We start from the raw sequence: 56,173 nt of genomic DNA on the forward strand, positions 1-56,173 counted from the left end.
CGATCCTCACCTGGGACGCCCTGCGCCAGGCCCGGCGCTCGCGGACCCGGCTGCCGGCCCTGCGGGAGGCGGCGGCGGCCGGAAGCGCGCCCGCGGGGCAGGTGCCTGCACCCGTCGGCCCCGCCGGTACCGCCGGCCCTGCCGCCTCCGCCGTGCAGGGGGCGCAGTCCGTACAGGGAGCCACGCAGTCCGCGCAGGGGGCGCAGCACCGCCCGTAGAGACCCCCTCCAGCATTCCTCAAGCGTTCCTCCACCACCCCCCAACCGCCCCAATACACCCCACAGTCGCCCGTAGCCACACCTGCGCGGGCGACTGTCCGTTTTGCGAACGACCTTGTCCGGATAAGGCTCTTGACGGGGTATCACCCTCTCGCTGAACATCGGGCTCGCACAGACGCTCTATCCCCGCACGTTCCGTTCCCATCCCCGTACGGAATCCCGGAGCCCCCACATGAGCTTCTCCGCCCCCCGGCGCCTCGCCGCCGCCACCGCCCTCGCGGTGGCGGGCCTGATCGCCTCGACCGCGCCCGGCGCCCTCGCCGCCCCCACCGCCGCCACCGCGGCCCCCACCCCGCCCGACATCCCGCTGGCCAACGTCAAGGCCCACCTGACGCAGCTGTCGACGATCGCCGCGAACAACGGCGGCAACCGCGCGCACGGCCGGGCCGGGTACAAGGCCTCCATCGACTACGTGAAGGCCAAGCTGGATGCGGCCGGGTTCACCACCACGCTCCAGACCTTCACGTACAGCGGCGCCACCGGCTACAACCTGATCGCCGACTGGCCGGGCGGCGACCCGAACTCCGTGCTGATGGCGGGTGCGCACCTGGACTCGGTGACCTCGGGCGCCGGCATGAACGACAACGGCTCCGGCTCCGCGGCCGTCCTGGAGACCGCCCTCGCCGTCTCCCGCGCGCAGCTCCAGCCGACCAAGCACCTGCGCTTCGGCTGGTGGGGCGCGGAGGAGCTGGGTCTGATCGGCTCCAAGCACTACGTGAACAACCTCCCGACCGCGGAGCGCTCGAAGTTCGCCGGGTACCTGAACTTCGACATGATCGGCTCGCCCAACCCGGGCTACTTCGTCTACGACGACGACCCGGCCATCGAGCAGACCTTCAAGAACTACTTCTCGGGCATAGGCGTCCCGACCGAGATAGAGACCGAGGGCGACGGCCGCTCGGACCACGCGTCCTTCAAGAACGTGGGCATCCCGGTCGGCGGCCTGTTCACCGGCGCGAGCCGGACCAAGACCGCGGCCCAGGCCCAGAAGTGGGGCGGTACGAGCGGCCAGGCCTTCGACCGCTGCTACCACTCGTCCTGCGACACCACGGCGAACATCAGCGACACCGCCCTGGACCGCAACACCGACGCCGCCGCCTACGCGATCTGGAACCTCGGCGCCGGCACCACCGTCCCGCCCGGCCCGTCCTTCGAGAACACCGCCGACGTGAACATCCCGGACTCCCCCGGTGCCGCGGTGAACTCCCCGATCACGGTCACCGGAGTCCCGGGCAACGCCCCGGCCACGACCAAGGTGGACGTCAACATCGTCCACACCTACCGCGGTGACCTGGTGGTCGACCTGGTCGCCCCGGACGGCACGGTCTACAACCTGCACAACCGCACCGGCGGCAGCGCCGACAACCTGGTCGGCTCGTACACCGTGAACGCCTCCAGCGAGGTGGCCAACGGCACCTGGAAGCTCCAGGCCCGCGACACGGCCGCCCAGGACGTCGGCTACATCAACAGCTGGAAGATCACCTTCTGATCCCCTCCGGCACCGTACGACCGAGCGACCGGACCCGTCGCCGCACTCACCCCGCACCCCGGTGCGGAAGCGGCGGCGGGTCCGCCGCGTCCGGGTCCGGGCGGGGTTCGATGCGGGCGCGGAGCTGTTCGGCCACGGCGGCCAGGTCGGCGCGGCCCAGTTTGGCGGCCTCGACCAGGTCGCCGAGGACCTCCGGGGACGGGAGGCGGACGGCGCCGGCCACGCGGAGGTAGGAGCGGGTGGCGGCCGCGGCGTAGAACTCGTTCATCGGGGACTCGAGGGCCGGGCAGACTGCGAGGGTGTGGAGCAGGGCCGCCGCGCGCCAGGCCGTGTCGGGGGCGGGCTGCTCGGGGACCAGGACCAGGTCGCTCTGGTGCCGCGCGACCGCGGCCTCGACCCCCGAGGGGTCCCAGACCGCCGGGTCGGACGGGAGGTGGTGGGCCAGGGCGGTCCAGGCCCACTCCATGGTGATCTTCAATTGCCGAACCGCTCCTGGAAGTAGCCCCAGTGGTCGGCGAACTCCTCTATCCCGCTGAGGAACGCCCGCCGGTCCTCGTCCAGTTCGCGTTCGGTGACCTCGGTGATCAGCGCGGTGACGGTCGTACCCAGCGCCGCCGCCCGCGCCTTGAGGCGGTCGTGGAACTCCTCGTCCAGGCGGATGGTGACGTGTCTCGACATGCCCTTCACCGTACAGCGGGCCCGCTGTACGGAACACCGGTACGGGGTACGCGCGCACCGGTGCGGCGTACGGGCGGGGGGCGGGCCGGGACCCCGTCCCGGCCCGCCCCCCGCACGCGTCCCGCCGCCGCGGCTACTTCGCGGAGTCGGCGGCCTTCACCAGGGCGTCCTTGGTGACGGCGCCGACGTAGACCTTGCCGTCATCGGTGATCAGGGCGTTGACCAGGCGGGTCGAGAAGACGCGGCCCTCGCCGAACTTCCCGGAGACCTTGTCGCCGATCGCGTCGATGAACTGCTGCGCCTCCTTGGGCACGTCCCCGCCCTCCTCGACGGCGCCCAGCCCCTTGCCGCCCGGGGTCTCGATCCGGGCGATGGTCGCCCAGCCCTCGCCGAGGACCGTGAACTCCCCGCCGTCCTTCTCCCCGTGCGCCCCCGGGGCGCCGCCGATCAGGCCCTCCAGACCGGGCAGGGACTCCAGGGCCCTGCGGCCCGCGTCGGCGCCGTCGCGGCCGCCGTCCTCCCCGCCGGGGAGGCCCTCGGTGACCTTCGCGCCCTTCGGGGCGGTGAAGGCGAAGGTGTCCGCGGCCGGCTTCGAGTAGTCGATCTTCGTGAAACCGGCGTCCACGATCGGCTTGCCGCCCTCGCTGGACAGCAGCTGGAAGCGCAGCGGCACGCCCTTCTCGGCGTCCACGGCGATCTTCACGGAGCCGACCGTCGAACCGCTCTGCCTGGGCTTGAGGACCAGCTGGTAGGCGTTGCGGCCGGCCACCTGCGCCGTGTCGCCCACCGAGACCTCGGTGGTCGGGCCCGCGGCCTCGAGGACCTGCTCGGCCAGCTGCTTGGGGGTGGCCGCCAGGCGGTCGGCGGTCTTGTGCTCCTTGGCACGGTCGCCCTTGCGGTGCTCGGGCTCGCCGTCCTGGCCCTGCTCGTGGAAGACCTCGTTCGACTTGCTGTCGTACGCCCAGACGTCCTTGCCGCTGTGGATGAGGCTGTACTCGTCCCGGCCGTCGAGGAAGGTCAGCTTCTGGCGGTCCGGGCCGTCGGCCGCGACCTTGACGGTGTGCGTACCGCCGGCCAGCTGCGCGAGCTTCTCCTGCGGGTCGGCCGACCCGCCCGTCATCCCCGAACCGCCGCCGAGCAGTCCGCTCGCGAGGGTCGGCAGGCCCAGGTCGGTGCTGATCTTGGCGGTGCCGGAGAGCTGCTGCGCGTCCGAGGCGGCGATCTTCTCGATCAGCTGCTGCGCGGTGAGCTTCGGCAGGTCGGGGCTGCCCGCGTTCGCCATGGCCGGGACCATGGCGACGGCCGTCACGGCCACGGCCGCCACGCCGATGGGTACGGCGTACCGCGCCGCCTTGCGGCGGCCCGCCCTGAGGTCGGAGGCCTCGTCGGGGCCGTCGACCGGAGTGTGTGCGTTCGGTGCCATGTCTGCCCTACCTCTGTGTACGGCGGCGGCCTACCCGTCTGTACGTGTCCACGTCCACCCCGCGCCGCCTGCGTCACCCGATGTGGTGGGGATGGTGTACCCATCTGACCAAATCGGGCGGCGCCGGGCGTCAGCCCCCGGAATCAACTCCGCGTACTACGCAGGGATGACACGGCCGGGCGTGTCCCTCCCCCGTCCCGTAGGGGTCGGGGGAGCCGGTACGGGCTCAGCCGGCCCGGTGCACCACGGCGTCGCACAGCTCCACGAGCGCCGACTTGGCGAAGCAGTCGGGCAGCGGGGCGAGGGTGGCGCGGGCCTCCTCGGCGTACCGCACGGTGTCGCGGCGGGCCTGCTCCAGGGCCGGGTGGACCCGCAGCCGGGCCAGGGCCTCGGCGTGCCGGGCGTCGTCCGTGAGGTCCCCGTCCAGCAGCTTGACCAGGTCCAGGTCCTCGGGCCGGCCGTCCCGGGCGGCCGCCTCGCGCAGCCGCAGCACCGGCAGGGTGGGGATGCCCTCGCGCAGGTCGGTGCCGGGGGTCTTGCCGGACTCGTGGGAGTCGGAGGCGATGTCGAGCACGTCGTCGGCCAGCTGGAAGGCGGTGCCGAGGCGCTCGCCGTACTGGGTGAGGATGTCGACCACGGACTCGTCCGCCCCGGACATCAGCGCGCCGAAGCGCCCGGAGACGGCGACGAGCGAGCCGGTCTTGCCGGCGAGCACGTCGAGGTAGTGCTCCACGGGGTCCTGGCCCTCGCGGGGGCCCGCGGTCTCCAGGATCTGCCCGGTGACCAGCCGCTCGAAGGCCTCCGCCTGGATGCGGACGGCCTCGGGGCCGAGGTCGGCCAGGATGTGCGAGGCGCGGGCGAAGAGGAAGTCGCCGGTCAGGACGGCGACGGAGTTCCCCCAGCGGGTGTTGGCGCTGGCCACCCCGCGGCGGACGTCGGCCTCGTCCATGACGTCGTCGTGGTACAGCGTCGCGAGGTGCGTGAGCTCGACCACGACGGCGGCGGGCACGATCCCCGGCGCGTACGGGTCCCCGAACCGGGAGGCCAGCATCACCAGGAGCGGCCGGAAGCGCTTGCCGCCCGCGCGCACCAGGTGCTGGGCGGCCTCCGTGATGAAGGGCACCCCGCTCTTGGTGGCGTCGAGCAGCCCCTCCTCGACGGCGGCCAGCCCCGCCTGGACATCGGTTTCGAGAGCCTGGTCCCGCACGCTCAGTCCGAACGGCCCGACGACGGTCACGAGGGTTTCTCCTGTCTGCTGACGATCACACGGTTTGTCGATGTGTCGCTGCCATCACTCGAGTCAGCGTATCCGGTCCATTTTCGATCACGGAGAGCACCCGGGCGCCATGTCCCACCACTCCGCCCGAAGAGCACCGGTATGTTCATAAGGAATCCTTACGACCCGGAGTGAGCGTTTTGTCCAAAACAGTCACCGAGCCCGGCCCCGACGAACCCGGGGCGGCCGAGGAGCGGCCGCCCGCCGCCGACGACCGCGCCTTCCTCGGGCACCCGCGGGGCCTGGCCACGCTGTCCGGACTGGAGGTCTGGGAGCGCTTCTCGTTCCTGGGCATGCAGGCCATCCTCGTCCTCTACTTCGCCGACACCGTCGCGCACGGCGGCCTGGGCATGGACCCCGGCACCGCCGCCTCCGTCTCGGCGGCCTACGGAACGATGGTCTACCTCGTGTCCGTCGCCGGCGGATGGCTCGCCGACCGCATCCTCGGTTCGTACCGGGCCGTCCTGTGGGGCGGCATCCTGATCGCCTGCGGGCACTACGCGATGGCCGTGCCGACCGCCCCGATGACCTGGGCGGGCCTCGGCCTGATCAGTGCCGGCACCGGACTGCTCAAGCCGAACGTCGCGAGCATGGTCGGCAAGCTGTACCGGACCGACGACGACCGGCGCGACGCCGGCTTCGCCCTCTACTACATGGGCATCAACACCGGCGCCTTCGCCGGCCCCCTGATCACCGGCTGGCTCGGCGAGAACAAGGGCTGGCACTGGGGCTTCTCCGCCGCGGCCGTCGGCATGACGGCGGGCCTGGTGCAGTACGTCCTGGGCCGCCGCCACCTGGCCGGGCGCAGGCACGCCGCCGAGTTCGCGCTCGCCCCGGACGCCATGCGGCGCGCCGTGCGGCTGATCGCGGCCGGACTGCTGGGGCTGGCCCTGCTGTGCGGGCTGCTGGCCGCGGCGGGCTGGCTCACGATGGACCGCTTCGTCGACGTCCTCACCCTGATCTCGGTGGCCGCACCCGCCGTCTACTTCACGGTGATGTTCCGCAGCCCGCGGGTCACGGCCGAGGAGCGGGGCCGCCTGCGGCCGTACGTGGTGCTCTTCCTCGCCTCGGTGGCCTTCAACTTCATCCTCTTCCAGGCGTACTCGACGATGATGCTGCTGGCCTCGACGAACGCCCGCACCACCCTCCTCGGCTTCGACTTCCCCTCCAGCTGGTACGCCTCCGCGCTCGGCGCCTTCGAGGTGGCCCTGGCCCCGGTCGTGGCGGCCGTGTGGGCCCGGATGGGCCGGCGCCAGCCGCACGCCTCGAACAAGATCGCCATCGGTGTGGTCCTGGGCGGCCTGTCCTTCCTGCTGATGGTCGTCCCGACCTCGGGGCACGCCGACGAGACGTACAAGATGGCCGCCTGGTGGATCGTCGGCTCGTACCTGCTGCTCGGGCTCGGCGACGTGCTGCTGGAGACCTCCGGCATGTCCGCGACGAGCAAGCTCGCCCCGAAGGCCTACGGCAGCCAGACCATGGCCCTGTGGTTCCTCTCGCTGGCGCTGGCCAACGGCATCCAGGCCCAGGTGGTCAAGCTCTACGACGAGGTCTCCCACCCCGTGTACTTCGGCGTCAACGGCGCCGTCGCGGTCGCGGCCGGACTCGCCGTGATCGCCCTCGCGCCCTGGCTGCGGCGCACGATGCACCCCGTCCACTGAGGAAAGCGCGCACGGAGGACCCAGATGACCATCCGCACCTCCTTCCCCCACGAGATCCTCCGCGAGGACGTCCGCATCCCCCTGCCCGACGGGGTGGAGCTGTACGCGCGGATCTGGCGCCCGGCCGGCGGGCCGCCCGTACCGGCCCTGCTGGAGTACCTGCCGTACCGGCTCACCGACTGGACCGCGCCGCGCGACGCGCAGCGCCACCCCTGGTACGCGGGCCACGGCTACGCCTCCGTGCGCGTGGACGTGCGCGGGCACGGCAACAGCGGGGGGCGGCCCGGGGACGAGTACGACGCCCGGGAGCTGGCCGACGGGGTGGCGGTGGTGGAGTGGCTGGCCGGGCAGCCGTGGTGCAGCGGCCGGGTCGGCATGTTCGGCATCTCCTGGGGAGGGTTCAACTCGCTCCAGATCGCGGCCCTGGCGCCCGAGCCGCTGAAGGCGGTCGTCACCGTCTGCTCCACGGACGACCGCTATGACAACGACGTGCACTACACCGGCGGTTCGGTCCTTGCGGTGGACATGCACGCCTGGGCGGCCACGATGCTGGCCTTCGCCGCCCGCCCGCCGGACCCGCGGTACGCCGGCGCGGGCTGGCGGGAGCAGTGGCTCGACCGGCTGGAGGGCGTGGAACCCCTGGTGCAAACCTGGCTGGCGCACCAGACCCGGGACGGCTACTGGCGCCACGGCAGCGTCTGCGAGGACTACTCCGCGATCGGCGCGGCCGTCCTCGCCGTCGGCGGCTGGCACGACCCCTACCGCGACACCGTCCTGCGATTGGCCGAGCACATGCCGTCCGACCGGGTGAGGGGGATCATCGGGCCCTGGTCGCACCAGTACCCCGACCGGGGGCTGCCGCCCGGCCCCGCCATCGGCTTCCTCCAGGAGACCCTGCGCTGGTGGGACCACTGGCTCAAGGACGAGGACACCGGGATCATGGCCGAGCCGCTGCTGCGCAGCTGGATCAGCTCCTCCCACCCGCCCGCCACGACGTACGAGGCCATGCCGGGCCGCTGGGCCGCCGACCCCTCCTGGCCCTCGCCGCGGATCACCCCGGTGGCGTACGCGCTCCAGGGCGCGCCCGTGCCGGTGGCCTCGCCCCAGCACACGGGGCTGGACGCGGGCCGCTTCTTCCCCTTCGGCAACGACGCCGACCTGCCGCCCGACCAGCGGGAGGAGGACGCCAAGTCGGCCTGCTTCGAGTTCCCGGTGCCCGCGGACGGCGGTCCGCTGGAGATCCTGGGGCGGCCGCGGGTCTCGGCCCGGCTGCGGATGGACGTACCACACGGGCAGATCACGGCCCGGCTGTGCGACGTGGCCCCCGACGGCTCCTCCACCCTGGTCACCCGCGGCACCCTCAACCTCTCCGCCCGGCAGGGCCGGGACCGGTCGGTGTCCTGGCCGCCGGGGGCCGTCGAGGAGGTGTCCTTCGAGCTGAACGGCATCGGGCACGCCTTCGCCCCCGGCCACCGCATCCGGCTCGCACTGTCCTCGGCGTACTGGCCCTGGGTCTGGCCGCGGGCCGGCTCCGAGGCGGGCTGGACCCTGGACCCGGCGGGCAGCGCCCTGGAGCTGCCCGTGCGCACCCCGGCGCCCGCGGAGGACGCGGCCGTCGCCTTCGAGGCCCCCGAGCAGGCCGAGCCCCTGGGCGTGGTGCACCCGGCCACCCTGGACGAGCCCCGGCCCGAGCGGGTCGTGGTCCGGGACGTGGCCCTCGGTGAATGGCGGCTGGAGGTGGACCCGCGCTACGGCGGCACGCGGGTCTTCCCGGACGGCCTGGAGTACACGGAGGAGGCCCTGGAGAGCTACACGATCCGCGACGGCGACCCCCTGTCGGCCCGGACCCGCTCCGACTGGCGGATCCGCCTGCACCGCCCGGAGGAGGGCTGGGACGTCTCGGTGACCACCCGCTCCGAGATCTCCTGCACGGCGGAGGCCTTCACGGCCGCCAGCGAACTGGTCTGCCGGGAGGGCGGCGACGCGGGCGGGGTCCTCTTCCACCGCACCTGGGAGGAGCGCATCCCGCGCACGGCGGGCTGAGCGAGGCGGGCCCGGGAGCCGCCGTGCAGCCGCGCGGCGGTCGGGGCGGAGGCGGTCGGGGGCAGGGGCGGTCAGGGGTAGAGGCGTTCGAGGACGGCGGCCACGCCGTCGTCCTCGTTGGCGAGGGTGATCTCGTCGGCCACGGCCTTCAGCTCCGCGTGGGCCCCGGCCATGGCGACCCCGTGCGCCGCCCAGGCGAACATGGGGATGTCGTTGGGCATGTCCCCGAAGGCGATGGCAGAGGCGGCCGGCAGGCCGAGCTCCGCGGCCGCCAGGGCCAGGCCGCCCGCCTTGTCGATGCCCGGCGGCTGGAGCTCCACCGTGTGCTCCCCGGCCATGGTCACGTTGACCAGGTCGCCGACCACCGCGCGGGCCGCCCGGGTCAGCTCGTCGTCGTCCAGGTGCGGGTGCTGGAGCAGGACCTTGTTGATCGGCGCCGACCACAGGTCCGCGCGGCGCGGCACGCGGACCGTCGGCAGGTGCGGGTGCCACATCCGGTAGCCCGGCCCTATCAGCATCTCGGCGTCCGCGCCCTCCCGGTTGACGGCCGCGTACACCTCGCCGATCTCCGCCTCGATCTTGCCGAGGGCCAGCTCCGCGAGCTCGCGGTCCATGGGTACGGAGTGCAGCATCCGGCCCGCCCCCGCGTCGTAGACCTGCGCGCCCTGGCCGCAGACGGCGAGCCCGGCGTACCCCAGTCCGTCGAGGACGTGCCGGACCTGCGGTACGGGCCTCCCGGTGACCACGATGTGCTGGGCGCCGGCCGCGCGCGCCCGCGCGAGGGCCCGGTACGAGCGGGGGGAGACGGTGTCCCCGGGGCACAGCAGGGTGCCGTCCAGGTCAGTGGCGATCAAGGCGTATGACACCCGGCAAGGATACGGACTCGCCCGGACAAGTCTTATAAATAGCACCCTAATCCGGCCTCCCGCAGGCCCCACGGGACACGTAACGTGTCACCGCGCGCCGCGTCCTCCCGGGCCACCCCCGGACCGGGCGCCGGCGCGGGTCCGCGGCAGCCGGTACGACACCGGCTCCGCACCCCGTACGACACCCATGGAAGCGAGGCAGCACCCCATGCCCCAGCAGAGCCCCCTCGACCTCCCCGAGGGCGACCCGTTCGGGCCGCACAACCTCCCCTACGGCGTCTTCACGACCGCGGACGAGCCGCAGCGGCGCCGCATCGGAGTGCGGATCGGCGGGCACGTGCTCGACGCCGGCGCGGCCGCCGCCGCCCTGGGGTCCGGCCACGCAGACCTGCTCGGCGCGCCCTCGCTGAACCCGCTGCTGGCCGCCGGCCGCCCGGTCTGGAGCGCGGTCCGCGCCGAACTGACCGCCTGGGTCACGGAGCCCGCGCACCGCGCCGCCGTGGAGCCGCTGCTGCTCCCCCTCGACGCGGTGGCCCTGCACCTGCCGTACGAGGTCGCGGACTACGTGGACTTCTACGCGAGCGAGAACCACGCGACCAACGTCGGACGGATCTTCCGCCCCGACGGCGACGCCCTCACCCCCAACTGGAAGCACCTGCCGATCGGCTACCACGGCCGCTCCGGCACCATCGTGGTCTCGGGCACCGAGGTGGTCCGCCCCTCCGGGCAGCGCAAGGCCCCCGCGGACCCCGCGCCCGTCTTCGGCCCCAGCATCAAGCTCGACATCGAGGCCGAGGTCGGCTTCGTCGTCGGCGCCCCCTCCGAGCTGGGCCGCCCGGTCGGGCTCGGCTCCTTCGAGGACCACGTCTTCGGCCTCTTCCTCCTGAACGACTGGTCGGCCCGCGACATCCAGGCCTGGGAGTACGTGCCGCTGGGCCCCTTCCTCGGCAAGTCCTTCGCGACCTCCGTGTCCGCGTGGGTCACCCCGCTGGAGGCCCTGGACGCGGCCCGCGTGAGCCCGCCCGCCCGGGACTTCCCGCTGCTTCCGTACCTGGACGACTCCGGGGCCCGCCCCGGCGGCTTCGACCTGCGGATCACCGTGGAGATCAACGGGCAGGAGGTGGCGGCCCCGCCGTTCGCCTCCATGTACTGGACGGCCGCGCAGCAGCTCGCGCACATGACCGTGAACGGCGCCTCGCTGCGCACCGGAGACGTGTTCGGCTCCGGCACGGTCAGCGGCCCCGAGGCCGCCCAGCGCGGCTCGCTGCTGGAGCTCACCTGGAACGGCCGCGACGCCATCGAGCTCGCGGACGGCAAGCGCACCTTCCTGGAGGACGGCGACACCGTCACCCTGAAGGCCTGGGCCCCCGGCCCGGACGGCACCCGCACCGGCCTCGGCGAGGTCACCGGCACGATCGTGCCCGCCCCGGCCGCCTGACGACCGCACGGGGTGCGCCCGCGGTCCGGCGGGGCGAAGGTGGAAGGGAGGTACGGGCCCCGGGGGCCCGTACACCCCCTCCCCCCCTGGAGGCGCCATGTCCCCGCGACATCTCAGGGCACCCCTCGTCGGTGCGGCAGCGGCTTGTCTGGCCCTGACGGCCGCCCCCGCCCACGCGTCGCCCGGCGCGGACCCGCAGCCCGCAGTCGACCTGGCCAAGGCGTACCTCGCATCCGCCAAGTACGTGGACGAGAACGCCGCGATCAGGGACGGGTACGTGCCCGACAAGTACTGCGTCACCGACCCCGAGGGCAGCGGCGGCATGGGCTACCACTACATCAAGGAGTCCCAGATGGGCTCCGTGGACCCGGCGAAGCCCGCCGCCCTCCTCTACGGCGCCGAGCGCGGCCCGGACGGCAAGCGGCAGCTCCTCGGCCTGGAGTGGCTGGTCCCCGACGAGGACCAGGACCTGAAGACCGACGGGGACAAGCCCTCCCTGTTCGGGGTGGACTTCGACGGCCCGATGCCGGGCCACGCCCCGGACATGCCGGTCCACTACGACCTGCACGCCTGGATGTACGAGGCGAACCCGGACGGCCTCTTCAAGATGTGGAACCCGTCGGTCACCTGCCCTCCGGGATCCACCGCCCCGCCCTCCCCCCAGTGACCGGGGTCCCGTCAACACCCGGGTGACGTTCACACGTGCGGGCGGCCGACGGCCGTTCCCCGGCGATACGCTGGACGGACTCGCGAGACTCCGTCGCATGGGAGCACTACCTATGGGCGTCGATCCCGAGATCCCCGAGCGCAAGCGCGCGTACCGCCGGCCGATTCCGCCCGCGGACGGCTGGACCGGCGACGACCTGGACACGCTTCCGGACCTGCCTCCGCACACGGAGCTGATCGACGGGAGCCTCGTTTTCGCGGGTCCGCAAACCCGCTTCCACATGCGTGCCGTCAGCTTCTTCGAATGGCAGCTGCACACGCTGGCCCCCGAGCAGTACGACGTCCTGCGCGAGTTCACCATCGACCTGGACCGGCGCAACCGGCCCGAGCCGGACGTCATCGTGGTCGCGGCGGACGAGGTGAGCGACGACCCGGACGTGACCCGGCTGCCCGGTGCCTCGGTGCTGCTGGCCATCGAGGTGGTCTCGCCGGAATCGGTCAGCCGCGACAGGGAGACCAAGCACATCAAGTACGCGCGTGCGGGGATCCCCCACTACTGGCGGGTGGAGAACGAGAGCGGCCGCGCCGTCGTGTACGTCTTCGAGCGCGAGCCCGCCACCGAGGAGTACGTACCCACCGGCATCTTCCGCGACCGGCTCAAGCTCGCCGTCCCCTTCCCCCTCGACCTCGACCTCGACCTCACCGAGATCACCTCCAAGCGCCGCCGGTAGCACCCCGCCCGCACACACCCCGAAGGGCCCGGCCCCCGCTCGCGCGCGGGGGCCGGGCCCTTCGGCCGGTGCAGTGGACGGGTCAGCGGGCGAAGGTGCTCGCCGAGCCCGCCAGGTCCAGGAAGTACTGCGGGGCCACGCCCAGCACCACCGTGACCGCCACGCCGACCGCGATGGCCGTCATGGTCAGCGGGGAGGGGACGGCGACCGTCGGGCCGTCGGCCTTCGGCTCGCTGAAGAACATCAGGACGATCACCCGGATGTAGAAGAAGGCCGCGATGGCCGAGGCGATCACGCCGACCACGACCAGCGCGCCCGCGCCGCCCTCCGCCGCCGCCTTGAACACCGCGAACTTCCCGGCGAAGCCGGAGGTCAGCGGGATGCCCGCGAAGGCCAGCAGGAAGACCGCGAAGACCGCCGCGGTCAGCGGCGAACGCCGGCCGAGTCCGGCCCACTTGGACAGGTGGGTGGCCTCGCCGCCCGCGTCCCGGACCAGGGTGACCACCGCGAAGGCGCCGATGGTGACGAAGGAGTACGCGCCCAGGTAGAAGAGGACGGAGGAGACCCCCTCCTCCGAGGTGGCGATGACACCGGCCAGGATGAAACCGGCGTGCGCGATGGAGGAGTACGCCAGCAGCCGCTTGACGTCGGTCTGGGTGACCGCGACCACCGCGCCGGCCAGCATGGTGACGATCGCGATCCCCCACATCACCGGCCGCCAGTCCCAGCGCAGGCCCGGCAGGACCACGTACAGCAGCCGCAGCAGGGCGCCGAAGGCCGCGACCTTGGTGGCGGCCGCCATGAAGCCGGTCACCGGGGTCGGGGCACCCTGGTACACGTCCGGGGTCCACATGTGGAACGGCACCGCGCCGACCTTGAACAGCAGGCCCGTCAGGATCAGGGCGCCGCCGATCAGCAGCAGGGCGTCGTTGCCCATCGTGGCCGCGAGGGCCGGGTCCACGCTCTGGACCGTGCCGTCGACCACGTCGGCGATCTGCGCGTACGAGAGCGAGCCCGCGTACCCGTACAGCAGGGCGATGCCGAAGAGGAGGAACGCGGAGGAGAAGGCGCCGAGGAGGAAGTACTTCACCGCGGCCTCCTGCGACATCAGCCGCTGGCGGCGGGCGAGGGCGCAGAGCAGGTACAGCGGGAGGGAGAAGACCTCCAGGGCCACGAACAGGGTCAGCAGGTCGTTGGCCGCCGGGAAGATCAGCATGCCCGCGACGGCGAACATGGTCAGCGGGAAGACCTCGCTGGTGGTGAACCCGGCCTTGACTGCGGCCTTCTCGCTGTCGCCGCCCGGGACGGAGGCCGCCTGGGCCGCGAAGGAGTCGACCTTCTTCCCGTGCGCCTTCGGGTCGAGGCGCCGCTCGGCGAAGGTGAACACCGACACCAGGGCGGCCAGCAGGATCGTGCCCTGGAGGAACAGGGCGGGCCCGTCCACCGCGATCGCGCCCATGGCCGCGATCTGCGCCTTCGTGGACCCGTACCCCGCGGCGGCCAGCCCCACCACGGCCGCGAAGGCCGAGGCGAGGGCGGCGACCGCGAGGAAGACCTGCGCGTAGTGCCGGTACCTGCGCGGTACGAAGGCCTCGAAGAGGACCCCGATGATGGCGGCGCCGATCACGATCAGGACGGGTGCGAGTTGTGCGTACTCGATCTGCGGGGCCGGGATCCGCTCGACGGGATCGGCCGCCGCGGCCCACAGGCCGACAGCTGTCGTGCTCACTTGGCCGCCTCCACCTCAGGCTCGGGGTCCTTCAGGTTCACGTCCGACATCGTGTGCTCCACCGCCGGGTTGACGATCTCCGTGAGCGGCTTGGGGTAGACGCCGAGGCCGATCAGCAGCGCGATCAGCGGGGCCACCACGAGCAGCTCGCGCACCCTGAGGTCCGGCATGGACCGGACCTCCTCCTTCACCGGTCCGGTCATCGTGCGCTGGTACAGCACCAGGGTGTAGAGCGCTGCGAGCACGATGCCGAGCGTGGCCACGATGCCCGCGACCGGGTACCGGGCGAAGGTGCCGACCAGGACCAGGAACTCGCTGACGAACGGGGCGAGTCCGGGCAGCGACAGGGTCGCGAGCCCGCCGATCAGGAAGGTGCCGGCGAGCACCGGGGCCACCTTCTGCACCCCGCCGTAGTCTGCGATGAGCCGCGAGCCGCGCCGCGAGATCAGGAATCCGGCGACCAGCATCAGGGCGGCCGTCGACAGGCCGTGGTTGACCATGTAGAGGGTGGCGCCGGACTGGCCCTGGGAGGTCATCGCGAAGATGCCCAGGATGATGAAGCCGAAGTGCGAGATGGAGGCGTACGCCACCAGTCGCTTGATATCGCGCTGGCCGACGGCCAGCAGGGCGCCGTAGACGATGCTGATGAGGGCCAGGACCAGGACCACGGGGGTGGCCCACTTGCTGGCCTCCGGGAACAGGCCGAGGCAGAAGCGGAGCATCGCAAAGGTGCCGACCTTGTCGACCACCGCCGTGATCAGCACCGCGACCGGGGCCGTGGCCTCGCCCATGGCGTTGGGCAGCCAGGTGTGCAGCGGCCACAGCGGGGCCTTCACCGCGAAGGCGAAGAAGAACCCGAGGAAGAGCAGCCGCTCGGTGTTGGTCGCGATCTCGAGGGTGCCCGCTTCGCGGGCGGCGGCGATCTCCTGGAGGGAGAAGCTGCCGGCGACCACGTACAGCCCGATGACGGCGGCCAGCATGATCAGGCCGCCGACCAGGTTGTAGAGGAGGAACTTGACCGCCGCGTACGAGCGCTGGGTGGCCGCGTTCTCGTCGGAGCCGCTGTGGGCCTGGTCCCCGAAGCCGCCGATGAGGAAGTACATCGGGATGAGCATGGCTTCGAAGAAGATGTAGAAGACGAACACGTCGGTGGCGGCGAAGGAGATGACCACCATCGCCTCGACCATGAGGATCAGGGCGAAGAAGCCCTGGGTCGGGCGCCACCGGCTGGACTTGGTCTCCAGCGGGTCGGCGTCGTTCCACCCCGCCGCGATGACGAAGGGGATCAGCAGGGCGGTCAGCCCGATCAGGGCCACGCCGATGCCGTCGACGCCCAGCTCGTACCGCACCCCGAAGTCCTTGATCCAGGAGTGGGACTCGGTGAGCTGGTAGCGGTCGCCGCCGGGGTCGAAGCGGACGGCGACCAGGGCCGCGAGGGCCAGGGTGCCCACGGAGAACAGCAGCGCGAGCCACTTGGCCGCGGTCCGGCGGGAGGCCGGGACGGCCGCCGTGAGGACCGCGCCGAGCGCGGGCAGCGCGGCCGTCGCCGTCAGAAGCGGGAAACTCATCTCACACCGCCCTCATCAGCAGGGTCGCGGCGATCAGGATCGCCGTGCCCCCGAACATCGAGACCGCGTAGCTGCGGGCGTAGCCGTTCTGCAGCTTGCGCAGCCGGCCGGACAGCCCGCCGACCGAGGCGGCCGTGCCGTTGACCACCCCGTCGACCAGCTTGTGGTCCACGTACACGAGCGAGCGGGTCAGGTGCTCGCCGCCGCGCACCAGCACGACGTGGTTGAAATCGTCCTGGAGCAGGTCCCGGCGGGCCGCCCGGGTGAGGAGCGAGCCGCGCGGGGCGACGACCGGTACGGGCTTCCTGCCGTACTGGGCCCAGGCGGTGCCGACGCCGAGGATCATGACGACGACCGTGGACGCCGTGATGGCCGCGGCGCTCAGCGGGGGGTGCCCGTGCTCGAACTGCGTCACCGGCTTGAGCCAGTTGACGAAGGCGTCGCCCCAGCTGAACAGGCCGCCGGCGAAGACCGATCCGAAGGCCAGCACGATCATCGGGAGGGTCATGGACTTGGGCGACTCGTGCGGGTGGGGCTCGTTGCCCTCCGCATCGGGCTGCCAGCGCTTCTCGCCGAAGAAGGTGAGGAGCATGACGCGGGTCATGTAGTACGCGGTGACGGCCGCGCCCAGCAGGGTGACCGCGCCCAGGATCCAGCCCTCGGTGCCGCCCTTCGCGAAGGCCGCCTCGATGATCTTGTCCTTGGACCAGAAGCCGGACAGGCCGGGGAAGCCGATGATGGCCAGGTACCCGAGCCCGAAGGTGACGAAGGTGACGGGCATGTACTTGCGGAGGCCGCCGTAGCGGCGCATGTCCACCTCGTCGTTCATCCCGTGCATCACCGAGCCGGCGCCGAGGAAGAGGCCGGCCTTGAAGAAGCCGTGGGTGACCAGGTGCATGATGGCGAAGGCGTAGCCGATCGGGCCGAGTCCGGCGGCCAGGATCATGTACCCGATCTGGGACATGGTCGAGCCGGCCAGGGCCTTCTTGATGTCGTCCTTCGCGCAACCGACGACCGCACCGAAGAGGAGCGTGACGGCGCCGACCACGACGACCACGAGCTGCGCGTCCGGGGAGGCGTTGAAGACGGCCCCGGAGCGGACGATCAGGTAGACGCCCGCGGTGACCATCGTGGCCGCGTGGATGAGGGCCGAGACCGGGGTCGGGCCCTCCATCGCGTCCCCGAGCCAGGACTGCAGCGGCACCTGGGCGGACTTGCCGCAGGCCGCGAGGAGCAGCATCAGCGCGATGGCGGTCAGCGTGCCCTCGGAGGTCTCGCCCACGCTGCCCAGCACCGGCCCGAAGGCGAAGGTGCCGAAGGTGGTGAACATCAGCATGATCGCGATGGACAGGCCGATATCGCCGACCCGGTTGACCAGGAAGGCCTTCTTGGCGGCCGTGGCCGCGCTGGGCTTGTGCTGCCAGAAGCCGATGAGCAGGTACGAGGCCAGGCCCACGCCCTCCCAGCCGACGTACAGCAGGAGGTAGTTGTCGGCGAGGACCAGCAGGAGCATCGCCGCGAGGAAGAGGTTCAGGTACCCGAAGAAGCGGCGGCGGCGCTCGTCGTGCTCCATGTACCCGATCGAGTACACGTGGATGAGCGTGCCCACCCCGGAGATCAGCAGGACGAAGGTCATCGACAGCTGGTCGAGCTGGAAGGCGATGTCCGCCTGGAAGCCCTCGACGGGGATCCAGCTGAACAGGTGCTGGTGCAGGGAGCGGTCGTCGCCCTCCCGGCCCAGCATGTCGGCGAAGAGCGCCGCGGCGATGCCGAAGGAGGCCGCCGCGAGCAGGGTGCCGAGCCAGTGGCCGGTGCGGTCGAGGCGCCGGCCGCCGCAGAGCAGCACCGCCGCCCCGAGCAGGGGCGCCGCCACCAGCAGCGCAATCAGATTCTCCACTGTGAACGCCCCTTACAGCTTCATCAGGCTGGCGTCGTCGACCGAGGCCGAGTGGCGGGTACGGAACAGCGACACGATGATCGCCAGGCCCACCACGACCTCCGCGGCGGCGACGACCATGGTGAAGAACGCGAGGATCTGGCCGTCCAGGTTGCCGTGCATCCGCGAGAAGGCCACCAGGGCCAGGTTGCAGGCGTTGAGCATCAGCTCCACGCACATGAACAGCACGATCGCGTTGCGCCGGATCAGCACGCCGGACGCGCCGATGGTGAACAGCAGGGCGGCCAGGTAGAGGTAGTTGACCGGATTCACTTCGCCGCCTCCTCGCGGCCGGTCCCGGCCTCGCGGCCGAGCCGCTCCGCCGAGCGCTGCTCCAGGGCCCTGAGCTCGCCGAGGGCCTGGGCCGATACGTCGCGGACCTGCCCGCGGGCCCGCAGGGTCTGGCTGACGGTGAGCTCCGAGGGGGTGCCGTCGGGCAGCAGGCCGGGGACGTCCACGGCGTTGTGCCGGGCGTAGACGCCGGGGGCCGGCAGCGGGGGCAGCTGGACCCCCTCGCGCACGCGCCGCTCGGCCAGCTCCCGCTGGGTCGCGGCCCGCTCGGTGCGCTCCTTGTGCGTCAGGACCATCGCACCGACGGCGGCCGTGATCAGCAGGGCGCCGGTGATCTCGAAGGCGAACACGTACTTGGTGAAGATCAGCTGGGCCAGGGCCTCCACGTGCCCGCCGGAGTTGACCCGGCCGAGCCCGTTGAAGGTCTTCAGGCCGGCGTTGCCGATGCCCGCGATGAGGAGGATGCCGAAGCCCAGACCGCACAGGACGGCCATCCAGCGCTGGCCCTTGAGGGTCTCCTTCAGGGAGTCCGCCGCCGTGACGCCCACCAGCATGACCACGAAGAGGAACAGCATCATGATCGCGCCGGTGTACACCACGACCTGGACCACGCCGAGGAAGTACGCCCCGTTGGCCAGGTAGAAGACCGCGAGGATGACCATCGTCCCGGCCAGGCACAGGGCGCTGTGCACGGCCTTCTTCATCAGGACGGTGCACAGCGCGCCGATCACGGCGGTGATGCCGAGCACCCAGAACTGGACCGCCTCGCCCGTGGACGTCAGCGAGGCCGCCAGCGAGGAGGCCTCGGCGCCGGCGAGGGAGGAAGCGGCGATGGCGCTCACGCCCCCACCCCCTCGGCCTGCTGCCCGTCCTGCGGCACCTCGCCCTTGGAGACGGCCGTCTGCCGGACCGTGCCCGGCGCGGCGCCGGTGACGAGCCCGCGGTAGTAGTCCTGCTCGTCCGTCCCCGGGAAGACCGAGTGGGGGGCCTCGACCATGCCCTCGGTCAGCCCGGCGAGGAGCTGCTCCTTGGTGTAGATGAGCGATTCGCGGCTGGAGTCGGCCAGTTCGAACTCGTTGGTCATCGTCAGGGCGCGGGTCGGGCAGGCCTCCACGCACAGGCCGCACAGGATGCAGCGGGCGTAGTTGATCTGGTAGACCCGCCCGTACCGCTCACCCGGGGAGTAGCGCTCCTCCTCCGAGTTGTCCGCGCCCTCCACGTAGATCGCGTCGGCGGGACAGGCCCAGGCGCACAGCTCGCAGCCGATGCACTTCTCCAGACCGTCCGGGTGGCGGTTGAGCTGGTGCCGGCCGTGGAAGCGCGGAGCGGTGGTCTTCTGCTGCTCCGGGTACTGCTCGGTCAGCCGCTTCTTGAACATGGCCTTGAAGGTCACGCCGAAGCCGGCCACCGGGTTCTGCCACTTCTCGTCAGACATTCTCAGCACCCTCCTCTCGGTCACTGTCGGTATGCGTGCCGCCGCTGACCATCAGCTCCCGCTCGTGGCGGGGGCGTCGGCGCGGTACGGGCGGAAGGGTCTGGCCGGGCAGCGGCGGCACCGGGTAGCCGCCCGCCATCGGGTCGAAGGCGGGGGCCGCGGCCGCGGCGTCCGGGGCCTTCTTCGCCCGGCGGTCGCGGAAGGCGTCCGCGGCGAAGGAGATCAGCAGGATCCCGAGGACGGCGCTGCCGACGTACAGCACGATCGACTGGAAGTCGTAGTTCTCGTTGCGCAGGGCGCGGACGCTCGCGACGAGCATCAGCCACAGCACCGAGACCGGGATGAGGACCTTCCACCCGAGCTTCATCAGCTGGTCGTAGCGGACGCGGGGCAGGGTGCCGCGCAGCCAGATGAAGAAGAAGAGGAGCAGCTGCACCTTGATGACGAACCAGAGCAGCGGCCACCAGCCGTGGTTGGCGCCCTCCCAGAAGGTGCTGACCGGGTAGGGGGCCCGCCAGCCGCCGAGGAAGAGGGTGACCGAGACCGCCGAGACGGTGACCATGTTGACGTACTCGGCCAGCATGAACATCGCGAACTTGATCGACGAGTACTCGGTGTTGAAGCCGCCGACGAGGTCGCCCTCGGACTCGGGCATGTCGAAGGGCGCGCGGTTCGTCTCGCCGACCATCGTGATCACGTAGATGATGAAGGACACCGGCAGCAGCACGATGAACCAGCGGTCGGCCTGCGCCTCCACGATCGCCGAGGTCGACATCGACCCGGAGTAGAGGAACACCGAGGCGAAGGCCGCGCCCATCGCGATCTCGTACGAGATCATCTGCGCGCAGGACCGGAGTCCGCCGAGCAGCGGGTACGTGGACCCGGAGGACCAGCCGGCCAGCACGATGCCGTAGATGCCGACGGAGGCCACCGCGAGGATGTAGAGCATCGCGATGGGCAGGTCGGTCAGCTGCATCGTGGTGCGCTGGCCGAAGATCGACACCTCGTTGCCGGCCGGGCCGAAGGGGATCACCGCGATCGCCATGAAGGCGGGGATCGCGGCGACGATCGGCGCCAGCACGTACACGGCCTTGTCGGCCCGCTTGACGATGATGTCTTCCTTCAGCATCAGCTTGATGCCGTCGGCGAGTGACTGGAGCATGCCCCAGGGGCCGTGCCGGTTGGGGCCGATGCGCAGCTGCATCCAGGCGACGACCTTGCGCTCCCACACGATGGAGAACAGGACGGTCACCATCAGGAAGGCGAAGCAGAACACCGCCTTGATGACGACCAGCCACCAGACGTCGCGGCCGAAGAGGGAGAGGTCCTCGGCCGCGAGGACGTGCGGCTGGTGCGCCGCGAACTGGGCGAGGCGGGTCACGCGCGCACCTCCCGTGCGGGGGCCGGGCGCCGGCCCGGCCGAAGGACATGGCCGCCGCGGATCGCGGCGAGGGGCTCGGTCACGGCCGCACCTCCGGCTCCGCGGCGGGCTGGGGCAGTTCGGCCGGGCCGATCCGGACGAGGGTGCCGGGGCGGGCGCCGGTGTCGGAGAGGACCCCGGAGCCGGTCGAGTTCAGCGGGAGCCAGACCACGCGGTCGGGCATCTCGGTGACCTGGAGGGGGAGCACGGTCCGCCCGGCCGGGCCGGTGACCGCCAGCGGGTCGCCGTCCTTGACCCCGGTCTCGGCGGCCGTGGCGGCGGAGAGGCGGACGGTCGCCGGGTGGCGGGTGCCGGCCAGGGCCTCGTCGCCCTCCTGGAGCCGGCCGAGGTCGAGCAGCAGGCGGTGGCCCGCGAGCACGGCCTCGCCGGCGGCGGGCCGGGGCGCGGGGCGCCCGTCCGCGGTGGAGTGCGCGGCCCGCTCCCCCGCCCAGGTGCCGAGCCGGTCCAGTTCGGCGCGGACGGCGTGCACGTCGGGCAGGTACAGCGGCCGGTCGGCGGCGTCCGCGAGCATGTGCAGCACCCGCGTGTCGGACGGGGCCAGCGGACGGGTCATCTGGTCGGGCTTGAGGGCCGCCTCGAAGGGCCGCATCCGGCCCTCCCAGTTGAGGAAGGCGCCGGCCTTCTCGGCCACCGCCGCCACCGGCAGCACCACGTCGGCCCGCTCGGTCACGGCGCCGGGCCGCAGCTCCAGCGAGACCACGAAGGCCTCGCGCAGGGCCACCCGGGCCCGCTCCGGGTCGGGCAGGTCGTCCACGTCGACCCCGCCGACGACCAGCGCGCCGAGTTCGCCGGAGGCGGCTGCCTCCACGATCTGGCCGGTGTCGCGGCCGTAGCGGTGCGGGAGTTCGTCCAGCCCCCACAGACCGGCGACCTCCTCGCGGGCGCGCGGGTCGGTGGCCGGCCGGGCGCCGGGCAGCAGCGAGGGCAGGGCCCCCGCCTCCACCGCGCCGCGCTCGCCGGCCCGGCGCGGGATCCACACCAGGTCGGCGCCGGTGGCGGCGGCCGTCCGGACCGCCGCGGTGAGCGCGCCGGGGACGGCGGCGAGCCGCTCGCCGACGACGATCACGGCGCCGGGCAGGCGCAGGGCCTCGGCGGCGGCGTGCCCGCCCTCCTCCAGGCCGGTGCGGGAGGCCAGGGCGTCGAGCCATGCGGTCTCGGTGCCGGGTGCGGCCGGCAGCAGGGTGCCGCCCGCCTTCTCCAGGCCCCGGGTCGCGAAGGGGGCGAGGGCGAAGGTCCGCTGCTTGTGCTTGCGGTGGGCCTTGCGCAGCCGCAGGAAGACCCCGGGGGCCTCCTCCTCGGCTTCGATCCCGGCGAGCAGCACGGCGGGGGCGGCTTCGAGGGAGGTGTACGTGACCCCGGTCCCGCCGAGGTCGTGGCCGCGGCCCGCGACCGCGGCGGCCAGGAAGTCGGCCTCCTCGGCGCTGTGGACCCGGGCCCGGAAGTCGATGTCGTTGGTGTCGAGCACGACCCGGGCGAACTTGGCGTAGGCGTAGGCGTCCTCGACGGTGACCCGGCCGCCGGTGAGCACGGCCGCCCCGGCGCCCGCGGTGCGGGCGGCGGCCAGTCCGCGGGCGGCGGCCTCCAGGGCCTCGGGCCAGCTCGCCGGCTCCAGGACCCCTTCGGCGCTGCGGACGAGCGGGGTGGTGAGCCGGTCCGGGCGCTGGGCGTACCGGAAGGCGAACCGGCCCTTGTCGCAGACCCACTCCTCGTTGACCTGCGGGTCCTCGGCGGCCAGCCGGCGCAGGACCTTGCCGCGCCGGTGGTCGGTACGGGTGGCGCAGCCGCCGGAGCAGTGCTCGCACACGCTCGGGGAGGAGACCAGGTCGAAGGGGCGGGAGCGGAACCGGTAGGCGGCGGAGGTGAGGGCGCCGACCGGGCAGATCTGGATGGTGTTCCCGGAGAAGTACGACTCGAAGGGGTCGCCCTCGCCGGTGCCGACCTGCTGGAGGGCGCCGCGCTCGACGAGCTCGATCATCGGGTCGCCCGCGACCTGGTTGGAGAAGCGGGTGCAGCGGGCGCAGAGCACGCACCGCTCGCGGTCGAGGAGGACCTGCGTGGAGACCGGTACGGGCTTCTCGTAGGTCCGCTTCCTGCCCTCGAAGCGGGAGTCGGCGTTGCCGTGCGACATGGCCTGGTTCTGCAGGGGGCACTCGCCGCCCTTGTCGCAGACCGGGCAGTCCAGCGGGTGGTTGATGAGCAGCAGCTCCATCACTCCGCGCTGGGCCTTGTCGGCCACGGGCGAGGTCAGCTGGGTCTTGACGACCATGCCGTCGGTGCAGGTGATGGTGCAGGAGGCCATGGGCTTGCGCTGGCCCTCGACCTCGACGATGCACTGGCGGCAGGCGCCGGCGGGGTCGAGGAGGGGGTGGTCGCAGAACCGGGGGATCTCGACGCCGAGCTGCTCGGCGGCCCGGATGACCAGCGTGCCCTTGGGCACGGAGATCTGGACGCCGTCGATGGTCAGCGTGACCAGGTCCTCGGCGGGGGCGGTCATGCGGTCACCTCCGTGTCGGCCCAGAGGGTCGACTTGCTGGGGTCGAAGGGGCAGCCCTGGCCCCTGATGTGCTGCTCGTACTCGGCGCGGAAGTACTGGAGCGAGGAGAAGATGGGGCTCGCGGCCCCGTCGCCGAGGGCGCAGAAGGACTTGCCGTTGATGTTGTCGGCGATGTCGTTCAGCTTGTCGAGGTCGGACATCACGCCCTTGCCCGCCTCGATGTCGCGGAGCAACTGCACGAGCCAGTAGGTGCCTTCGCGGCAGGGCGTGCACTTGCCGCAGGACTCGTGGGCGTAGAACTCGGTCCATCGGGTGACCGCGCGGACCACGCAGGTGGTCTCGTCGAAGCACTGCAGGGCCTTGGTGCCGAGCATCGAGCCGGCGGCGCCGACCCCCTCGTAGTCGAGGGGCACGTCGAGGTGCTCGTCGGTGAACATCGGGGTGGAGGAGCCGCCGGGGGTCCAGAACTTCAGCCGGTGGCCGGGGCGCATCCCGCCGCTCATGTCGAGGAGCTGGCGCAGGGTGATGCCGAGGGGGGCCTCGAACTGCCCGGGGTTGGCCACGTGCCCGCTGAGCGAGTAGAGCGTGAAGCCGGGGGACTTCTCGGTGCCCATCGACTTGAACCAGTCCTTGCCGCGGTTGAGGATCGCGGGAACCGAGGCGATGGACTCGACGTTGTTCACCACGGTGGGGCAGGCGTAGAGGCCCTCCACGGCGGGGAAGGGGGGCCGCAGCCGGGGCTGGCCGCGCCGGCCCTCGAGGGAGTCGAGGAGGGCGGTCTCCTCGCCGCAGATGTACGCGCCCGCGCCCGCGTGGACGGTGATGTCGAGGTCGAGGCCGCTGCCCAGGATGTCCTTGCCGAGGAGCCCGGCCTCGTAGGCCTCGCGTACGGCCTCGTGCAGGCGCCGCAGGACGGGGACCACCTCGCCGCGCAGGTAGATGAACGCGTGCTGCGAGCGGATCGCGTAGCAGGCGATGATCATTCCCTCGATGAGGGAGTGCGGGTTGGCGAAGAGGAGGGGGATGTCCTTGCAGGTGCCCGGCTCGGACTCGTCGGCGTTCACGACGAGGTAGTGCGGCTTGTTGTCGCCCTGCGGGATGAACTGCCACTTCATCCCGGTGGGGAAGCCGGCGCCGCCGCGGCCGCGCAGGCCGGAGTCCTTGACGTACGCGATCAGGTCGTCGGGGCTCATGGCGAGGGCCTTGCGCAGTCCCTCGTAGCCCTCGTGGCGCCGGTAGGTCTCCAGGGTCCAGGACCGCGGGTCGTCCCAGAAGGCCGACAGCACGGGGGCGAGGAGCTTGTCCGGGCTGGTGCCGCCCCCGGGCTGGGGCCGGGAGGGGCCCCCGTCGTTGAGTTCGGAGGTCACCGTCATCACTCCCCTCCTTGGGTTCCGGACTCGCCCCGCGGGTGGACGATCGTGGTCTGCACGGACTCGCCGCGGGCGATCCGCAGGCCCACCAGGGAGGCGGGGCCGGCGCCGCCGCTCGCCTCGACGGCGCCCTCGCGCGCGTCGGGGAAGCCCGCGAGGATCCGGGCGGTCTCCTTGTACGAGCACAGGGGCGCGCCCCGGGTCGGCTCCACGGGGCGGCCGGCGCGCAGGTCGTCGACGAGGGCCTTCGCGGACTCGGGGGTCTGGTTGTCGAAGAACTCCCAGTTGACCATCACCACGGGGGCGAAGTCGCAGGCCGCGTTGCACTCGATGTGCTCGAGGGTGACCTTGCCGTCCTCGGTGGTCTCGTTGTTGCCGACCCCGAGGTGCTGCTTGAGCTCGTCGAAGATGGCGTCGCCGCCCATGACCGCGCACAGGGTGTTCGTACAGACACCGACCTGGTAGTCGCCCGAGGGCTTGCGGCGGTACATCGTGTAGAAGGTCGCCACCGCGGTGACCTCGGCGGTGGTCAGGCCCAGGGTCTCGGCGCAGAAGCGGATGCCGGTGCGCGAGACGTGGCCCTCCTCGGACTGCACGAGGTGCAGCAGGGGCAGCAGCGCGGAGCGGCTGTCGGGGTAGCGGGCGATGATCTCGCGGGCGTCCGCCGCCAGGCGTTCCCGTGCCTCCTGCGGGAACTCGGGGGCGGGGAGCTGCGGCATCCCGAGGCTGATCTGCTGGTCGGTCATCGGTCGACGCCTCCCATCACGGGGTCGATGGAGGCGACGGCGACGATGACGTCGGCGACCTGGCCGCCCTCGCACATCGCGGCCATGGCCTGCAGGTTGGTGAAGGACGGGTCGCGGAAGTGGACCCGGAAGGGGCGGGTGCCGCCGTCGGAGACCACGTGGGCGCCCAGCTCCCCCTTGGGGGACTCGACGGCCGCGTAGGCCTGTCCGGCGGGGACCCTGAAACCCTCGGTCACCAGCTTGAAGTGGTGGATGAGGGCTTCCATGGAGGTGCCCATGATGTTCTTGATGTGGTCGAGGGAGTTGCCGAGCCCGTCGGGTCCCATGGCCAGCTGGGCGGGCCAGGCGATCTTCTTGTCGGCGACCATGACCGGTCCGGGCTCCAGCCGGTCCAGGCACTGCTCGACGATCCGCAGGGACTGGCGCATCTCCTCCAGGCGGATCAGGAACCGCCCGTACGAGTCGCAGGTGTCGGTGGTCGGCACGTCGAACTCGTAGGTCTCGTACCCGCAGTAGGGGTCGGTCTTGCGCAGGTCGTGCGGGAGGCCGGCGGAGCGGAGGATCGGGCCGGTGGCGCCGAGGGCCATGCAGCCCGTGAGGTCGAGGTGGCCGACGTCCTGCATGCGGGCCTTGAAGATGGGGTTGCCGGTGGCGAGCTTGTCGTACTCCGGCAGGTTCTTCTTCATCGTCTTGACGAACTCGCGGAGCTGGTCGACGGCGCCCGGGGGGAGGTCCTGGGCGAGGCCGCCGGGGCGGATGAACGCGTGGTTCATGCGCAGGCCGGTGATCAGCTCGTAGACGTCGAGGATGAGTTCGCGGTCCCGGAACCCGTAGATCATGATCGTGGTCGCGCCCAGCTCCATGCCGCCGGTGGCGATGCACACCAGGTGGGAGGAGAGCCGGTTGAGCTCCATGAGGAGCACGCGGATGACGCTGGCGCGGTCGGGCACCTGGTCGGTGATGCCGAGCAGCTTCTCCACGCCGAGGCAGTACGCGGCCTCGTTGAAGAAGGGGGTCAGGTAGTCCATGCGCGTGACGAAGGTGGTGCCCTGCGTCCAGGTCCGGTACTCGAGGTTCTTCTCGATGCCGGTGTGCAGGTAGCCGATGCCGCAGCGGGCCTCGGTGACCGTCTCGCCGTCGATCTCCAGGATCAGGCGGAGCACGCCGTGGGTGGAGGGGTGCTGCGGGCCCATGTTGACGACGATGCGCTCGTCGTCGGCCTTGACCGCGGAGCGGACGACCTCGTCCCAGTCCCCGCCGGTGACGGTGTAGACGGTGCCCTCGGTGGTTTCGCGGGCGGACGCGTGGGCGTCCGTGCCGGAGTCCGGGCGGCTGTCGTGGTGGGTGGACATCAGCTGTACGACCTCCGCTGGTCGGGAGCCGGGATCTGGGCGCCCTTGTACTCGACGGGGATGCCGCCGAGCGGGTAGTCCTTGCGCTGCGGGAAGCCCTGCCAGTCGTCCGGCATCATGATCCGGGTGAGGGCCGGGTGCCCGTCGAAGACCAGGCCGAAGAAGTCGTAGGCCTCGCGCTCGTGCCAGTCGTTGGTCGGGTAGACCGAGACGACGGACGGGATGTGCGGGTCGCTGTCGGGGGCCGAGACCTCCAGCCGGATCAGCCGGCCGTGGGTGAGCGAGCGCAGGTGGTAGACGGCGTGCAGCTCGCGGCCCTTGTCCCCGGGGTAGTGGACCCCCGAGACGCCGGTGCACAGTTCGAAGCGCAGGGCGGGGTCGTCGCGCAGGGTGCGGGCCACCCGCAGCAGGTGCTCGCGGGCGATGTGGAAGGTGAGCTCCCCGCGGTCGACCACCGTCTTCTCGATGGCGTTGCCGGGGACCAGGTCCTGCTCCTCCAGGGCGCCTTCGAGCTCGTCCGCCACCTCGTCGAACCAGCCGCCGTACGGGCGGTTGGCGGGTCCGGGCAGCGCCACGGTGCGGACCAGGCCGCCGTAGCCGGAGGTGTCGGCGCCGGACTGGGCGCCGAACATCCCGGTGCGGACCCCGATGACCTCGCCGCCGGCCTGGCTGCGGGGGGCGGGGACGCCGGTCCCCGACTCGTCCGCGGTGGGGGTGTGGGAGTCGCTCACCGGAGCAGCCCCTTCATCTCGATGGTGGGAAGTGCCTTGAGGGCCGCCTCCTCCGCCTCGCGGGCGGCTTCTTCCCGGTTCACGCCGAGCTTGGAGCTCTGGATCTTCTGGTGGAGCTTGAGGATCGCGTCCATCAGCATCTCGGGCCTCGGCGGGCAGCCGGGGAGGTAGATGTCGACCGGCACGATGTGGTCGACGCCCTGGACGATCGCGTAGTTGTTGAACATGCCGCCGGAGGAGGCGCACACGCCCATGGAGATGACCCACTTGGGGGCGGGCATCTGGTCGTAGACCTGCCGCAGCACCGGCGCCATCTTCTGGCTGACGCGGCCGGCGACGATCATCAGGTCGGCCTGGCGCGGGGAGCCGCGGAAGACCTCCATGCCGAAGCGGGCCAGGTCGTAGCGGCCGGCGCCGGTGGTCATCATCTCGATGGCGCAGCAGGCGAGGCCGAAGGTGGCGGGGAAGACCGACGACTTGCGCACCCAGCCCGCGGCCTGTTCGACCGTGGTCAGCAGAAAGCCGCTCGGCAGCTTCTCTTCGAGTCCCATGTCAGTGAAGCCCCTAGTCCCATTCCAGGCCGCCGCGCCGCCACACGTACGCGTAGGCAACGAAGACGGTGAGCACGAAGAGCAGCATCTCGACGAGCCCGAAGATCCCCAGGGCGTCGAACGTGACGGCCCAGGGGTAGAGGAAGACGATCTCGATGTCGAAGACGATGAAGAGCATCGCCGTCAGGTAGTACTTGATGGGGAAGCGACCACCGCCGGCCGGCGTGGGAGTGGGTTCGATACCGCACTCGTACGCCTCAAGCTTGGCCCGGTTGTACCGTTTTGGGCCGATTAGCGTGGCCATGACCACGGAAAAGATCGCAAACCCTGCCCCGAGGGCGCCGAGCACGAGGATGGGCGCGTAGGCATTCACGCTCCTCGCTCCTTCCAGTCGTCCTTGACCGTTGGACCGCAACTCGCTCGGCACATGTCCCGCCTCGCGAAGATCGTGCACATGTGAGGCAGTTCACAAGCCGGACTGCTGCGCATCCTATGCCCGTCCCTCTGTGATCTGCGACACGGGTGACGCCAAGGACTTTGTGATCTCCACCACCTGACGAACGATCATGAAGTCCGATGAGCGGTGATCTTCACACCCGAAGCACACACATGATCACCAAAGGTGACATCCGGGGGTGTCTGTGCAGGTGGAAAGCGGTGTCGCACTATCAAACGTTGTTCACTGCATGCAAATTGGCCACACGGCTTGAATGGTGGTACGGGAATGCGCTTCGCCCGCCCGGGGGACCCCGCGGGGACCGAAGTGGACGCCGTCGGGCGGGCGGCACCGGACGGCGAGTGCGTGCGCGCGTTCACGAGCCGGGGGGAGGCGGAGGCGCCCGGCTCGGAGCTGTCCGGATTCCGCGATGTCGTTGTGACCTGCGCCACACGGGAGGCAGGGCCGCAAAAGAGGGCTTGGCCATCCGTCCCGGTCGATGGTAGGCACCTGCCCAATTCGGACTTATTGCGGAAACCCCTTGATCACAGGCTTATGAGGGGCTGTCCGTTTCGTCCGTTACGGCGTCAATAAGGCATCCGGAGCGCCCGGTTCAGGCCAATCCGCGGCAACTGTGGCGCAGGCCACGTTTCTTGATGGAAACCACAACCCCCTGATAGCGGTTGTTCCTATGTCCCATACCGCTCACATACCCAGCCACCGGAAGCCCCGCCGCAGCGCCTCGAAGCTCGCGGTCCGCGCCGGAGTTGCCGGTGGCGTCCTCAGCACCCTGGCGATGGCCGGGCCGGCGAGCGCCGCGCCGTCGTCGGACGCCCGGACCGAGACCATCGAGATGCCGGTCCTGGACCTGGACCTGGCCGCGCAGGTCTCCTCCGCCGTCACGCAGTCCGCGGACGACGCCAAGGCCCGCGCCCTCGACACCGAACTCTCCGCGCTGGAGCGTTCGGCCGAGAAGAGCGCCGCCACCACCGCGAAGAAGGCCAAGGCCGCCGCCGAGGTCAAGGCCGAGGCCGAGAAGCAGGCCCAGGCCACCGCTCAGGCCGAGGCCCAGCGTGCCGAGACCGCCGCGCGCGCCTCCCGGAGCAAGGTCCGCTCCACCCTCGGCGACGGCGGGGGCTCCTCCCCCTCCGCGGACGAGGGCACCGCCGGCGACAGCGGCTCCAACAGCAGCTCCCGCGCCGGCAGCTCCGCCGCCGCCAAGGTCGTGAACTTCGCGCTCGCGCAGGTCGGCAAGGCCTACGTCCGCGGCGCCACCGGCCCCTCGGCCTTCGACTGCTCGGGCCTCGTACAGAGCGCCTTCCGCCAGGCCGGCGTGAAGCTCCCCCGCATCTCGTACGACCAGTCCAGCCGCGGCACCGCCGTCTCCCTGAGCAACCTCAAGCCGGGCGACCTCCTGTACTGGGGCGGCCGCAGCAGCTCGTACCACGTGGCCATCTACGTGGGCAACGGCCAGTACGTGGGTGCCCAGAACCCGTCCGCGGGCGTGGCCAAGCACTCCATGAACTGGGACCGTCCGGACGGCGCCGTGCGCATCCTCTGACGGACCCCGGTCGCGGAGCGGCTGCCCGGCCCGGCTCCGGACCGCGGCGAAAGGGCCGGTACTCCCCCGCTCGGGGGCGGAGTACCGGCCCTTCGTCCGTTTCCGGCGGAATGCCGGGTACGGGGGGCCGTACGGTGCGTCAGGAGAGCCCGGCCGCCGTGCGGAAGCGGCTCTCGCGCTGCCGCTCGTACGCCGCCAGCGTCTCCGCGTGCTTCTCGACGAGCCGCCGCTGGTACGCGCCCTCCACGGCCGCCCACACGCCGACGAGGTTCACCTCCCGCTTGCAGGCCACGTCCCGGGTCGCCGCCGCCACCGCCGCCGGGCCGCCGGGGTCGGCGTCCAGGCCGAGCCGCTCGGGCGCCTCGTACGGGTCGGCCAGGCCCTGGTACCCGTACCGGCCCATGCACGCCGACCACTTCGCCAGCACCGCCTCGACGCGCGCGTCCCGGCGGGCCCGGGTGTGGGCCTCCGCGGCCAGCCCGAAGGCGAAGAGCAGGTCCACGCTGTCCTCGCGCGGCGCGTACAGCTTGCGGTAGCTCTCGCGCAGGCAGCCGCCCGGCGGCACCCTGCGGCCCCCCACGCTGATCCCGCTGTCGACGCGGGCCGCCTCCTCCTCCGTCCGCGGGTCCGGCCCGGTGCCGCCCCGGGCGCCGGGGCGCTCTCCGTGCAGGACCGTGCGGGCGCTGTCGCTCAGCGGGGGTTCGGGGCGGCGGGCCGGGGGCGCGGCGCCGGCCTCGCGGTCGTAACCGTGCGCGGCGGCGTGGGCGGGGTCGGCGAGGCCGTAGAGGTAGCGGTGGCGGTCGGCGCGGCCGCCGGCCGCGGTCGGCGCGGCTGCGGTGCGGCGGGAGGGCGGGGGCTCGTACGCGAAGCCGAAGCGGCTCATGCAGCGGGTGACCAGGCGCTGCTGGGCCGCCGCCATCCGGGCGGCCTCCTCCTCCGTGTCCTCGTACGCGTCGAGGGGGAGCGCGAGCGAGGCGGTCGGCGGGTTCACGGCCACCGGGCCGAGCGGGGGCGGGCCGCCGTCCTCCGCGCCTGCGCCGCCGCCCCCGCCGGTGCAGCCGGTCGCGGCGGCGGCGAGCAGCGCGAGCAGCAGGGCGGCGACCGCCGGGGCCCGGCGGGCGGCGCGGGGCCGGGGGTGGCTCCGGGTCCGGGTCCCGGTCCGGACCCGGGGCCGGCTGCGGGGGCGGCGTACGTCCACTGCGCTCTTCCTCACCGTCTGCGTCTGCGTGTGCGTCTGCGTCTGCGTCGTTCTGCCGGGGCGGGCTCTCCGCGGGGCCGTCGGAGTCAACGGCCCGGCGCGGTGCGGCGCAAGTAGACAACCGGCCTGGCTGGTACGGCACTTGTTCGATTCGGGAGGCGGTTCCTAGGATGCGCCTTCATGCCGAAGGATGCGCTCGTGCGCGGGCGGCGCGTCGTCTACGGGATCGCCGCGGGAGCCGCGCTCATGACCACCGGCGGGCTGCTGGCCACCGCCCTGGTCGCCTCCCCCGCCCAACTCGCCGCCCGGGCCCGCCCGCCCGTACAGGAACCGCTGACCGCCGCGGTGGAGCGGCGGGTGCTGGCCGAGACCGTGGTGATGCGGGGGGCCGTGGTCGCCGACCAGAGCGTGGAGGTGGCGCCGCCGCCCGCGGCTGCGGGGGCGGGCGGGGCCGCCGTGGTGACCCGGCTCCCGCTGCGGCCGGGGGACCCCGTGCGGCCCGGCGCTCTGCTCGCGGAGGTCTCCGGCCGGCCGGTCTTCGCGCTGCCGGGCGCACTGCCGGGGTACCGGGACCTGCGGCCGGGGGCGGAGGGCGCGGACGTGGCCCAGCTCCAGCGGGCCCTGCGCGCCCTGGGCCACCGCACGGCCCCCGACCGCCCCGGCCGCTTCGGCCCCGGCACGGAATCGGCCCTCGCGTCCCTCTACCGGGCCGCGGGCTACCCCCCGGTCCCGGCCGTCCCGGACGGCGGCGAGGCCGTCCGCACCGCCCAGGATGCGGTACGGGAGGCCCGCTGGACCCTGGAAGACGCCACCGCCGCCGCCCGCACGGCCCGCACCCCCCGCCCCCCGGCCGGGGACGGGGATGCGCCTGCGGACGATGACGCCGACAGCGACGACCGGGACGAGGACGGAGACACATCCCCCGCCCCGAACCCGGACGACAAGACCGCCCCGGCCTACACGACCGCCAACTCCCCCCACAGCGAGGCCCCGCCCCCGACACCCACAGCAACTCCAGCCCGCGCGGCGATGGGGCGCGGGGCCGGGGGCCGGGTGGCGGTGTACGGGAGGGGGGACGTGGCGGCGGCGGACCGGGCGGTGGCGCGGGCGCGCCAGGGCCTGGCGGCCGCCCGCGCCCGGCTCGCCGCGGCGGAGGCGGCGGCCGGCCCCATGCTGCCCGCAGCCGAGGCGGTGTTCCTGCGCACGTTCCCGGCCCGGGTCGGCTCGGTCGGCGCCCGGCTCGGCGGCCCCGTGGCGGGCCCGCTGCTCACGCTCTCCGCTGGCGAACTCCTCGTGGAGGCCTGGCTCAAGGAGGACCGCAGGCGGCTGCTGCGCCCCGGGATGCGGGTGCTGGTCTCCTCCGAGGTGCTCGGCCGCGAGGTCCGCGGCCGGGTGGTGCTCGTCGCCGGGGAGCGGTCCGCGGGTCAGCGGGACCCGGCGGGCGCCGCCGCCGGGTCAGCCGGTACGGGGCGGGAGGCGGCGCCCGGCGCCGCGGCGGCCGCCCCCGTGGACCTCGGCTACCGGATGCTCGTACGCCCCGACGCCCCGCTGCCGGCGGGCTTCGCCGGGCAGGACGTACGGCTGACCGTGGAGGCCGCGGCGACGGACGGGGAGGCGCTGGTGGTGCCGGTGACCGCCGTGTCGGCGGGCGCGGACGGGCGTACGGCGGTCACCGTGCTCCCGGCGGCCGGGGCGGACGGCAGCCCCGGCCCGCCGGGGGCCGGCGGGACCGGGCGCCGGGTGGAGGTGCGTACGGGCACCAGCGGGAACGGGTACGTGGAGGTCGTACCGGTGGTGGCCGGTTCGCTGGCCGAGGGGGCCCGGGTCGTCACCGGGACCGCGGGCCCGGCCGCCGGGGGCGGGGGCGGGTGAACGTCATCGAGTTCCGCGGGGTGGGGCTGACGTACCCCGGCCCGCCCCCGGTCGAGGCGCTCGCGGACTGCGATCTGGGCGTGGGCCGGGGGGAGTTCGTGACCGTGGTCGGGCCCTCGGGCTCGGGGAAGTCCACCTTCCTGAACGTGGCCGGGCTGCTCGACGCGCCCACCCGCGGGCGGTACCTGCTCGACGGGATCGACACGGGGACACTGCCGGAGCGCGAGCGGGCGGCGCTGCGCGGACGCCGGATCGGGTTCGTCTTCCAGTCCTTCCACCTGCTGCCGCAGCGCAGCGCGCTGGAGAACGTCGCCCTCGCCCTGCTCTACACCGGGGTACGGCGTGCCGAACGGGCCGCGCGCGCACGGGAGTCGCTGGAGCGGGTCGGTCTCGGCCACCGCGCGCACGCCGTGCCGGGGCACCTGTCCGGTGGGGAGCGGCAGCGGGTCGCGGTGGCCCGCGCCCTGGTGGGCCGGCCGTCGCTGCTGCTGTGCGACGAGCCGACCGGCAACCTGGACTCGGCGAGCGCGGCCTCCGTCCTCGGCCTGCTCCGGGACCTGAACGCGGCCGGGATGACGGTCCTGGTGATCACCCACGACCCCGCGGTCGCCGCCCTGGGCACCCGTACCCTCCACCTCCGCGACGGCCGCCTGACGGAACCGCAGCCCGCCCCCGCCCGGCCCCCGCGGTGACCCGGCGGACGGACGCGGGCGCGACGACGGACCGGGCGGGCGCAGCCGGGGCCACCGAGCCGCACCCCGCTGTCTGTCCCCCGGCCCCCGTCCCGCGGACGCGGTTCCGGGTGGGGGACGTGTGGGGGGAGGCGCTGGCCGGGATGGTGCGCAGGCCCGGGCGGGCCGGGCTGACGGCGCTCGGGACCGTGCTCGGGGTCGGCAGTTTCGTGGCGGTCCTCGGGCTGACCGCAACCGTGTCCTCGCAGATCGACTCCCGCTTCGACGCGCTGGCCGCCACCTCCGTGACGGTCGAGGACGTGGCCGGGCGGCAGGACGAGTTCGCCGGACCCGGTTTCCCCGCCGACGCCGAGCGGCGGATCCGGGTGCTGGCGGGGGTGGAGCACGCGGGGGTGCTGTGGCCGGTGCGCCCGGCCCCCGGCACCTCGGCCGTGCCCGGGGGCGGGTACGGGTCCGGCGGCCCGGCGGAGTCCGGCGGCGGTCCGGAACTGGTGGCCGCCTCGCCGGGCGCGGTCCGGGCCTTGGCCCCCCGGCTGCTCCAGGGGCGCCTGTACGACGAGTTCTCCGAGCGCACCCGCCAGCGGGTCGCCGTACTCGGCGCCGGGGCCGCGGCCCGGCTCGGGATCAGCACCCTGGCCACCCGCCCCGCCGTGTTCATCGGCGGGGAGCCGTTCACCGTGGCCGGGATCCTGGACGACGTACAGCGGCAGCCCGAGCACCTGCTCTCGGTGCTCGTCCCGCGGGCCACGGCGGCCGAGCTGTGGGGTCCGCCGGGGCCGGGGGCGGCCCGCATGCTGGTGTCCACCCGGCCGGGCGCGGCCCGCCAGATCGCCGACCTGGCCCCGCGGGCGCTGCGGCCCGACCGGCCCGAGCACCTGAGGGCCGTACCGCCGCCCGACCCGAAGGCGCTGCGCTCGGCGGTCACCTCGGACCTGGGCTCGCTGTTCCTGCTGCTCGCCGGGGTCTGCCTGGCCGTCGGGGCGCTCGGCATCGCGAACACCACGCTGGTGGCGGTGCTGGAGCGCACCGGGGAGATCGGGCTGCGCCGTGCGCTGGGCGCGCGCGGGCGGCACGTCGCCGTGCAGTTCCTCGCCGAATCGGCGGCGCTGGGCGGCCTCGGCGGGCTGGTCGGCACCTCGCTGGGGGTGCTGGCCGTGGTCGGGGTGTCCGCGGCCCAGGGCTGGACCCCGGCGGTCCCCCCGCTCCTGGTCGCCGCGGCCCCCGCGACGGGCGCCCTGACGGGCATCCTCGCCGGCCTCTACCCGTCCCTCCGCGCCGCCCGCATCCCCCCGGCGGAGGCCTTGCGCCGGTAGGCGGGCCGGGGGCGGGAGGATGCGGGCGGGAGGACGTACGAACGGCCCCCGCCCCGGCACAGCGATCCCGCGCCGCGCCGGAACTCCGACGCGGGCGCCGGGACTTCCGGGCCTCAGGCCTTCGGGGCCACCTTCGTCAGGCCGTTGATGATGCGGTCCATCGCGTCGCCGCCTGCCGGGTCGGTCAGGTTGGCCAGCATCTTCAGGGTGAAGCGCATCAGCATGGGGTGGGTCAGGCCGCGCTGGGCGGCGATCTTCATGACCTTCGGGTTGCCGATCAGCTTCACGAAGGCGCGGCCCAGGCTGTAGTAGCCGCCGTAGGTCTCCTTGAGGACCTTCGGGTAGTTGTGCAGGGCCAGTTCGCGCTGGGCGGGGGTGGCGCGGGCGTGGGCCTGGACGATGACGTCCGCGGCGATCTTGCCGGACTCCATCGCATAGGCGATGCCCTCGCCGTTGAACGGGTTGACGAGCCCGCCCGCGTCGCCGACGAGCAGCAGGCCCTTGGTGTAGTGCGGCTGCCGGTTGAAGGCCATCGGCAGGGCCGCGCCGCGGATGGGCTGGGTCATGTTCTCGGGGGTGTAGCCCCAGTCCTCCGGCATGGAAGCGCACCAGGCCTTGAGGACCTCGCGCCAGTCCAGCTCCTTGAAGGCGGCGGAGGAGTTGAGGATGCCCAGGCCGACGTTGGAGGTGCCGTCTCCCATGCCGAAGATCCAGCCGTAGCCGGGCAGCAGCCGGTCCTGCGCGCCGCGCCGGTCCCACAGCTCCAGCCAGGACTCCAGGTAGTCGTCGTCGTGGCGGGGCGAGGTGAAGTACGTGCGGACGGCGACGCCCATCGGGCGGTTCTCCATCCGGTGCAGCCCCATCGCCAGGGACAGCCGGGAGGAGTTGCCGTCGGCGGCGACCACGAGCGGGGCGCGGAAGACGGCGGCGGTCTTCTCCTCGCCGAGCTTCGCGTGCACGCCGGTGATCCGCCCGGTGCGCTCGTCGCGGACCGGCTCGCCGACGTTGCAGCGCTCGTACAGCCGCGCGCCCGCCTTCTGCGCCTGCCGGGCCAGCGTCTCGTCGAAGTCGTCGCGCTTGCGCACCAGCCCGTAGTCCGGGAAGGAGGCCAGCTCGGGCCAGTCCAGCTCCAGCCGGACCCCGCCGCCGATGATCCGCAGGCCCTTGTTGCGCAGCCAGCCGGCCTCTTCGGAGACGTCGATGCCCATGGCGACGAGCTGCTTGGTGGCGCGCGGGGTCAGGCCGTCGCCGCAGACCTTCTCGCGGGGGAAGGCGGTCTTCTCCAGCAGCAGGACGTCGAGTCCGGCCTTGGCCAGGTAGTACGCGGTGGTCGAGCCGGCGGGCCCGGCTCCGACGACGATCACATCAGCGGTGTGCTCGGAGAGGGGCTCGGTCACTGCGGAATCTCCCGGAGGCTCGAAATTCGGGGGGTGCCAAGGCACGGGACATGGGCAGTCTATGCAGCGAACCGTGATCACCACCGAGAAGGGCCCGCCCCATGACCACCCTGCTCCCCGCCGTCCAGCTGCGCGTGCCGACCGAGGAGGACGCGTACGCCTGGCACCGGATCTTCGCCGACCCCGAGGTCATGGAGTTCCACGGCGGCGCCCCGGCGGAACTCTCGGTCTACGAGGAGCTCACGGCGCGCCAGCGGATGCACGACGCGCGACTGGGCATCTGCCTGTGGACCCTGCTCGACGACGCGGGTGAGGCCGTCGGGTTCACCGGCGCGCAGCCGTGGCCGCACGACTGGGGTCCGGTCGGCCGGATCGAGATCGGCTGGCGGCTGGCCCGCCCGCACTGGGGCCGCGGGTACGTCACCGCGGCGGCCCGCGAAACCCTCGACCGGGTCAGGGCGGCCGGGATACCGGAGGTGGTCGCGATGATCGACGACCGCAACTCCCGCTCGGTGGCGGTGGCGGAGCGGCTCGGCATGGACCTGGCCGAAACCTTTCCGCTGAGCGGGGGGCGGACGGGGCGGCGGTACGACCTGACGCTGTAGGGGGCTGCACTGGGCTGTCGGGGGGTGGCGGCAGGGGGTGCGGACTCCCCCGGCGGGCGCCGCGGACGGGATTCGTGACGCCCCCCGGGGTTTCGTCACGCGCCGGGGGAATCCCCGGACCGGGACGGGTCCGTCTTGCGGCGGGCCCGGTACGCGCGCGAGCGGCAGGACGCCGAGCAGTGGCGTGCGGGCCGGCCTGTGGCCGGGCGACCGGCGCCGGAACCCGGCAGCGGACCACCGCAGCCGACGCAGCCGGGCCCATCGGGCGCCGGGGGCTCGGGCACGGGCTCGGATGCGGGCTCGGATGCGGCCGCCCTGGGTACGGGCCCGGGTGCCGCACCGGACGCTGGGCCGGGTGCCGCCCCGGACCCGGCACCGGCGGCCTCGCCAGGGGTTTCCGCCCCGGATCCCGTACGGCCTTCCGTGCGCGCCTCCGTACGGCCCGTACCGCCTGGGCTCCGGCCCGGCGGGCCCTGTCGGGCCGGCTTGTCCGCCAGCCCCGCCATCCCCGTCAGCCCCTGCCGTTCCGCGATCACGCCCGCCTGGAAGCGGCTGTGCGCGCCCAGGCCCAGCATCAGTTCCGATACGTGCCTGCGGCAGGTGCGCAGGGAGATGCCGAGCCGCCGGGCGATGGAATCGTCCTTCAGGCCCTTGGCCAGCAGCGTCAGGATGCTCTGCCGGACGGTCTCCGAGATGTCGTGCGCGGCCTGCGGGCCCGTCGCGAAGGGGGTGGCGTACTCCCAGTCGCGGCGGAACACGTCGAGCAGGTAGCCGAGCAGGTCCGGTTCGCGGATCAGCAGGGCCCCGCCCGAGCGGGCCGGCAGGAAGGCCAGCTCCGCGTCGACCACGATCATCTGCGGGAGCACCTCCGGCTGGGTGCGGATCTCCGCCCCGGCCGCGATCAGCCGCTCCGCGTGCGCCCGCGTCGCCGGGTCGAAGCGGGTCGCGTGCTGGTACAGGCTGCGCATCCGCACGCCCCGCTCCAGCAGGGCGAGGTCTCGCGGTAAGGCCTCGCGCAGGGCCGCCTCCGGGAAGGAGCCGCCGTGCTTGGACACCAGCACCTCGCTGCGGCAGCCGTCGATCACCTCGGTCAGGAGGGTGCGTACGGCGAACTGGTCCGGCAGGTGGTCGATGGTCCCCTGCGGGAAGGCGTGCCGCCGCGCCTGGAGGTAGACCGGCATCAGGCCGGTGAACTCGTCGCGCTGCCGCTGGAGTTGCTCCCTGCGGGCCCGGAGCTCCTCCTCCTGCGCCCGCAGGGCCGCCTCGGGCTCCGCCAGGAGCTGCGCCCCCGCCGCCTGCGGGCTGACCGCCCGCCAGCCGCGCCCCTCCGGCTGGAGGAGCAGCGCGTGCGCCAGCGCGCGGACCGCCTCCCGGCACTCCGGCTCCCCGAGCCCGGTCTCGGCGGCGGCCCTCGCGAGGGATTCCGGTTCGAGTCCGCCGTGGACGAGGGTCCACCGGTACAGCACGAGCTCCGCGTGACCGACGCCGGACGGTCCCGTACCCGCGTGCGCGTCCGTCTCCACCGCTTGCCTCCTAAAGGTGCATGGCACACAGATGATCCCTTCCGGGCCTGCCGGTGTCACGTCCGGTCCTGGCAGAGTCATGGCCATCGGGGGTTGCGGCTGCGACCGACCATCGCGCCGCCCGCCAACGTCCTTCACCACAGAGGAGTTGTCGTGAGCACCAAGACCGTTCGTACGACCGTTGCACTCGCCGTCGCCGGCCTGGCCTGGCTGGGTGGCGGGATCCCGTCCGCCGCACACGCCGACGCCCCGGTCGCGGGAGGCATCACCCTTCCGTTCGAGGACAACGGGAACGGGAACGGCAGCGGAAACGGCCGGAACTGCACGGTGACCACGGCCTGGGGCAACTCGCTCTGCCCCGGCAAGCCCCTCGACTGAGACCGCCCGGGCAACCGGGTGTGGGGGCGGCGGGTTCCATCCGCCGCCGGTTGGGTGGATGCGGGCCCGCACCCCGCTGCCGTGAGTGGCCTCTCTTTCTTCTCTCCTCCCTTTTCTCCTTCCCTTCCTTCCTTTCTCTTGTCCCCCTCCAGGCCCGGGCAGGGCCCTGCTCCGCCCTGCCCTTATCCGGCCTGCCCCCGTCCACCGAAAGGACCCCCATGAGAACCCGCAACCGTGCCCGTACGGCCGCCACCGCAGCCGGTACGGCCCTCGCCGCAGCCCTCCTGACCCTCGCCGGATCCTCCGCGGCCCAGGCCGCACCCGCCGGATACAAGGTCTACGGCGGCTCGTACAACACCTTCCAGCAGTGCGTGGAGGCCGGCTCGCTCAGCGTCGGGCTCGGCTTCTACAGCCGCTACGAGTGCAACTCCGAGTGGGGCAAGTTCGCCCTCTACTACGTCGACTGACCGACCGCAGGCCCCTCCCGAAGCCAGAAGCCCGAAAGGAACCCCTCGTGAACACGCACCGCAAGACCGCGGCCCGCTGGTCGGTCGCCGCCTCCGTACTGACCGCCGTCGCCTCCGGCGCCGTCCTCCTCGCCCCGGCCGCCCAGGCCGCGGGGCCCGCCGCCCCGGCCCCGCAGCCGGCGGCGGAGGCCGCGCCGTTCGCGGCCGCCGGCTCGGCCCGCAGCACGGACGTGATCTTCTACAACAACACCAACTCGCACCTGACGCGGATCTCGTCCTCGCTGCCGCACGGCTGCTGGAAGAACGACGGTCTGCCCACCGACTACATCGCCAAGAAGATCACGGCGACCTGGGGCAGCCGGTCCTGCGGGATGGCCACCGGCACCGAGGGCACGGTGACCTACCAGATCACGGGCACCGACAAGCAGGTCAAGGTGCACTGGAACAACCCGTACTTCGGCAGCAACTCGTACAGCTGCGAGGCCCCCTGGGACTACTCGTGCAGCAAGTCGGGCGGCAAGGGCGACAACGCCACCGTCTCCTTCACCCTGTCCGGCGGCCCGTCCGCGCTCGCCGCCAGGACCGGGAAGGCCCAGAAGGGCGAGTTCGGCGTGCTGGCGGACCGCAGCACCAAGGTCCGGCTGGTCAACTCCACCGGCACCGCGCTCGCCCGCATCGGCGCGGGCCTGCACCACGGCATCTGGACCGGCGACCGGCTGCCCCCCTCGCTGATCAACCCGTCGGCCTCGGGCAACTGGGAGAGCGAGTCCGAGGGGTTCATGACCGGCACCGAGGGCTACGCCGACTACCAGATGGCGGGCGGCGGCAAGATCACCGTGCGCTGGAACAACCCGTACTACGGCAAGAACACGTACGAGTGCATCACCCCGCCCAACGTGAGCTGCAGCCGCACCGGCGGCAGCGGGGACAACACCTCGACGACCTTCACCGTCTGGAAGAACTCCTGACCGCGGCAGCAGCCCGCACCCTCCACCCCTCCCGCACCGCACCCTGAGGACACCACCATGCGCAAGACCCTGCCCATAGCCGCCACCTGCCTGGCCCTGCTGGCCGTCCCCGCCACCGCGGCCATGGCCTCCGGCGCCTTCGCCGCCGGCCCCCCGCCGGCCGCCGCCCCGGCCGCGATCCAGCAGGTCCCGGTCCACAGCTACAACTTCAACCTCAACGCCTCGGACATGCGTGCCGAGTACCGCGCGTACATCAACTGGATCCGCACCTCGGTCGGGGCGCCGTTCCGCGGAACCGGCAGCAGCGCCGTCTACGAGACCCGGACGGGCAACGACCTGCTCGCCGTGAACATCAGCACCCCGAGCGGCCAGGTGACCGTCTACCTGACCCGGGACAACCTCTTCGTCCGCGGCTTCGGAGTCGCCAACAACCCGATGGTCATCCGCTTCAACGACGGGGACTTCAACCTCGGCCAGGCACTCGGCCGCAACGCCAGCAACCTGGGCCACACCGGAAACTACGGCGACCTGAACGCCGGGAACGCCAACCAGCGGACCCTGGACGTCAACCGCGCCCGGGCGATCACCATGGTCGACCGGCTGCGCGCCTTCGCCCAGAACCCCGGCCACAGCACGAACGACCTGCGCGAGGCCCTGGTGTACACGATCGGGATGCTCTCCGAGGGTCCGCGCCTGCGGGACATCGAGCGCCGGTTCGCCGAGGGCCTCCGCTCACAGAGCACGATCACCGAAGGCGAGGCACGGCAGGAGACCTCCTGGAGCGCCGCCTCCCGCTTCATGTACCAGGAGACGAACAACACGAACCCGGCGGACATCCGGTTCGGGGACAACACGCTGCGGAACTGGGAGGACGGGGCCAAGGAGATCGGCCTGCTCCTCGTCACCCGCAAGTTCGGCTGAGCCGGCGCCCTCCCGCTGCCCGCACCGAGGCCCTTCCGCCCCCCGTCGGAAGGGCCTCGGCCCGCGTCGGGGGAGCGGGAAGCAGCTCTAGAAGACCGACAGTCCCGTCAGCGTCGTGAAGCGGTCCAGGGCCGCGACCCCCGCGACCGAGTTCCCGCGGGCGTCGAGCCCGGGGCTCCACACGCACAGGGTGCAGCGGCCCGGGACCACGGCGACGATGCCGCCGCCGACCCCGCTCTTGCCGGGCAGGCCCACGCGGTACGCGAAATCGCCCGCCGCGTCGTACGTACCGCAGGTCAGCATCACGGCGTTGACCTGCTTGGCCTCGCTGCGGGTCAGCAGGCGGGCGCCGTCGGCGAGCACCCCGTGCCGGGCCAGGAAGCCGGCGGCGCGGGCCAGGTCGGCGCAGCTGGTGCGGATCGAGCACTGCCAGAAGTAGTGGTCGAGGAGGGCCGGTACGGGCCCGGTGATATTGCCGTACGAGGCCATGAAGTGGGCCAGGGCGGCATTGCGGTCCCCGTGCGCGGACTCGGAGGCGGCGACCTCCGGGTCGAAGGCCAGGTCCGGGTTGCCGCTCTCGCGCCGCAGGAACTCCAGGAGCTCGCTGCTCGCGTCGCCGGTCCAGGTCTGGAGCCGGTCGGTGACGACGAGCGCGCCCGCGTTGATGAACGGGTTGCGCGGGATGCCGTTCTCGTACTCCAGCTGCACCAGGGAGTTGAAGGGGTTGCCGGAGGGCTCGCGGCCCACGTGCTCCCACAGGCTGTCCCCGCCGTGCGCGAGGACCAGCGCCAGCGTGAACACCTTCGTGATCGACTGGGCGGAGAAGGGGACCTGCCAGTCGCCCACCCCGTGGACCGTGCCGTCCAGTTCGGCGATGGCCATGCCGAAGCGGCCGGGGTCCACGTTCGCGAGCGCCGGGATGTACGCCGCGGGCTCCCCGCTGCCGGCCAGCGGGGCCACGTCGTACGCGATCTGCTCCAGGACGGCCTGGTAGTCCACCTTCTCCACGGCGCCTGCCGCTACGCGGACTTGAACCCGCGGTGCAGGGCCACGACCCCGCCCGTCAGGTTGCGCCAGGCCACCTTCGACCAGCCGGCCTTCTGGAGCAGCGCCGCCAGCTCCGGCTGGTCCGGCCACTCGCGGATGGACTCGGCGAGGTAGACGTACGCGTCGGGGTTGGAGGACACCGCGCGGGCCACCGGCGGCAGGGCCCGCATCAGGTACTCGGTGTAGACGGTCCGGAAGGGGGCCCAGGTCGGCTGCGAGAACTCGCAGATCACCACCTGGCCGCCCGGCTTCGTCACCCGGTACATCTCGCGCAGCGCGCCCTCGGTGTCCTGCACGTTGCGCAGCCCGAAGGAGATCGTGACGGTGTCGAAGACCCCGTCCTTGAACGGCAGCTTCGTGGCGTCGCCCGCGGTCAGCGGCATCCAGGCGTGCTTCTTCTTGCCCTCCAGCAGCATGCCGAGGGAGAAGTCGCAGGGCACGACGTACGCGCCCGTGCGCGCGAAGGGCTGCGAGGAGGTCGCCGTACCCGCCGCCAGGTCCAGCACCTTCTGCCCGGGGCGCGCGTCGACCGCCTTGGCGACCTCCCCGCGCCACAGCCGGGCCTGCCCGAGGGACAGCACGTCGTTGGTGAGGTCGTAATTCGCGGCGACTCCGTCGAACATGGAGGCGACTTCGTGCGGCTGCTTGTCCAGGGATGCGCGGGTCACCGGGGTTCGGCCTCGCAGATGTCGGGTACGGGCGCACGGGGCGCCGCGCACGTCGCGGTCGGTTCCGCCCCATTCTCGCAGGCCGCGTCCGCAGACCCGCGGGGGCTCGGCCTTCCCCGCCCGCCGCGCGGCGGTCAGCCCCCGGCGCTCAGCGAAGCGGTCAGCCCTCCTGGCCCTCCGCACCCCCGAAGCAGGCGGCCATGGCCGCGCGGCCCTCCGGGGACTCCTTCGTACGGAGCTCCCCCGGCCACGCCCCGGTCGAGGGATCGGGATCCGGCCAGTCCGGGACCCCGTGCCCGCGCATGCACTCGGCCTGTTCCCGCAGCAGCGCCAGTTCCCGCTCGCCGGGCCCCGGGCCCTGCCGGCGCAGCGGGGCGCAGGCCCGCTCGGCGGCCGCGGCCCTGGCCGGATCGGCCTCCTCCTCGTCGACGACCGGAACGCCCGCCTCCGTGTCGCGCATCGGCAGCCCCTGCCGCCCCATACAGGCGAAGTACTCGCCCAGCCGGGGGTCCGCCGCGTCGCTGTCCTGCAGTTTCAGCTCCGGGATCCGGCTGCGGGCAGCCGTGGGCCGCTCCCTGGGGGCCGGGGCGGCCGGGCCCGTACAGCCGGGCAGCAGCAGTCCCGTGCACAGCAGGAGGGCGGCCGCCACCGCCTTGCGGGTCTGGCCGGAAGACGCGGGAAACACGGCTGTGGGCACAGCGGGACTCCTCACCCCGCGCGGCGGCCCGCGCGGCCCCCCGCACCCTAGGCCCGGTCCCGGGAGTCACACACTGACCCCAAGGACAGTGGTGGCACACGCGTTCGCAGTGTTCCACTCTTCGGCGCCCCGGAATCCCCTCACGGAAAGGCACGCCCCGTGAACAGAACGTGTCTCCGCGCGCTCACCGCCACGGCCCTCGTCCTGGCCGCCGCGCTCGGCACCGGAGCGGGTGCCGCCTCCGCCGCCGTGGACAAGGACGGGATCCTCGACCCCGGCGAGTTCGGGCTGTTCTGCCTCCAGAACCAGGGCGGGGCCGTCTTCGACATGTACGTGGCCGACGGCGACTTCCGGAACAACTACTTCAAGGGCTCCCTGACCTGCGCCCAGCACACCACGAACAACTACACCGAGTCCTACCTGAACCGGGACACGGCCGAGTGGGCGGTGTACACGGAGATCAACCGCGGCGGGTACGTGGGCTTCCTGCCCGGCGGCTACCGCGGCAACGCCAGCTCCCTGTACCGGAACACCATCTCCTCGGCCTACCTGGAACCGTGAGCCGGTGTAGCCTGCCCGCCATGGAGCGCCCCTGCTTACCCTGCGCGTGGGCCCCCGGGACCCCCGACGCCGAACGCCTGCACCGGGCCCTCGGCGCGATACCGGGGCTGACCGGGCAGGAGCTGTCGGTCTTCCGCTGCCTGGCCACCGGGCCGACGAACGCCCAGCTCGCCGCCCACCTGCACCTGACGGTCCGCACCGCGAAGTTCCACGTGGCCAACATCCGCGCCAAGCTCGGCGGGGTCTCGCGGCTCCAGGCCTGCCTGCTGGCCGTCCACCACGCCCTCGCGGGTGGACCGGACGGCGGCGCCGCGGCCGGATCCGCCCCTGCGCCGCGGACTAGCGCCTGCGGTACAGCAGCCGGCCACCGGTGACCGTGCCGATGCAGCTCTCCGCGCCGGACTCCTGGAGGGCGTCCGCGTCGGGTACGGCGAACACGGCGAAATCGGCGCGGCCGCCGACGGCCAGCGGGCGCTGCACCGATCCGGCCAGGTCCCGGCCGGCCGCGAAGGGGTCCAGTGCGGGCCCGCCCCCGGGGGTCTCCGGGGCCCCCGCGACCCGTACGGCCTCCAGCCCCGAGCGGGCCACCGGTACGGCCAGCAGCGGATCTCCGGTGTCGACGGCGACCGCCGTGGTGCCGTAGCGCAGCATCCGCTGGAGACCGCGGCGGACGCTGCCCGCCCAGCGGGCCGCGTCCAGGTCCAGGGCGTCGAGCGCGGGCCCGGACAGCGGGCGGGTGCCCAGCCGGTCGGCCTCCCGCGGGTCGGGGTGGTAGCAGCCCTTCAGCAGCGGGACGGCGTGCCACTGGCGCAGGCCGGGGGTGAGCACCCCCGGCCACTCCCGCACCCGGGCCTCGGGCCAGGCCGCCTCCAGTGCGGCGCGGGGGCCGATGGCGGCGATCCGGTCGTGCTCCACGAGCACCGCACCGCCGGGGACGGGCGCGGAGCCGGGCCCCTCCCCGAGCGGCAGGACGAGCCCGGCCGCGTGCAGCGTCAGCACGGCCGGCTCAGCGGGCGTCGAGGAGCTTGAGCTCGGGGTGGGCCGTGCCGCCCTCGATGGCGATCGAGGAGATGTGCGAGACCACGCGCTGGTCGACCGGGTCGTCCGCCGGGTCGGTGTGCACGACGATGTGCTCGTACGTGGTGGCGCGCTGGGCCGGGACGCGGTCCGCCTTGCGGATCAGGTCCATGATCTCCTGGCGGTTCGAGCGGTGCTTGGCACCGGCCGAGGAGACCACGTTCTCCTCCAGCATGATCGAGCCCAGGTCGTCGGCGCCGTAGTGCAGGGACAGCTGCCCGGCCTCCTTGCCGACGGTCAGCCAGGAGCCCTGGATGTGCGCGACGTTGTCGAAGAACAGGCGGGCGATCGCGATCGTCCGCAGGTACTCGAAGATCGTCGCCTGGGTGCGGCCCTTGAGGTGGTTGTTCTCGGGCTGGTACGTGTACGGGATGAAGGCGCGGAAGCCGCCGGTCCGGTCCTGTACCTCGCGGATCATCCGCATGTGCTCGATGCGCTCGGCGTTGGTCTCGCCGGTGCCCATGAGCATGGTGGACGTGGACTCCACGCCCAGGCCGTGAGCCAGCTCCATGATCTCCAGCCAGCGCTCGCCCGACTCCTTGAGCGGGGCGATGGCCTTGCGGGGGCGGGCCGGCAGCAGTTCGGCGCCGGCGCCCGCGAAGGAGTCCAGGCCGGCCGCGTGGATCCGGCGGATCGCCTCCTCCGCGTCCACCCCGGAGATCCGCGCCATGTGCTCGACCTCGGAGGCGCCCAGGGAGTGGATGACCAGCTCCGGGAACTCCTTCTTGATCGCGGCGAAGTGCTCCTCGTAGTACTCCACCCCGAAGTCCGGGTGGTGGCCGCCCTGGAACATGATCTGGGTGCCGCCCAGCTCGACGGTCTCCGCGCAGCGGCGCAGGATGTCGTCGAGGCTGCGGGTCCAGCCCTTCTTGGTGTCCTTGGGGGCGGCGTAGAACGCGCAGAACTTGCACGCCGTCACGCAGACGTTCGTGTAGTTGATGTTCCGCTCGATGATGTACGTCGCGATGTGCTCGGTACCGGCGTAGCGGCGGCGGCGCGCGGAGTCTGCGGCGGAGCCCAGCGCGTGCAGCGGGGCGTGCCGGTACAGCTCCAGCGCTTCCTCCGCGGAGATCCGGCCCCCTTCGGCGGCACGGGCGAGGACGGACTGGAGAGCGGCCTGGTCGGTCACCGGTGCGTCACCTTTCGGCGGAGTGGCGTCGTATGTCAAGGGTCGGACCGATCCAGCGTACGCCGTGCGTCAGCTGCGGCGGAGGTCGCCCTCCGGGTAACCGGCCGCGGCGTCGCCCGAGGTGTAGCGGACCGTCCCGTCGGACTTCAGCGTGAGCTTCTCCCCGGCGGACCCGTCGGAGCAGATCCCGGGGTGGGGGTTGGCGCCGGTGCGGGTGGTGTCCAGGACGAGCACGGTGTCGGTGGCCGAGACCAGCTTCCAGTCCCCACTGCAGTCGGCGTTCAGCAGTTCGAGGACGCTGCGGTCGCGGGCGACGACGGCGCCGACCCGGCCCGCCTTGACGGTGAGCTCCATGGGGCTGGACACGTTCAGGTTCCGGGTGGTGATCGTGCCCTTCCAGGTGCCGATGAAGGCCTTCGGGACCTCCTTGCGGGCGCCGCCGGGCCCCTGGTCGGGGGTGGCGCCCGGACTCCGGGTGGGCTCCGAGTCCGCCGGGCCGCTCTCCGCGTCCGTGGGCTCCGAGGCGGCGGGCGGGCGGGAGGGACCGGATCCGGAGGCCGTCACCTTGTCCTTGGCGCCCGGCAGCAGGTCGAAGGCGTACAGCCCGCCCGCGGCCACCCCGGCGACGGCCGCGGCCACGGCGAGGGCGACCGTGCAGCTGACCCTGCGACCCGCGGCGGCGGTGAAGGCCAGTCCGCCCGTCCGCCCGCCTTCGGCCCGGCCGTACGAGGGGTCGGGCGGGCCGAAGGCACCGGCGGGGAGGGGAGAGGGAGAGGGAGAGGGAGAAGGGGAAGGGGAAGGGGAAGGGGAAGGGGCGGCGGCCGGGCCGGATTCGGAGGCGGTGGTCAGCGGTACGGGCCCCGAGGCCTGCTCGGGGGTGGCCGCCGGGGCGGGCTCCAGGTCCAGCAGCCGGACCGCGGTCCGCGAGACCTCCTCGACGAGCGGCGCGGGCAGCCAGCCCGGGGCGGTCAGGGCCGCGGCGCCCGCGGGGGCGAGGACCTGCGCCACCTCGCGGGGCGCGGGCCGGGCCGCCGGGCTCTTCGCCAGGCAGGCCAGCACGAGCTCGCGGAGCCCGCCGGTCAGGCGGCCGGGCAGCTCGGGGTCCTCGTGGACCACCTTGTAGAGGAGGGTGGCGGAGTTGTCGCCGGTGAAGGGCGGGGCGCCGGTGGCCGAGAAGGCGAGGACCGCGCCGAGGGAGAACACGTCCGCCGCGGCCGTGACCCCCTTGCCGAGGATCTGCTCGGGGGCCATGTATCCGGGCGAGCCGACGGAGACCCCGGTGGAGGTCAGGGACGCCGTCCCTCCGGTCCAAGGACCGGCTCCACCGGAGCTCTGCGCCCCTTGAACGGCGCGCGCGATCCCGAAGTCGATGAGCCGGGGCCGGTCCAGGGACAGCATCACGTTGGAGGGCTTCACGTCCCGGTGGACGAGTCCCAGGGCGTGCACGGCGGTCAGGGCCTCCGCGAGCCCGGCGCCCACCGCGCGTACCGCGGGCTCGGGCAGCGGTCCGTGCGCGGCCACCGCCCGGTCGAGGGAGGGCCCGGCGACGTACCCGGTCGCCACCCACGGCACGTCCGCCTCCGGGTCCGCGTCCAGCACCGGGGCGGTCCACTCGCCGCCGACCCGGCGGGCCGCGGCCACCTCCCGGCGGAACCGGGCGCGGAACTCCTCGTCGCGCGCGAAGTGCGGGTGCACGATCTTGACGGCCACGGTCCGGCCGCCGCCGCTGCGGCCCAGGTACACCGCCCCCATGCCGCCCGCGCCGAGCCGGCCGAGCAGCCGGTACGCGCCGATGGTCCGCGGATCCCCCGCTTCGAGCGGCTGCATGACGCCCCCTGTGTGCCGTACCCGTGCCGGTGCAGCTTCGCACCCTAGCCGGGCCCGCGGTCCGGAACGGGCCGAACGGCAGGAACGGGGGTGCGCGAAGATCGGTGACGGCGAATTCCCCGCTTCCTCCGCGCAATACGGAGAACGGGAAGCGGCAGGGCTCGCAGGACCGGCAGAACTGGCGGATCCGGCGAACTGCGGGAACTGCCGGAACCGGCGGATCTGGCCGAACCGGGGAATTCCGCGCGGAATTCCGGCGAATCCCCGGTGAACTCCGAGCCGGTCCCTAGCGGGGGGCTCCGGGGCGGCCGAGGAGTTCCACCCGGACGTCGGCCGGGAAGCCGCTCGTGGGTCCCGTACGGCGGGCGAACTCGCGGACCCCGGCCAGCTGCTCGGGGCCGAAGCGGAAGTCGAGGGTGCGGAAGTAGCGCTCCAGGAGGTCGGCGTCGAAGGACTCCCAGCGGGCGGCCTGCTCGGCCACCTTCGCCACCTCCTCGAGGGACAGGTCGCGGGAGGCGAGGAAGGCCTCGTGGACCTGCTCCACCACGGCAGGCTCGCGCTCCAGGTACTCCTTGCGGGCCGCCCAGACGGCGAAGACGAACGGCAGTCCGGTCCACTCCTTCCACATCACCCCCAGGTCGTGCACGGCGAGGCCGAGGCGGGGGGCGTCGTGCAGCGAGGCGCGCAGGGCGGCGTCGCCGATCAGGACGGCCGCGTCCGCCTCCTGCATCATCAGCCCCAGGTCGGGGGGGCAGGAGTAGTAGTCGGGGCGTACGCCGTACTGCTCCGCGAGGAGCAGCTGGGCCAGTCGCACGGACGTGCGGGAGGTGGAGCCGAGGGCCACGCGGGCGCGGTCCAGCTGGTCCAGGGGGACCTGGGAGACGATCACGCAGGACATGACGGGGCCGTCGCAGCCGACCGCGAGGTCGGGGAAGGCCACCAGCCGGTCCGCGTTGCGCAGGAACTCCACGAGGGTGATCGGACCCATGTCCAGCTCGCCCGCGACCAGGCGCTCGCTGAGCTTCTCGGGGGTGTCCTTGGTGAGCTCCAGGTCGAGCAGCGTGCCGGTGCGGGCCAGGCCCCAGTAGAGGGGCAGGCAGTTCAGGAACTGAATGTGGCCGACCCGGGGCCGGCTGCGATTGGCGTCCACATCGCGAGACTAGCTCGCGCGGGGCCGTCAGCCTCGTCGAGGGTCTCAAACGTGCGAGTGACGTGATCTTTCCCTCTGGTCTCCCGTGCACTCTGCGTGCTAGGCTCGACGCAAGTTGCAGTTTGGTTTCCCTTGCAGTACAGAGCCTGCGGAGCATGTAACCCGCAGGCTTTTGTAGTTTTCAGACTTCTTAGCAGGTTCTGGAGCAGGGCAACCCTTTGGCCCAAGGAGGGCTTATGGCTACCGGAACCGTGAAGTGGTTCAACGCTGAAAAGGGCTTCGGCTTCATCGCCCAGGACGGCGGCGGCCCGGATGTCTTCGTCCACTACTCCGCGATCAACGCGTCTGGCTTCCGCTCCCTCGAGGAGAACCAGACCGTGAACTTCGACGTCACGCAGGGCCCGAAGGGTCCGCAGGCGGAGAACGTCACCCCGGTCTGAGTCTGACCGGCGGCCCGGCCGATCGCGGCTGGATCACCAGTACTTAGTACTTCAAGCGCAGTACCCAAGGAGCCCTGCCCTTTCCGCGTCAGCGGGGGCGGGGCTCCTGCCTTTTCCCGTCCGGGGGTGCGCGTGGGTGTACCCCGGCCCGGCACCATTCCGGGATCCGGCCCCGGGCCCCGCGCCTCAGTCGCCGGCGCGGCTGGATTCCCCCACCCCGCCCCTTCCCGAAACCGGGGCTCCGCCCCGGACCCCGTTCCCGCGCGCTCCGCGCCCGGTGCGCTCAAACGCCGCGCGGGCTGGATTTTGCCCCCGTGGGCTGGATTGCGCGGCTGCGAGCAAGGCGTACTGCCGCTCCGCGGCAGAGCCCGGGGGGCAGCCTGCCCAGACCCGGAAAATCCAGTGCCGCCGTGGCAGCCTGTCCAGACCCCGGGCCGGGATAATCCAGCCCCGCCGGCGATTGAGGCGCGGGGTACGGGGCGGAGCCCCGGGGAGTCGCGGGGCCGGGGTGGGGTTACGGCTGCGGGGTCGGGGTGGGTTCCAGGACGGGGGGTGCGGTGACGATGAGGTCCAGGAGGAGTTCCACGCCTTCGGGGGTGGTCAGGCGGAGGTGGAACGTGCCTGCGAGGTCCGCCGCGTAGAGCTCCGGCAGGGTGATCTTGCCGTCGGCGGCGGACGGGGCCAGGGTCAGGGTGCGGACCGGCTTCGCCTCGGGGTCGGCGGGGTCGGCGGCGAAGTGCGGGCCCGTCTCGGCGGGGACCCACTTGCCCGTGGTCTCGTCCTTGCGGACGAGCGCGGCCGTGACCACCGTCCCGGCGACCGGCTTGCCGCCGGCCTTGGCGAGCAGCTCCAGCGGCTTCGCGAAGGCCTCGCCGGCCACCGCCTCCAGCGGGTCGGTGCCGACCCGCACCAGCGCGTCCGCCCTCACGACAGGCTTCGGGGTCACGGTCCCCGAGAAGCGGACCGTGAACTCGCGGGTGCCGTACAGCGTGGCCCGCAGGGTGAACCTGCCCGCCTTGGCCCCCGCCTTCGTACCGGCCTTGAGGACCGGCGCGGTCGCGACGCCCTTCGCGTCGGTGCGGACCACCGCGTGCGTCTTGCCGGAGTCGGCGAAGACGGTGCCCGAGGTGTCCCCCTCGATCTCGAAGACGACGACCTCGCGGACGGCCGCCTTGCCGTTGCTCAGCTTGGCCTTGGCCTGCGGGGTGCGCGCGAACTCCTTGCCCGCCTCGGCGGCCAGCGCGGGGTCGCCGAGCCGCTCCAGCCCGGCGACGGTGGCAGGCGGCGGGGTCGGGGTCGGCTTCGGCTTGACCGGCGGCGTGGGCCGGGTGCTCGGCGGCGGGGTCGGCGTGGGCGTCGGGGTCGGGGTGACCGGCGGGGTGGGGACGACGACCGGCGGCTCGGGGACCGGGTTCACGACCGGCGGCGGGTTCGGGACCTCGGAGGCCCCGCCGTTCTGGTACTGCTTCATCCAGCCGAGCACGGTGTTCACGTACTCGCGGGAGTTGTTGTAGCTGAGGACGGCCTTGTCGAGGTCGGCGGCCACCGCCAGGTCGCGGTCTCCCGCGCACAGGTAGAGCCCGGCGCCGAGGGCGGCGTCGTAGATGTTGTTGGGGTTGCGGTCGCCGTCGCCGTTCCCGTCCGCGCCCCAGGAGGCCCAGGTGGAGGGGATGAACTGCATCGGGCCGACGGCCCGGTCGTACTCGGTGTCCGCGTCCCAGGCGCCCTTGTCCGTGTCCACGATCTTCGCGAAGCCGTTGCCGTCGAGGCGGGGGCCGCGGATCGGCTTCTCGGTGGAGCCGTCGGCCTTGAGCCCGTACCCCGACGCGTGCACCGACTCGACCCGGCCGATGCCGCCGAGCAGCTCCCAGGGGAGGCGGCAGCCGGGCAGGGCGGCGGCGACGGAGGTCGCGGCGCGCTTGTACGCGTCGAGGGCCGTGCCCGGTATGCCCGTGGAGCCCTCGGGGGCGCCCTGGGCAGGCGGCGGGTCGGCGACGAGGTCGGGGAGGTCCAGGCGGGCGTTGCCCCGGTCCTGGGCCTGGGGGCTGTCACCGGTCGGCTCGGACTCCCCCGCGTCGGCGGTGGGCGTGTTGCCCACGACGGCGGCCGTGGTCAGGCTGGCCGCGAGCGCGGCGGTGCACAGCACCTTGCGCGAGGTGCTGACGAGGTGGCGGTGAAGAGGCTTCACGTTGCGGCGTTCCCCCCAAGACAAAACAAGCCGGTCGAGCCGTGAATATCCACTGTTTATCAGGTCGCGGACGGCGGCTCGCCATCCCCCCTGCCTATCTGACGCCCCGTGCGCGGGCCGGGTCAATGCCCGGCCGGACAGGGACCTTTGACTCTGTCCGATATGACCGAATGGCCCGAGTGGTACCCCCCACTAGTATCTATTGTCATAGGTATGAGCACAGTCAAGAACGATCGGCGCGCGGCTAGGGAACGCCTCGAGGCGGAACGGGCCGCCGCGGCCCGCTCGGCGAGGGTCCGCGGGCGGCTGCTCGTGGGGACCACGGCCGTGGCCGTGCTGGCCGTGGCCGTCGGCCTCGGGCTGTACGCGACCCGGTCGGCGAGCGGCGGGTCCGCGGACGTCCCGGAGGCGGCGGGCAGGCCCTTCGTGCGGCCCGCGCACACCTCGGGCCCGGACGGCACCGTGGTCCCGTACGGCAGCCCCGGCGCGAAGCACGTGCTCTCGGTCTGGCTGGACCCGCGCTGCCCGTACTGCGCGGGGGTCGAGAACGGCCTCGGGGCCACCTTCAAGGCGCAGGCCGACGCGGGCGCCTACCGGGTCGAGTACCACTTCGCGACCTTCCTCGACGGCTCCCTCGGAGGCAAGGGCTCGAAGCGGGCCCTGAACGCGCTGGGCGCGGCGGTCAACGAGTCCCCGGAGAAGTTCCTCGCCTACCTGGGGGTGCTGTACGCGAACCATCCCAAGGAGGAGTCCGAGGACAAGTTCGGCTCCACGGCCACCCTCCTCGAACTGGCCGACGGGGTCCCCGGGCTGCGCACCCCCGCCTTCAACAGGGCCGTGAAAGAGCTCACCTACATGCCGTGGGTGGAGAAGGTCTCCCAGCAGTTCTACGACCAGGACAAGAAGGGCACCCCCGAGGTGGCCCTCGACGGCCGGCCGGTGGAGGTGCTGAGCGGCAAGGGCATCGAGTCGGTCACCCCGGAGGCCTTCCGCGGGCAGGTGGCGGAGCTCGCCGGCGCCCGCTGAGGGGAGGGGACGGGAGACGGGGAAGGGGCCCGGGCCGGCCGGTCAGTCGGCGTACAGCTCCGCTATCTCCGCCGCGTAGCGCCGGGCCACCTCCGCGCGCCGGAGTTTGAGGGTGGGGGTCAGGGTGCCGTCGGCCACGGTGAACTCCCCGGGGAGGATCCGGAAGGCGCGGATCCGGGCGGGGCGGGACAGGGTGGCGTTGGCCTCGGCCACGGCCGCGGCCACCAGGGCCCGTACCCCCGGGTGGAGTTCCGGGGCCGGGCCCGGGTCCGTGCCCTCGCGCGCCGCCCAGGCCGCCACCTCCCCGGAGTCGAGGGTGACCAGGGCCACCGGGTGCGGGCGGCGGTCGCCGACCATCACCGCCCGCGAGACGTACCGGGAGCGCTGGATGGCGAACTCGGCCTCCGCGGGGCTCAGGTTCTTGCCCGCCGAGGTGATGACCAGCTCCTTCTTGCGGCCGGTGACGTACAGGTAGCCGTCCTCGTCGAGCCGGCCCAGGTCCCCGGTGTGCAGCCAGCCCTGCGGGTCCACCGCCTCCGCGGTCGCGGGCCCGTTCGCGTGGTAGCCGGGGAAGACCACCGGGCCGCGGGCCAGCACCTCCCCGTCCGGTGCGATGCGCACCTCGCAGCCCGCGACGGGCCGGCCCACCGAGCCGGGGCGGACGGCCCCGGGATGGTTCAGGCTGATCACCCCGGCCGACTCCGTCATCCCGTACCCCTCGAACACCGCTATCCCGCAGGCCCGCAGGAAGTCCAGGGTGGCCGGGGCGATCGGGGCGCCGCCGGTCAGCGCCCAGCGCAGCCGGCCCCCGAAGGCCGCGCGGACGGGCCCGTAGAGGCTGCGGTCGGCGGCCTCCCAGGCGGGCCGGTCCGCCTCCGGCAGCCGGTCCCCGGCGGCCAGCAGCCCGAGGCGCACCGCCTCCTCGAAGCGCCCGCGGCCGCCCTCCGCCGATTCGGCGAGCGACAGCACCACCGCGTGGACCTTCTCGAACAGCCGCGGTACGGACGGCAGGTGCGTGGGCCGGGCCTCGGCCAGCTCCCCCACCACGTCCTCGACCCGGCCGCCGAAGTAGCACAGCTCCCCGCCGCGCAGCAGGGTGGTGAACTGGATGAGCTGGGCGAGGAGGTGGGCCAGCGGGAGGTACAGGTACGTGGAGTCGCCGGGCCCGCCGCCGACCAGGGGGAGGGTGGCGTCCTGGACCGCGCCCAGGTTGGCGTGCGTGAGGCGGCAGCCCTTCGGGGGGCCGGTGGTGCCGGAGGTGTAGACGACGGCGGCGTCGTGGGCGGGGTCCACGGCGGCGGCGCGGGCGGCCAGCGCGGCGCGGGCGGCCGGCCCGCTGTGCAGGTCCGCCCCCGGGTCCGCCGCCAGTTCGTCCAGCAGGACGACCGCCCGCAGTTTCGGCAGCCGGTCGCGCAGGGCCGCCACCCGGGCCGCCTGGGCCGCGTCGTCGCAGACCGCGACCACGGACTCGGAGTCGCCCAGCACCCAGGCCAGCTCCTCCTCCCCCGCCGTCGGGTACACCGGCACCAGCACCGCGCCCGCCGCCGTCACCCCGAAGTGCGCGTACGTCCATTCCGGCCGGGTCTCGGCGAGTACGGCGACCCGCTCCCCGGCGGCCACCCCCAGCCCCAGCAGCGCGCTCCCGGCCGCCGCGGCGCAGGCGTCCAGCTCGGCGTACGTGCGGACCTGCCAGCCGGACTCCCCCGCCCGCCGGAACCGCAGCGCGGGCTGCGGCCCGTACCGCCGGGCCGTCCACGCGGTGAACTCCGCCAGGGTGCGGGGCCGTACGTCCATGGGTGCCCTCCCGAGGGTCCGGTGCGGTGTGCCGGGTTCCGGTGCCGGTGCGGTGCGTTCCGAAGACGCTAGGCAGCGCGGGGACCCGTACGGCATGACCGGAAGCGTCACCACCGCTGACCGCACCGCTCATTGGGGCTACCGTCGGAGCATGGGGAGGCGGACGATCACCGTGCACCACGTGCGGGCGCTGCTGGCCGGGGCCCGGCGCAGCGGGCTCGACACCGCGCCGCTGCTCCAGGCGGCGCAGATCCCGCCGCTGCTGCTGGGCGACGACCGGGCCCGGGTGACCCCGGCGCAGTTCGCGCGGCTGTTCCGGGAGCTGTACCGGGCCACGCAGGACGAGTTCCTCGGGCTGGGTCCGGTGGCGAGCCGCCCGGGCACCTTCGCGATGATGTGCCACGCCTGCCTGGGCTGCCGGGACCTGGGGGCGGCCATCGGGCGGGGCAGCGCCTTCTACGGGCTCTTCCCGGGCGGCCCGCAGCTCGCGCTGGAGGCGGTGGAGGGGGGCCGGGTCCGGTTCGCCGTGCGCAGTGAACTCGCCGACGACGAGGAGCGGTTCCTGACCGAGTGCCTGCTCGCGATCTGGCACCGGCTGTGCAGCTGGCTGATCGGGCGGCGGATCCCGCTCGCCCAAGCCTCCTTCGCCTACCCCGCGCCGCCGCACGAGGAGGAGTACGGGGCGCTGTTCGGCTGCCCCGTGCGGTTCGGCGCGGAGCTGACGGCGGCGGAGTTCGACGCCCGCTGGCTGACCGCCCCGCTGGTGCGCGACGAGGACGCGCTCGACGCGATGCTCCGGCGGACCCCGCACGACCTGCTGGCGCGCCCGGAGTACGGCACGACGGTCGGGCAGCAGGTCCGGCGCGCGCTGGCGCGGGAGCTGCGGTGCTCGCCGCGGCTGCCGTCGCTCGGCGAGACCGCGGCCCGGCTGGCGGTCAGCCCGGCCACGCTGCGGCGCCGGCTCCAGCAGGAGGGCACCTCCTTCCAGCAGCTGAAGGACCAGGTGCGGCGGGACGCGGCGATCGCGGGGCTGGTGGAGAGCGGG

General features: G+C 73.0%; 52 protein-coding genes (2 of these 52 cut by a window edge). 21 read left to right on the plus strand and 31 right to left on the minus strand.

Annotated elements, in window-relative coordinates; genetic code table 11:
- A protein-coding gene (gene rarD, locus ACZ7JZ_RS02095) for an EamA family transporter RarD (protein ID WP_470932453.1) crosses the window boundary here: on the plus strand, nt 1–218 show its end. It extends 787 nt beyond the left edge of the window; 218 of the gene's 1,005 nt are visible here — the last part of the coding sequence; the start codon falls outside the window, past its left edge; it ends in the stop codon at nt 216–218.
- Between the two features lie 232 nt (nt 219–450).
- Nucleotides 451–1,767 (plus strand): M28 family metallopeptidase, encoded by a 1,317-nt coding sequence (locus ACZ7JZ_RS02100; protein WP_470932164.1) that lies wholly within the window; start codon nt 451–453, stop codon nt 1,765–1,767.
- A gap of 46 nt (nt 1,768–1,813) precedes the next feature.
- Here the strand turns inward: ACZ7JZ_RS02100 and ACZ7JZ_RS02105 are convergent, their stop codons facing one another.
- The 4 genes from ACZ7JZ_RS02105 to ACZ7JZ_RS02120 form a co-directional block, all read right to left on the minus strand.
- Complete coding sequence (locus ACZ7JZ_RS02105; RefSeq protein WP_470932165.1) at nt 1,814–2,245, minus strand: hypothetical protein; 432 nt, start codon at nt 2,243–2,245, stop codon at nt 1,814–1,816.
- A complete protein-coding gene (locus tag ACZ7JZ_RS02110; RefSeq protein WP_470932166.1) occupies nt 2,242–2,445 on the minus strand; it encodes a hypothetical protein in 204 nt (67 codons plus the stop codon). The genes ACZ7JZ_RS02105 and ACZ7JZ_RS02110 overlap by 4 nt, the downstream gene beginning before the upstream one ends.
- A gap of 133 nt (nt 2,446–2,578) precedes the next feature.
- A complete protein-coding gene (locus tag ACZ7JZ_RS02115) occupies nt 2,579–3,868 on the minus strand; it encodes a LolA family protein (RefSeq protein WP_470932167.1) in 1,290 nt (429 codons plus the stop codon).
- Between the two features lie 226 nt (nt 3,869–4,094).
- Nucleotides 4,095–5,105, minus strand: a complete 1,011-nt coding sequence (locus ACZ7JZ_RS02120; RefSeq protein WP_470932169.1) for a polyprenyl synthetase family protein — start codon at nt 5,103–5,105, stop codon at nt 4,095–4,097.
- Nucleotides 5,106–5,284: 179 nt separating this feature from the next.
- Here ACZ7JZ_RS02120 and ACZ7JZ_RS02125 point away from each other — a divergent pair, with 179 nt between their 5' ends.
- Both ACZ7JZ_RS02125 and ACZ7JZ_RS02130 read left to right on the plus strand, forming a co-directional pair.
- Nucleotides 5,285–6,805 carry a peptide MFS transporter gene (locus ACZ7JZ_RS02125; protein ID WP_470932171.1) on the plus strand — a complete coding sequence of 507 codons (1,521 nt, stop codon included), beginning with the start codon at nt 5,285–5,287 and terminating at the stop codon, nt 6,803–6,805.
- 24 nt (nt 6,806–6,829) lie between these two features.
- Nucleotides 6,830–8,848 (plus strand): CocE/NonD family hydrolase, encoded by a 2,019-nt coding sequence (locus tag ACZ7JZ_RS02130; RefSeq protein WP_470932173.1) that lies wholly within the window; start codon nt 6,830–6,832, stop codon nt 8,846–8,848.
- Between the two features lie 71 nt (nt 8,849–8,919).
- Here ACZ7JZ_RS02130 and ACZ7JZ_RS02135 read toward each other — a convergent pair whose 3' ends face one another.
- Nucleotides 8,920–9,714: a Cof-type HAD-IIB family hydrolase gene (locus ACZ7JZ_RS02135; RefSeq protein ID WP_470932175.1), complete on the minus strand. Its 795-nt coding sequence runs from the start codon at nt 9,712–9,714 to the stop codon at nt 8,920–8,922.
- 208 nt (nt 9,715–9,922) lie between these two features.
- On the opposite strand from ACZ7JZ_RS02135, the gene fahA reads away from it, so the two are divergent.
- From fahA to ACZ7JZ_RS02150, 3 genes are all read left to right on the plus strand, one after another.
- The gene (fahA, locus tag ACZ7JZ_RS02140; RefSeq protein WP_470932177.1) at nt 9,923–11,152 is read left to right on the plus strand and encodes a fumarylacetoacetase; all 1,230 of its coding nucleotides are present in this window, start codon (nt 9,923–9,925) and stop codon (nt 11,150–11,152) included.
- 97 nt (nt 11,153–11,249) lie between these two features.
- Nucleotides 11,250–11,819: a hypothetical protein gene (locus tag ACZ7JZ_RS02145; RefSeq protein ID WP_470932179.1), complete on the plus strand. Its 570-nt coding sequence runs from the start codon at nt 11,250–11,252 to the stop codon at nt 11,817–11,819.
- A 112-nt stretch (nt 11,820–11,931) separates the two neighbouring features.
- On the plus strand, nt 11,932–12,549 hold the full coding sequence (locus ACZ7JZ_RS02150; protein ID WP_470932455.1) for a Uma2 family endonuclease: 618 nt from the start codon (nt 11,932–11,934) through the stop codon (nt 12,547–12,549).
- 82 nt (nt 12,550–12,631) lie between these two features.
- Here the strand turns inward: ACZ7JZ_RS02150 and nuoN are convergent, their stop codons facing one another.
- From nuoN to ACZ7JZ_RS02220, 14 genes are all read right to left on the minus strand, one after another.
- On the minus strand, nt 12,632–14,278 hold the full coding sequence (gene nuoN / locus ACZ7JZ_RS02155) for an NADH-quinone oxidoreductase subunit NuoN (RefSeq protein WP_470932181.1): 1,647 nt from the start codon (nt 14,276–14,278) through the stop codon (nt 12,632–12,634).
- Nucleotides 14,275–15,846, minus strand: coding sequence for an NADH-quinone oxidoreductase subunit M (locus ACZ7JZ_RS02160; protein WP_470932183.1), 1,572 nt, complete (start codon nt 15,844–15,846; stop codon nt 14,275–14,277). Before ACZ7JZ_RS02160 ends, nuoN begins: the two co-directional genes overlap by 4 nt.
- A 1-nt stretch (nt 15,847) precedes the next feature.
- Nucleotides 15,848–17,743, minus strand: a complete 1,896-nt coding sequence (gene nuoL, locus ACZ7JZ_RS02165) for an NADH-quinone oxidoreductase subunit L (RefSeq protein WP_470932185.1) — start codon at nt 17,741–17,743, stop codon at nt 15,848–15,850.
- Between the two features lie 12 nt (nt 17,744–17,755).
- Nucleotides 17,756–18,055 (minus strand): NADH-quinone oxidoreductase subunit NuoK, encoded by a 300-nt coding sequence (gene nuoK, locus ACZ7JZ_RS02170; RefSeq protein ID WP_470932187.1) that lies wholly within the window; start codon nt 18,053–18,055, stop codon nt 17,756–17,758.
- Nucleotides 18,052–18,915 carry an NADH-quinone oxidoreductase subunit J gene (locus tag ACZ7JZ_RS02175; protein WP_470932189.1) on the minus strand — a complete coding sequence of 288 codons (864 nt, stop codon included), beginning with the start codon at nt 18,913–18,915 and terminating at the stop codon, nt 18,052–18,054. The genes nuoK and ACZ7JZ_RS02175 overlap by 4 nt, the downstream gene beginning before the upstream one ends.
- Nucleotides 18,912–19,508, minus strand: a complete 597-nt coding sequence (gene nuoI / locus ACZ7JZ_RS02180; RefSeq protein ID WP_470932191.1) for an NADH-quinone oxidoreductase subunit NuoI — start codon at nt 19,506–19,508, stop codon at nt 18,912–18,914. Before nuoI ends, ACZ7JZ_RS02175 begins: the two co-directional genes overlap by 4 nt.
- On the minus strand, nt 19,501–20,889 hold the full coding sequence (gene nuoH / locus ACZ7JZ_RS02185; protein ID WP_470932192.1) for an NADH-quinone oxidoreductase subunit NuoH: 1,389 nt from the start codon (nt 20,887–20,889) through the stop codon (nt 19,501–19,503). Before nuoH ends, nuoI begins: the two co-directional genes overlap by 8 nt.
- A gap of 79 nt (nt 20,890–20,968) precedes the next feature.
- Entirely contained in the window at nt 20,969–23,443 is a 2,475-nt protein-coding gene (locus ACZ7JZ_RS02190; RefSeq protein WP_470932194.1) for an NADH-quinone oxidoreductase subunit G, read from the minus strand.
- Nucleotides 23,440–24,816, minus strand: a complete 1,377-nt coding sequence (gene nuoF / locus ACZ7JZ_RS02195) for an NADH-quinone oxidoreductase subunit NuoF (RefSeq protein WP_470932196.1) — start codon at nt 24,814–24,816, stop codon at nt 23,440–23,442. The genes ACZ7JZ_RS02190 and nuoF overlap by 4 nt, the downstream gene beginning before the upstream one ends.
- Nucleotides 24,816–25,559: an NADH-quinone oxidoreductase subunit NuoE gene (gene nuoE / locus ACZ7JZ_RS02200; protein WP_470932198.1), complete on the minus strand. Its 744-nt coding sequence runs from the start codon at nt 25,557–25,559 to the stop codon at nt 24,816–24,818. The genes nuoF and nuoE overlap by 1 nt, the downstream gene beginning before the upstream one ends.
- A complete protein-coding gene (locus tag ACZ7JZ_RS02205) occupies nt 25,556–26,911 on the minus strand; it encodes an NADH-quinone oxidoreductase subunit D (protein WP_470932200.1) in 1,356 nt (451 codons plus the stop codon). The genes nuoE and ACZ7JZ_RS02205 overlap by 4 nt, the downstream gene beginning before the upstream one ends.
- Nucleotides 26,911–27,642: an NADH-quinone oxidoreductase subunit C gene (locus ACZ7JZ_RS02210; RefSeq protein ID WP_470932202.1), complete on the minus strand. Its 732-nt coding sequence runs from the start codon at nt 27,640–27,642 to the stop codon at nt 26,911–26,913. The genes ACZ7JZ_RS02205 and ACZ7JZ_RS02210 overlap by 1 nt, the downstream gene beginning before the upstream one ends.
- Complete coding sequence (locus ACZ7JZ_RS02215) at nt 27,639–28,193, minus strand: NuoB/complex I 20 kDa subunit family protein (RefSeq protein ID WP_470932204.1); 555 nt, start codon at nt 28,191–28,193, stop codon at nt 27,639–27,641. Before ACZ7JZ_RS02215 ends, ACZ7JZ_RS02210 begins: the two co-directional genes overlap by 4 nt.
- A gap of 13 nt (nt 28,194–28,206) precedes the next feature.
- The gene (locus ACZ7JZ_RS02220) at nt 28,207–28,566 is read right to left on the minus strand and encodes an NADH-quinone oxidoreductase subunit A (RefSeq protein ID WP_003992243.1); all 360 of its coding nucleotides are present in this window, start codon (nt 28,564–28,566) and stop codon (nt 28,207–28,209) included.
- A 754-nt stretch (nt 28,567–29,320) separates the two neighbouring features.
- On the opposite strand from ACZ7JZ_RS02220, the gene ACZ7JZ_RS02225 reads away from it, so the two are divergent.
- Nucleotides 29,321–30,190: a C40 family peptidase gene (locus ACZ7JZ_RS02225; RefSeq protein ID WP_470932206.1), complete on the plus strand. Its 870-nt coding sequence runs from the start codon at nt 29,321–29,323 to the stop codon at nt 30,188–30,190.
- A gap of 139 nt (nt 30,191–30,329) precedes the next feature.
- On the opposite strand, the gene ACZ7JZ_RS02230 is transcribed toward ACZ7JZ_RS02225, so the two are convergent.
- On the minus strand, nt 30,330–31,403 hold the full coding sequence (locus ACZ7JZ_RS02230) for a hypothetical protein (RefSeq protein WP_470932208.1): 1,074 nt from the start codon (nt 31,401–31,403) through the stop codon (nt 30,330–30,332).
- Between the two features lie 165 nt (nt 31,404–31,568).
- On the opposite strand from ACZ7JZ_RS02230, the gene ACZ7JZ_RS02235 reads away from it, so the two are divergent.
- The 3 genes from ACZ7JZ_RS02235 to ACZ7JZ_RS02245 all read left to right on the plus strand — a co-directional run bounded on the left by ACZ7JZ_RS02235 (nt 31,569) and on the right by ACZ7JZ_RS02245 (nt 35,265).
- Complete coding sequence (locus ACZ7JZ_RS02235) at nt 31,569–33,260, plus strand: peptidoglycan-binding protein (protein WP_470932210.1); 1,692 nt, start codon at nt 31,569–31,571, stop codon at nt 33,258–33,260.
- Nucleotides 33,257–33,952: an ABC transporter ATP-binding protein gene (locus tag ACZ7JZ_RS02240; protein ID WP_470932212.1), complete on the plus strand. Its 696-nt coding sequence runs from the start codon at nt 33,257–33,259 to the stop codon at nt 33,950–33,952. Before ACZ7JZ_RS02235 ends, ACZ7JZ_RS02240 begins: the two co-directional genes overlap by 4 nt.
- Before the next feature lie 110 nt (nt 33,953–34,062).
- The gene (locus ACZ7JZ_RS02245) at nt 34,063–35,265 is read left to right on the plus strand and encodes an ABC transporter permease (protein WP_470932214.1); all 1,203 of its coding nucleotides are present in this window, start codon (nt 34,063–34,065) and stop codon (nt 35,263–35,265) included.
- A 113-nt stretch (nt 35,266–35,378) separates the two neighbouring features.
- Here ACZ7JZ_RS02245 and ACZ7JZ_RS02250 read toward each other — a convergent pair whose 3' ends face one another.
- Nucleotides 35,379–36,662, minus strand: a complete 1,284-nt coding sequence (locus tag ACZ7JZ_RS02250; protein ID WP_470932216.1) for a geranylgeranyl reductase family protein — start codon at nt 36,660–36,662, stop codon at nt 35,379–35,381.
- A 101-nt stretch (nt 36,663–36,763) separates the two neighbouring features.
- Between ACZ7JZ_RS02250 and ACZ7JZ_RS02255 the strand changes: the two genes are divergently transcribed.
- On the plus strand, nt 36,764–37,267 hold the full coding sequence (locus ACZ7JZ_RS02255; RefSeq protein WP_470932218.1) for a GNAT family N-acetyltransferase: 504 nt from the start codon (nt 36,764–36,766) through the stop codon (nt 37,265–37,267).
- 95 nt (nt 37,268–37,362) lie between these two features.
- Here ACZ7JZ_RS02255 and ACZ7JZ_RS02260 read toward each other — a convergent pair whose 3' ends face one another.
- Nucleotides 37,363–38,790 carry a helix-turn-helix transcriptional regulator gene (locus tag ACZ7JZ_RS02260; RefSeq protein ID WP_470932220.1) on the minus strand — a complete coding sequence of 476 codons (1,428 nt, stop codon included), beginning with the start codon at nt 38,788–38,790 and terminating at the stop codon, nt 37,363–37,365.
- A gap of 153 nt (nt 38,791–38,943) precedes the next feature.
- On the opposite strand from ACZ7JZ_RS02260, the gene ACZ7JZ_RS02265 reads away from it, so the two are divergent.
- The 4 genes from ACZ7JZ_RS02265 (at nt 38,944) to ACZ7JZ_RS02280 (ending at nt 41,524) form a co-directional block, all read left to right on the plus strand.
- The gene (locus ACZ7JZ_RS02265; protein WP_470932222.1) at nt 38,944–39,168 is read left to right on the plus strand and encodes a hypothetical protein; all 225 of its coding nucleotides are present in this window, start codon (nt 38,944–38,946) and stop codon (nt 39,166–39,168) included.
- A 218-nt stretch (nt 39,169–39,386) separates the two neighbouring features.
- The gene (locus ACZ7JZ_RS02270) at nt 39,387–39,635 is read left to right on the plus strand and encodes a hypothetical protein (protein WP_470932224.1); all 249 of its coding nucleotides are present in this window, start codon (nt 39,387–39,389) and stop codon (nt 39,633–39,635) included.
- A 47-nt stretch (nt 39,636–39,682) separates the two neighbouring features.
- Complete coding sequence (locus ACZ7JZ_RS02275) at nt 39,683–40,603, plus strand: aegerolysin family protein (protein WP_470932226.1); 921 nt, start codon at nt 39,683–39,685, stop codon at nt 40,601–40,603.
- Nucleotides 40,604–40,660: 57 nt separating this feature from the next.
- Entirely contained in the window at nt 40,661–41,524 is an 864-nt protein-coding gene (locus ACZ7JZ_RS02280) for a ribosome-inactivating family protein (RefSeq protein WP_470932228.1), read from the plus strand.
- Nucleotides 41,525–41,611: 87 nt separating this feature from the next.
- Here ACZ7JZ_RS02280 and ACZ7JZ_RS02285 read toward each other — a convergent pair whose 3' ends face one another.
- From ACZ7JZ_RS02285 to ACZ7JZ_RS02295, 3 genes are all read right to left on the minus strand, one after another.
- Nucleotides 41,612–42,523, minus strand: coding sequence for a glutaminase (locus ACZ7JZ_RS02285; protein WP_470932457.1), 912 nt, complete (start codon nt 42,521–42,523; stop codon nt 41,612–41,614).
- Nucleotides 42,524–42,543: 20 nt separating this feature from the next.
- Nucleotides 42,544–43,239 (minus strand): demethylmenaquinone methyltransferase, encoded by a 696-nt coding sequence (locus tag ACZ7JZ_RS02290; RefSeq protein ID WP_470932230.1) that lies wholly within the window; start codon nt 43,237–43,239, stop codon nt 42,544–42,546.
- 160 nt (nt 43,240–43,399) lie between these two features.
- On the minus strand, nt 43,400–43,936 hold the full coding sequence (locus ACZ7JZ_RS02295) for a hypothetical protein (protein ID WP_470932232.1): 537 nt from the start codon (nt 43,934–43,936) through the stop codon (nt 43,400–43,402).
- A gap of 159 nt (nt 43,937–44,095) precedes the next feature.
- On the opposite strand from ACZ7JZ_RS02295, the gene ACZ7JZ_RS02300 reads away from it, so the two are divergent.
- Together ACZ7JZ_RS02300 and ACZ7JZ_RS02305 are read left to right on the plus strand one after the other, a co-directional pair.
- Nucleotides 44,096–44,497 (plus strand): hypothetical protein, encoded by a 402-nt coding sequence (locus tag ACZ7JZ_RS02300; RefSeq protein WP_470932234.1) that lies wholly within the window; start codon nt 44,096–44,098, stop codon nt 44,495–44,497.
- Nucleotides 44,494–44,871, plus strand: coding sequence for a response regulator transcription factor (locus ACZ7JZ_RS02305; protein ID WP_470932236.1), 378 nt, complete (start codon nt 44,494–44,496; stop codon nt 44,869–44,871). The genes ACZ7JZ_RS02300 and ACZ7JZ_RS02305 overlap by 4 nt, the downstream gene beginning before the upstream one ends.
- On the opposite strand, the gene ACZ7JZ_RS02310 is transcribed toward ACZ7JZ_RS02305, so the two are convergent.
- From ACZ7JZ_RS02310 to ACZ7JZ_RS02325, 4 genes are all read right to left on the minus strand, one after another.
- Nucleotides 44,837–45,496, minus strand: a complete 660-nt coding sequence (locus ACZ7JZ_RS02310) for an imidazolonepropionase-like domain-containing protein (RefSeq protein WP_470932238.1) — start codon at nt 45,494–45,496, stop codon at nt 44,837–44,839. The two genes, ACZ7JZ_RS02305 and ACZ7JZ_RS02310, sit on opposite strands and share 35 nt — an antisense overlap.
- Nucleotides 45,497–45,503: 7 nt before the next feature.
- Nucleotides 45,504–46,703 carry a cyclic dehypoxanthinyl futalosine synthase gene (gene mqnC, locus ACZ7JZ_RS02315; protein WP_470932240.1) on the minus strand — a complete coding sequence of 400 codons (1,200 nt, stop codon included), beginning with the start codon at nt 46,701–46,703 and terminating at the stop codon, nt 45,504–45,506.
- A 69-nt stretch (nt 46,704–46,772) separates the two neighbouring features.
- On the minus strand, nt 46,773–48,530 hold the full coding sequence (locus tag ACZ7JZ_RS02320) for a serine/threonine-protein kinase (protein ID WP_470932242.1): 1,758 nt from the start codon (nt 48,528–48,530) through the stop codon (nt 46,773–46,775).
- Between the two features lie 286 nt (nt 48,531–48,816).
- The gene (locus ACZ7JZ_RS02325) at nt 48,817–49,680 is read right to left on the minus strand and encodes a menaquinone biosynthetic enzyme MqnA/MqnD family protein (protein WP_470932244.1); all 864 of its coding nucleotides are present in this window, start codon (nt 49,678–49,680) and stop codon (nt 48,817–48,819) included.
- 236 nt (nt 49,681–49,916) lie between these two features.
- Between ACZ7JZ_RS02325 and ACZ7JZ_RS02330 the strand changes: the two genes are divergently transcribed.
- Nucleotides 49,917–50,120 (plus strand): cold-shock protein, encoded by a 204-nt coding sequence (locus tag ACZ7JZ_RS02330; protein WP_019707740.1) that lies wholly within the window; start codon nt 49,917–49,919, stop codon nt 50,118–50,120.
- 514 nt (nt 50,121–50,634) lie between these two features.
- Here ACZ7JZ_RS02330 and ACZ7JZ_RS02335 read toward each other — a convergent pair.
- Nucleotides 50,635–52,308: a lytic transglycosylase domain-containing protein gene (locus ACZ7JZ_RS02335; RefSeq protein WP_470932246.1), complete on the minus strand. Its 1,674-nt coding sequence runs from the start codon at nt 52,306–52,308 to the stop codon at nt 50,635–50,637.
- 213 nt (nt 52,309–52,521) lie between these two features.
- On the opposite strand from ACZ7JZ_RS02335, the gene ACZ7JZ_RS02340 reads away from it, so the two are divergent.
- A complete protein-coding gene (locus ACZ7JZ_RS02340; protein WP_470932248.1) occupies nt 52,522–53,334 on the plus strand; it encodes a thioredoxin domain-containing protein in 813 nt (270 codons plus the stop codon).
- A 42-nt stretch (nt 53,335–53,376) separates the two neighbouring features.
- Here the strand turns inward: ACZ7JZ_RS02340 and ACZ7JZ_RS02345 are convergent, their stop codons facing one another.
- The gene (locus ACZ7JZ_RS02345; protein WP_470932249.1) at nt 53,377–55,128 is read right to left on the minus strand and encodes an AMP-dependent synthetase/ligase; all 1,752 of its coding nucleotides are present in this window, start codon (nt 55,126–55,128) and stop codon (nt 53,377–53,379) included.
- Nucleotides 55,129–55,279: 151 nt separating this feature from the next.
- Between ACZ7JZ_RS02345 and ACZ7JZ_RS02350 the strand changes: the two genes are divergently transcribed.
- A protein-coding gene (locus ACZ7JZ_RS02350; RefSeq protein ID WP_470932250.1) for an AraC family transcriptional regulator crosses the window boundary here: on the plus strand, nt 55,280–56,173 show its 5' portion. It continues 153 nt past the right edge of the window; 894 of the gene's 1,047 nt are visible here — the first part of the coding sequence; the start codon lies at nt 55,280–55,282; its stop codon lies off the right edge, out of view.

The sequence above is a fragment of the Streptomyces sp. NPDC038213 genome (genome assembly GCF_055600495.1).

Bases quoted from the DNA above. Each gene is read 5' to 3' on its own strand.
- ACZ7JZ_RS02100 (WP_470932164.1), top strand. From the start codon at position 451: ATGAGCTTCTCCGCCCCCCGGCGCCTCGCCGCCGCCACCGCCCTCGCG.
- ACZ7JZ_RS02110 (WP_470932166.1), bottom strand. From the start codon at position 2,445: ATGTCGAGACACGTCACCATCCGCCTGGACGAGGAGTTCCACGACCGC.
- ACZ7JZ_RS02115 (WP_470932167.1), bottom strand. From the start codon at position 3,868: ATGGCACCGAACGCACACACTCCGGTCGACGGCCCCGACGAGGCCTCC.
- ACZ7JZ_RS02130 (WP_470932173.1), top strand. From the start codon at position 6,830: ATGACCATCCGCACCTCCTTCCCCCACGAGATCCTCCGCGAGGACGTC.
- fahA (WP_470932177.1), top strand. From the start codon at position 9,923: ATGCCCCAGCAGAGCCCCCTCGACCTCCCCGAGGGCGACCCGTTCGGG.
- ACZ7JZ_RS02145 (WP_470932179.1), top strand. From the start codon at position 11,250: ATGTCCCCGCGACATCTCAGGGCACCCCTCGTCGGTGCGGCAGCGGCT.
- ACZ7JZ_RS02150 (WP_470932455.1), top strand. From the start codon at position 11,932: ATGGGCGTCGATCCCGAGATCCCCGAGCGCAAGCGCGCGTACCGCCGG.
- ACZ7JZ_RS02160 (WP_470932183.1), bottom strand. From the start codon at position 15,846: ATGAGTTTCCCGCTTCTGACGGCGACGGCCGCGCTGCCCGCGCTCGGC.
- nuoI (WP_470932191.1), bottom strand. From the start codon at position 19,508: ATGTCTGACGAGAAGTGGCAGAACCCGGTGGCCGGCTTCGGCGTGACC.
- ACZ7JZ_RS02190 (WP_470932194.1), bottom strand. From the start codon at position 23,443: ATGACCGCCCCCGCCGAGGACCTGGTCACGCTGACCATCGACGGCGTC.
- nuoF (WP_470932196.1), bottom strand. From the start codon at position 24,816: ATGACGGTGACCTCCGAACTCAACGACGGGGGCCCCTCCCGGCCCCAG.
- nuoE (WP_470932198.1), bottom strand. From the start codon at position 25,559: ATGACCGACCAGCAGATCAGCCTCGGGATGCCGCAGCTCCCCGCCCCC.
- ACZ7JZ_RS02205 (WP_470932200.1), bottom strand. From the start codon at position 26,911: ATGTCCACCCACCACGACAGCCGCCCGGACTCCGGCACGGACGCCCAC.
- ACZ7JZ_RS02215 (WP_470932204.1), bottom strand. From the start codon at position 28,193: ATGGGACTCGAAGAGAAGCTGCCGAGCGGCTTTCTGCTGACCACGGTC.
- ACZ7JZ_RS02225 (WP_470932206.1), top strand. From the start codon at position 29,321: ATGTCCCATACCGCTCACATACCCAGCCACCGGAAGCCCCGCCGCAGC.
- ACZ7JZ_RS02235 (WP_470932210.1), top strand. From the start codon at position 31,569: ATGCCGAAGGATGCGCTCGTGCGCGGGCGGCGCGTCGTCTACGGGATC.
- ACZ7JZ_RS02255 (WP_470932218.1), top strand. From the start codon at position 36,764: ATGACCACCCTGCTCCCCGCCGTCCAGCTGCGCGTGCCGACCGAGGAG.
- ACZ7JZ_RS02270 (WP_470932224.1), top strand. From the start codon at position 39,387: ATGAGAACCCGCAACCGTGCCCGTACGGCCGCCACCGCAGCCGGTACG.
- ACZ7JZ_RS02280 (WP_470932228.1), top strand. From the start codon at position 40,661: ATGCGCAAGACCCTGCCCATAGCCGCCACCTGCCTGGCCCTGCTGGCC.
- ACZ7JZ_RS02320 (WP_470932242.1), bottom strand. From the start codon at position 48,530: ATGCAGCCGCTCGAAGCGGGGGATCCGCGGACCATCGGCGCGTACCGG.
- ACZ7JZ_RS02330 (WP_019707740.1), top strand. From the start codon at position 49,917: ATGGCTACCGGAACCGTGAAGTGGTTCAACGCTGAAAAGGGCTTCGGC.
- ACZ7JZ_RS02340 (WP_470932248.1), top strand. From the start codon at position 52,522: ATGAGCACAGTCAAGAACGATCGGCGCGCGGCTAGGGAACGCCTCGAG.
- ACZ7JZ_RS02345 (WP_470932249.1), bottom strand. From the start codon at position 55,128: ATGGACGTACGGCCCCGCACCCTGGCGGAGTTCACCGCGTGGACGGCC.